The organism is Vibrio cortegadensis (genome assembly GCF_024347395.1).
GTDB lineage: Bacteria > Pseudomonadota > Gammaproteobacteria > Enterobacterales > Vibrionaceae > Vibrio > Vibrio cortegadensis.
This window is the reverse complement of the sequence record NZ_AP025472.1, coordinates 1,551,881-1,606,912: the sequence shown is the minus strand read 5'-3', so window position 1 is coordinate 1,606,912 and position 55,032 is coordinate 1,551,881. Positions and strand designations below refer to the sequence as shown.

Genomic DNA, 55,032 nt, shown 5'->3' with positions numbered 1-55,032 from the left:
GGATAAAAATTTAACAGAACGCTTGTTGAATGAAATTGAGTGGAAGCCGACAACGATTCATCTTAAAAATGCAATTATCGAAGATCTGGAAAATATTGAGATTGAAGAGCGAAGTGCTTATGGTGCAGCGTTAGGTCAGGCTCATAAATTTTCGATTTATGATGCGATGCAAAGAAGCGAAGCTTTTCAAGACAAACACAAACCATATTGGTTTTCTACAGTGCAGATGCCAGGGGCGGCGCTTACCAATATTAAAACGCGCTCGCCAGGAAAATTAACTTACGCATTGTAGAGGTCGCTTGTAAATCACCAGTGATTAAAGCCAAACATTAATAGTGTTTGGCTTTTTTTGGTTGAAAATACATTACAGCGTCACTTAATTTTTTCGTTGCGAATCAATTGAAACAATAGTACTAAGTTTAGCAGCGTTTGAGGCCGAATCTTCCCCGCTATCCCCAGTGCGTATTATGTATACAGTGGTAATTATGATTTAGGAGATTCTTGCAGAGTGTAACGCATTGATTAGGCGAGGGTTATTGTACTTATCGTCTATCAATCCGAAGACGACATTTTGATCATCAAGTCCTAAAATATCAGCTACTTGAAAAGCCATATCCCAGTCCATTGAACTTATACCTTTGCGCCAATTGTACAGGCGACCATTGCCCACACTGAGTTTCTTAGCCAATTGATACTCTGAAGTTAATTCGAACTTAGTTTTTACGTTGTCTAAAAGTACATTCGTATAATTCATTTTCCGCGCTCAAAAATCCCTCAGTTGTTAAATAATAATAGAACATTATGTTTATTTCACTATTCCAAGGCGTATTGGAATACATATTTGTTTGGATTATCGTTTCCGTGTTCACAAATGAAACAGCTTGCGGAGGCTAAGAACATGGAAAGACACTCATTTGACCCAATTCACTTACCTTGTCCTGATATGGCAGGGTGCGTAAATCCAAACCCAGAGAAAACCAAAAAGTCATTAGCGATGGTCGCAAAGTTGCGTGCCAAACTCGCTGAACACTTCCAAGAAAAGAAAGCGCCCTTTGATGCGTCTAATTGGAGGGGCTTAGTATGATATTAGCCAAACATGAAACTCAAAAAGTACACTTTAAGGCGTTATCAGAGGCTCACCGTACTAGCTCAATTGTTGGTATTTCGCGTCACTACTCTGCTTTAAGGTTTTTAATGGGTCACAAAAAGGCGCTTCAATGTGCCATGTTGATTCAAAGTAATAAATTTAGAAAAGGTGAAGCCGAATTTATTAAAGCAATGCCTGATTCATATATGGCGTTTAGTTTGTTGTCAGTAACAACACAAAAAAGACAGCTACGTTTATTTAATGCAATTAAGCGTAATAACCGAATTCAAGCTCTCAAAAAGCCATCATTAAGAAACCAATTAAGAGCCGCACAAGACATTGAACTCCGTAAGCAAAACGATGAAGCCCCGCAAGGGGCGGATTCTATCGCGAGAGGTGTCGCATGATCATTTACAAAAATGTGGTATTTAAATGCTTATCGGTACGAGTTCAAAACGTTTTGGTGATGTTTGATGCATTTGAGTATGAAGCCGACAATGATTGCATTTGGTTATTTCGAAACGGCGAATGTGCTTGTTTGATGGATTCAGACAGCCATCAAAAATCTACCCAACAAATTATCAGCCAACTTGAACGCCTTGGTGCGGTCAATCACGGCGATGACGAAACCCGCAAGCAAGATGAAGCGCCCCAAGTGGGCGCGGATTCTTCCCTTATTCAGTAAGGGAGTTTGCATGGACGCACAACAATTTGATGAAGCAATTCAACGGATGGAATCTAAAAGCCTCGCGGTTGATTCCATCTTTCAAACCACCTTTTCCCGTAAATTTTACCCGCGCTTGCCTGCCATTGTTCGCAATGATGTAAAGCGCAAGGTCGAACGCAGAACCACCCGCACCAATGCCACCAAAGAAAACCTATGCAAAGCCGCTGATGATGCGGTTAAGTTTGGCTTAAAGTGCGCGGCGTTCATTGAAAACAAATACTCTTTTGTTGATTGCCGAAACAAAGCTCAAGTGGAGCCGTTAAGCCATAATATTTTGATGCGTGATGATGCGCTGAGTAAATTCTCAGCACGTTACGCCGACCAAAGCGCGGCATTGCTTGCCAGTGTCGAACCTAATGAGTACGACACGTTTTTGGATGCCATGACTGCCGTGTATTTGCTGCAAAAAAAACTATTGGCTGAAATCCACGTATTGGCGCCCGCCGTTAATTTGGACACTGAAAACAAAGAAGATTTAGAGCGTTTTCTCACCATTGCAGTGCTTAAAATGCAATCGGAATTATGGATTGAAAAACGCCTGTTAAGATTGCGCGCTCAATACATTGAATACGCTCAAATTGCCATGCAGCGAGTGGGCGAGAAGTCGCACCAAAGCCGTTATGTGTCGGACATATCCTTTTTAAATTGGAAACGTAAGCAGCAAGAATCACAACAGTTCATGCAGTCCATGAGCGTGTTCAATGAAGAAACGGGCGAGAATTTCAAACTTGAAGAGGTTGCCAAGCGTACCGTTTCTAATCCCGAAAATCGCCGCATTGAAATGATGGTGCGCTCAAGAGGGTTTGAAGAGTTGGCGGAAGAGTTAGGCTTTACCGCACTTTTCATCACATGGACGTTGCCGAGTAAATATCACCGAGTGTCACACCGTTGGAATGGCGCAAGCGTCAAAGAAGGACACACTGCATCAATGGCTAAATGGGCAGTTGCCCGCGCCAAACTGGCTAAAAAAGAGGTGGATTACTTCGGTTTTCGTGTTGCTGAACCTCACAAGGATGGCACAAGCCACAGCCACTATTTTTTGTTTTGCCACCCAAGTGACAAGCAATTTGTGATTAGCACACTACGCAGTGAAGCCATTTATGAAGACCGTGAAGAGTTGGGCAATGATACCTCGCCGCGCTTTGATGTGACGGAATCCGACCCAAGCAAGGGCGGCGCTACGGCATACATTGCCAAGTATGTATCTAAAAATATCAATGGTAAGCACATGCCAGAAACCGAAGCCGAAGAAAGCGCGTTTAAGGTTCGGGCGTGGGCATCGGTTCACCGTATTCGCCAGTTTCAGCAATTTGGTGGTGAACCTGTTTCATTATGGCGCGCCCTGCGAAAAACCACCGAAGAACAAACATGCAACGACCCCAAATTGGAAGCATTACGCCAAGCGGCGGATTCCTCCAAGTGGGCGTTATTTTGTCAACTTGCCAGTAGTGCAAAACTTGAATATCAAAACAACGAAAATCAATACGGTGAAACCGTTCGTAAAATTATTGGTTTTTCTTGGCTTGGTTCGGTTATCGAAACAGCAAGCGAGTGCTACAGCTTAGTAAAAACGAAAGACTTGCCACGGCTTTTAGAGTCGCGGAGCGGCTCCCCTTGGAGCACTGAAAATAAGTGTAACTCACCCTTAATTATTGAATTAAGAAAGCTCACCGGATGGAGCATCAAAGGAGTTACTGCACTGATTAAGCCGTTAAAAAATGGCGCGTCCGTCCCAATCGACCAATATTGCACGCTCAAGCTGAACAACGGTCGATTGAGAATAAATTAATCCCGTTTGGGGTTGCTTGCAGGGGAAAACATCACTCATTGGCTAGAAAAAAGGAAAATGAACACATGGAAAAAGCACAACACATCACTGACGAATTAGAGCAGGAAGTACAAAAAGCCTCAAAGAATCCCTTTGCAAGCAAACTCATGGCACCACTTCGCCTCTTTTTGGTTTGGATGAAGTTAACCAACGAACGCATGGCAACGCTCGAACGTCAATTGGATGGGGGTATTTAATGGCGAGTAAGAATCCAATTAAAGGGTTTGTTCGCTGTCATATGCCGGACTGTGGCGCGGTTGCCACGGTTCACGCAGTCGGTGAACACCGAATCATTACCGACGGCACGCCACCCAAGAATAAACGCAATACAGGGCGTTTATATTACAACTGTCCATGCTGCGGCTTTCAGCAAGGCAAAGGCGAAACATTCCAAAGCTACATCAACGCCAACATGAAACCGACCAAGGCAGAAATTGAGCCAATGGAGCCAGTTAAACGCGACACTGTAACGCCAAGTAAGCCGCCTGTTGTACCCGCGGAAGCCAAACCACCAATTGAACCCGAAACGCCGCCCAAGCCAAGTAAAACAAGGCTTGAAACGGCTAAACCGTACCTATTGGCGCTGTTTGCGCTGATAGTGCTTTTCTTTATGCTGAATAAAAAGGATGTACCCGCACATGGATAAACCAGAAAACACCGAGCTTGAAACCGAACATCAAGCCGACAACCAAACCGCACCAATGGCACAAGATTTTAACCAAGCGTTTGCCGATTTAGACGCCATCGATACGGTGGAAAGTGGCGCGCCAGATGAACCCGAAACGGAATTAGAAGACCAACCCGAAGCACTCGACCCAAGCGCCGCCGTGGGCTTTGTTGATATGGGTCTGTTCATGTCTGAGCAATACATTTCGGGTGCGTCCGGTGTGGATTTTGCCTTTGATGAAACCGCCCGCGCTAAATTCCTTGAAGCGTGCGCGCCCTTGATTGGTAAGTACGGTTTAACGTGGCTGAAATGGTTTGATGCTTACAAAGAAGAGATCATGTTTGGCGTGGCAACGGTGGGGCTTGGTTACTCAAGCATTAACATCATTAAGCGTCTGCAAACTGAACAACTGATGAAAGCGCAAGCGGAGGCGGCGAACGATGGCAAAGAAAGCGAAACAGCCGCCGCTTAGATTGCCTATGCCGATTAACAGCAATCCGGCACTGGATGCCGAGCATTGCGTTTATATCGGTACTACGGGCAGCGGGAAGACCACCGCCGTGAAAAAATTGGGCTTGATACCCAAGAAAAGCCAAGCGGTATTTTTTGACCCATACCAAAATTATGCGGGTAAGAAGTTCCAAGGGCAGCAAGTCAAAATGTTTACTGAGTTTGCCCCGTTCGCCCGCGCTTTGGTGGCGGCACGCAGTAAGAAAACAGGGTTTAAACTGGCGTTGGTTAAGGAAGCAAACGGCGTGAACCTTGAAACCTTTGCGGCGATTGTCTGGAGTTGTGGCGATGGACAGAAACCGCCGCTTTACGTTGGGATTGAAGAGTTAGCCAGTACAGTTGAAACCACGGGCAAGCTAAAAGGCAAATCGGGCGAACTGTGGCGCGGTGGGCGTCAATTTGGTTTGATTATCCATTCCACATTCCAACGCACGCAGGAAGTGCCGAAAACCGTCAGCAGTCAATCACCTACATGGTGGGTGGGTGGCTTGGCAAGCATGGCAGATGCAAACTACATCGCCGACCAAAAAAGCCATGATGTCAACGAACTGGCAAGCCTTAAAACCGCCAAAACTAACCAAGGCATTGCCCAATATCTGATGTTTTGTGATGGCATTGGTAATGTTAAACGCGGCGAAATCAACTGTCTTAACTAGTGTTATTAGGCGATAAAATAGCTTGTCGCCTACATTTTCCCTTCCTTTTCCAATTTTCGAACAAAGTCATCATATATGGCTTGGTCTTCTGGGGAAACCTGAGGAGTCTCTCTGAGTATTTTTGCTATTTTTTGTTTGTGTCGTTCTGCTTGCTGCTTGCGTCGAAATTCGCCTTCAATTCTTATTTCTTCAAGCCGCTGTGGATGGTTTTCTTGCTTAATTCTTTCATTCTCAAGTGCTTCATCAAGGTAATCATTAATTTTTTTCGATGCTAGGTTAAACAATTTAGTGGGAGAAAACTTTAGGTCAGACATGCATATCTACGCTGTTTTATGGTTTTGCGTATTGTATATCGCAAACAAGAAATATAAAAGCAATCGTTCGTTTCTATCCTCTTTACCTAATAGGTTAAAGCCTTAACCTATTAGGTTACTCCCTCTGTTTAATTTCCTCAAAATCGCCAACCTTAAAGCCTCTCTATTGAATGATTTATTCACTCACAAACTGGAAAGGTTTATGAAACTAAATAAAAGCACGCTTATTCCCCTAGGCACTACGGTATTGCTTACGGTTGGCATTCTTGCCCTTATTAACAACGTGTCAGCGTTAGGCGCTGTAAAAGACACGATTAATGGTGATAAGGGGTGGTTCTAATGGAAATGATGAACACACCATTTAACCCACGCCCACGTGAGTTAGACCCGGTTGAAGGTGTTAACTGGGGTAATCAGGCAACATTGCGCGTGGTAACGGGTCCCACTTACCAAAACATTGAATTAGTCACTGACATTCTTGACCCAGCAGACATTGAGCGCGTCACGCTCAAGTTAAACGGTAAAGAAATCATTGGTGTGACAGGTCAAGATTTGGTGGACTTTCAAGAGCACCGCAAACAGTTCACGCAAAAAGGGCGCTACATCATCCCATTTGCTGATCTAACGCTTCGCACAAAGGCGGGTGTTCGCACGGGTGAACTGGTGACGCTACAGGGTGAAATCTGGATGCTTTACATTCAGCTTAAAGCCAAAGCCGACCAAGCCGCGCCATCAATCAAAGCACGCGCCCACACAACCGCCGCCCAATCTCGCCGCATTTATTTGCCGCGTCTGTATTCATTAACGTGGTACGCGGCGGCGTCCGGTCGCACTCCGTTCGATTTTGCCGAGCGTTCACCGTTCCTTTCAATCAAACGTATTCACTTCAAAGACGACACGATTGACCGTGTTCGTGTCATGCGTGACGAGCGTGAAGAAATCAACGTATCTAAAGCAGATAACGCTTTTGACCTTGCCGTGGCGGGTTTAGAGCAAAACGCGGGATGGTTCACGCTTGATTTTGTTCGTACTGGTTTTGGTGTTGAAGGTCGCCTTTCTACCAATGCCGCTAAACAACTGCAATTTGAATTAGAGAAAGCAAGCGCGGGAAGCGTGCCTGTGATTATCGAAGCCATTGAGCAAGTTGGCGAAATCTCACCACAAGCCAAGTAAGGGGCGTCATGCCAGTACCAAAGGAAACCGATATGGATATTTTTAACGAGTCCTCGTCAAGTTCGTGGTGGGAAAGCATCTTAGAAAGTGGCGGTGAACTCATTGGTGGTGCGGTGGATTTAGTCGGGGACATTGCGCCCGACCTTATCACCAACAAACTCAACGAAGACGCGCAACAATCTAACTCAGCGAACCCAAGCGCACACCGTGGGGACGGCAACGATTACCAACAACCTAATGGCGATGTGGTTTATCGCCAATCGCCGAATAACTACGGCATGTATTTAGCCATTGGTGGCGGGTTCTTGGTATTGGCGGGCGCGGTCTATTTCGCAGTGAAGGGGAAATAACATGCCATTGATTGTTTATCCGGTGGTTGCGCTTACTGGTGTATGGGTCGGGTTTAGTCTCAGTGATGGCGCCAAAAACCTCTTATGGTTCGCGGCGCTATTGGTGGCGATTCTTGCCATGCTCAAGTTCTTTTAAGGGGGACGAATGTTAGGCAGTTTAACCAGTTTAACAGGGGGTGGCGGTTTCACGGGTGGTTCTGCGGGACCATCGACCGCCGCCAATACCACCAACGCAGGGCAAAGCGTGGGCGGGATTAGTATGGGAGGCTCAAAAGGCGCAAAGCCTTGGCTGTTATTGAGCATAGTGGCAGTGATTGCCTTGGTGGCACTTAAAAGATGATTGAATTGGTTTCTGATAGTCCCCGCGCATTGGCGCGGTTGAAAGTAGCATTTCGAGCTTGTCCGGCTGAATTTGAAAAACTCAAACATGAGGTGAACGCAGGGCGCGTAAGCCTTTATGAGTTATCTGATGATAGTTACCGTGTCACGGTGGCGGGTGAGATTATCGGTCATTCTTACTTTCTTTGGGGCGTTTCTGGACGCGGCGTTATTCCGGCAATGCGAGAGTTGAAAGCCTACGTAAAAAGCGCGGGATTATCGTCTATTTCAGCAGAAACCTATTTTCCATTGGTGGCGCGATTGTGTCGCCGCCTGAGTACCGAAGAACACGCATGTGGTGACGTAACCCACATGGAAATGAAGGTGTAATCATGGGTGGAAAATCCAAATCCAGTAACAAAACCCAAACCACTAACGTTAGCGGTCAAAATGCCATTAGTGGTGACAACTTAGGGACGGCGATTAGTGGAGTCAATGACTCCACTATCAATGTGACCGCTACCGACCACGGCGCAATTCAAGCCGCCGAAAACATGCACGAAATCAACACAGATTTTGCCTCCGGTGTGTTGGAGGAATACAGCTCAAGCAACAGTGAAAATTTGCAAATGATGGCAGGGCTTGCGGGTAATCAAGCCACGCAAAACACAAAAAACATTAACGCGATGATGGAGCTTGCCAAATTCAATAAGGACGGCGGGCAAAGTAAGCAAAATTCAATGAATTTGTACTTAATGATGTTCGTTGCTGCCGTGTTGGGTTTTGTCACTTATAAGGCGGTTAAGTAATGGAATTGAACCTTATTGAAGGACAAAAAATCCCTGTCACGCTTGATTCTGAATGGCTGTTTGTGGAGTTATCCACGGGCAAAATTCAGATTGAAATTGAGTCCACAGGTGCGGTTTTTACGCTTACGCAAAAATCACTGTATAAAAACACAGGTAGTCGCTTTGGGCGCATTTTCATCACGGGCGTTGGTCGCTTGGTGTTTGAGCATGGCGTGGGAGATTTTACGCCACCAATGGAAGGGCAACAGCTTGAAGTAAGCGTGATGCCCGCAATGGTGATTGCAGAAAACCAACACTTAACCGCGTCGATTGATTCACTTCCTGCGGTGGAAATTGCAGCAGGTCAAACCGTTAGCCTTGAAACATTACCGCCCGTTGAAATTGCGCCCGACCAAGTGATTAAAGTCTCACAGCGAACGCCTGTGGTACTCAAGAGAAGTAAAAGCATCAATGCACAAGATTCAGCATTGCCCGTTGAACTTCCTTTTGATTCATCACGTTTCAAAGTGACCATCAAGGCAGCAACCGCCAATACAGGTGATGTGTTGATTAACAATGCTTACCCACTTAGTGCGGGTGAGCGGATTGATATTGAATCTTCCGCACTCATTGCACTCACGGGCGCTGCAACTGACCGCGTATTTATCTTAGAGTCTTAACACTCAAATTATGGAGCTTTACCCCATGAACGAAATTTTTAAAAATTTGCCGCATGGCAGTAGCCGAAACAAAATTGAATACCTTGCCGAAGAGTTGGGCAAGTTGGCAGGTGGTGCAGTCACAAACCTCATTGATAACGGTCATTTTCATGGCATGTGCGCCCGTGGTTTTGTCACCACGCAATCACGCTCTGACCGTCCATTTTCATTAAATGTCACCTCATTAGGTGGGCGCGCTGAATTCATGTTGGCGCATGGTTGGGCAATTCAAGTTCAACCAGGTGCGGGCATTACCGCGCCCGTGTCCCGTGTGGGTAATTATTACCTCAACACGTTACCCAATCGGCACTTTGCACAAATCATGTGCCAAGGTTTCACCATGTATCAAGTGTTGCGTCCGGTCGCACCACAAAATGATGAAAGCAAGTCTGTTCGTGCGGCGTTCAATGTCATGGCATTGGCGGGCGCGGAGGTGGAAGTGGGTTTTCGATTCATTCACATGAGTGAAGATGGCAGCCATACGCTAGGCGACAAAGTAGCTTCAAAAATTCACACCGATTTTGCGGGTGACGGCTTTGTGACTTGTGATTCTGGTGCGCTGAAAAATAATGTACAGGTTGAACAACCGTCATACGTTGCGTTGTATTTGGAAGTCAGAAATTCCGGCATTGTTGGGCTTCAACGTGGCGTGTGTGGGTTTGTGGCAGATGATGCCGACCTTGCCAAGCTTGAATTTACTCATGCGCCGCCATACTACCAAGCGACCGATTGTATGAAACCCATAGGTTTTGAAGATTTGGGCGCGGGCTTGATTCGCTTTAACCACAACGCAATTCATGCGCCGTTTGGCATGGCGCGTCATATGTTGGCATCTGGCTATCATGTGCAAACCATCACCGAGCATGGCAGCGATTATAAGGTGTTCCAATATCCCGTTGACCATATCCCATCGGCGGCACAGCTTGAAGCCATGCAAATGAGTTTTCAATATTCATCCATGCCGACAGGGTTTGATTTTTACAAGGTGTAACCATGCGTTTATATCTGATTATCTTCATTTTCTTTGGGGGCTTTGCACTCTATATGACAAAAAAAACCATCCGCGGAATTCGCAACAATAACCCGCTGAACATTCGAAAAGGCAACGATTGGCAAGGGGAAACAAGCTTTTCCCGTGATGCTGAATTTGAAAGCTATACCCATCATAAATATGGCTTTCGGGCGGGCGCTAAAACCTTGCGAACCTATCAACGGGCGCATGGACTCGACAATCTAAACGAAATCATTAACCGATTCGCACCGCCAGTAGAAAATGATACGAAGAATTACGCACAGTTCGTAGCAAAACAGGTCGGTGTTGGCGTCAATGAATCCATCAACCTAAACGATGACCAACTATTGGCTAAAGTGCTGCACTCTATGTCAATCATGGAAGTGGGTCGCCATTACTCATTCAGCGATGCCATGCAAGGCGTCAAACTCGCATAGTAAGGAATACACATGCTAAAACTTAAACAAACATCAACGTGGCGCGGTCTTGTGCTGCTTGGTTCAGTGATTGCGGCATCTTCGGGCTACGGTCATTTATTCAGTGCTGAAATTACCCAAACGGGCGTAAATCTTGGCGGTGCGGTTGGTCTTGCCATTCCTGCGGTGGTTGGGTTGTGGGAAGCATTCCGGGATGAATTGAAAGGCAAGGGCGGTGATGATGGAAAGCACGCTGTTTAACGCCTTGGTGGAATGGGGCATTTCACCTCAGTTTTTGGTGTTGGGTATTTTGATGATCATAAACATCCGAAACCAAAACCACATCATTCAAGAGTTATCAAAGGGATTGCGCGCCGTTTCTGACCGTGTGTTGGTACTAGAAACATTAGAAAAGGGCTAGGGCGTGCGAGTCATTTCAAAACATACGTGCCATATGGTTTACATCTAACGCACACATTGTTAACGTTCAAGTGGTTGTTTTATAAATCATTAAACACCTTAGTGCGCTTTTGCTTGCTGCACTGGAAACCAAAAGCCGAACTCCGTGATGGGGTTCGGCTTTTTTATTATTTGTATGAGTCATCATTCTTATGTATGAGATTAAAGTGATATGATTAATTATCAATTTTTACATTATAGGTTTAACATGGCAAAGCCCCGTGTTTTTGTAAGCTCGACTTATTATGACTTGAAATATATAAGAAATGATTTAGAGCGATTCATTAAAGAGCAAGGGTATGACCCGGTTTTGAATGAAAAAGGCAATATTCCTTATGGTTCAGAAAAACGTTTAGAAGAGTATTGCTATAAAGAAATTGAAATTTGCGATATTGTCGTTGGTGTCATTGGCGGTCGATTTGGCTCCCAATCTCAACATGGGAATAGCAGTCACTCCGTATCAAATGTGGAGTTAACTACGGCTGTTAAAAAAGGAAAGCAGCTTTATATTTTTATTGAAAAAACGGTATACGCTGAATATCAAACATATAAAGTAAATAAAGATAATGACAGCATCAAGTATGCATCAGTAGATGATAATAGAATTTTTCAATTCCTCGATGAGATACATTCACTTCCTAACAATAATCAAATACAAGCATTTGAATCTGTAGTTGATATCACTAATCATTTGAAAGAGCAGTGGGCAGGACTTTTTCAGAGCCTTTTGAGTGAGAGCTCTCGACGAAAAGAAGTTAATTTAATTGATGAGATAAATAGAACCTCAGCTACTTTAAAAACGTTGGTTACTTTTTTAAGCGAAGAGAAAAATAGAGGAAGTGACGCAATTCAAAATATCCTGATGAACAGCCACCCAGCATTTAGTGAGTTGAGAACTAAGCTAGGAATAGGTCATCGGGTTTATTTTCAAAATATTCAAGAACTTGGTGAAATTTTGAAAACATATGGCTATAAAGAGTATGAATTTCCTTTTGGAAGCGATTTGTCTTGGTACAATAACTCATTTGAGTTAACCATATCAGAAGAGATTTTTGACGAGAATAAATCGCTTAAAGTTTACACGCCTGAAAATTGGAATTCTGCGTTTATTACCATTGAAAAGCGAACAGTACAAGTGCCGCCACCGCCACCTTCTTCGGATTTTGATGATGATATTCCTTTCTGAGGAAAGAAAAAGCCCGCTAATGCGGGCTTTTTTACGTCTATTTAAATTTAGTCGGTATCCACGGGGCGGCTTGCATTCGGCGACCGCCACGAAACGGCAACACATTTTCTTTTGCAGGGTAAACCTTTGGGTAATCCACATGACCATGTTGCTCAACCAATTGTCGATGTTCATCACGCCAAAACACAAAGCTTTCTAATTCTTTAGGGCTGAACTCGCGTCCAGTTGGGGTAAGAAGCACCGCACGTTTTTCACAGATACGAAAGCCACGCCAACGCATATCATTAGGCAAGTAACCAAGTGATTTGATGATTAAGAGTTTTTCAGCCATCGGATTGACAGGGATTTTGCCGTCTAGCCAACGTCGAACTGTGACAATCTTCACATGGAAAAACTCAGCACCTTGGCGGTGAGAGGTAAACTCACGCCAAAACAGAACTTTAAATGACTCATAAAACATGATTTGCCTCACAAATAAAATAACTGACGAAATATTTTTTTCTTATGATTTTTTAACAATTCACGTGACAAAATGTCGCTCAGTGGAAAAAGAGACTTTTTGCTGTGATTACGTAAAGCAAGCGCCAGTAATCATAAGTATTTCAAAACGTTATTAAATAGGGTTTAAATATAAATTCGGCATAAGTATCAATTACTTATGTATGCGTTAATCAATGTTTTACCAAATGTTAATAAACAATCCCTCGGTGCGTATTATGCGCCCTTATGGTAAATCAAGTTGCATACGCACTTTTTATAATATCTTTCTCATTTGAGAGAGTTATCAATGAAGTACCACGAAATGACTAAAAATTATATTTTTCGTGAATTAGTTTGTGGAATTAGTATAGAAAAGACGGCTGAACTATGTTTTAAAAGTGTGAGGACGGTCAAGCTTTGGGACGCAGGAAAAGCTATTCCGCCAGAGTGTCGGCGATTAATGAAAATGTATAAAGGTAAAGAGCTTGCCCCATCAGATAATTGGAATCTATTCATCATGCGCAATGATAAACTGGAACTACCGACAGGCCAATTAGTGACCCCACAAGAGATTTTAACTGGAATTGCTTTGTTAGAAATTCAAGCAGAATTAGATGTAAAAACAATGTCAAAGTTGCTTAAATATGCTCGTAGTATTGCGTTAATAATGAACAGTTAGTACGAAGGCTCCAGAAAGGAGCCTAGATCTATTCCTTCATCGCCCTTTTACTCAAATTAATGATAGTAAAAGTAATCAAGCAGATTTGAAATAAGCTATTTACTGTCGTAATCAGTGCTGTTTGCATAGCCCATATAGAGGTGCCTTTACCTAAAGTAACCAAAGCAAAGCACATGGTTAGAGCGAGTGAAATAATACAGTAATAATAAGTAGTAAAAAATACGCCAAAACGACCTTCACGGCTGAATTTCTTGAACGTTCTCGATTTAGCGAACGAAAAGAAAATAGTAATAACAGCCGCTAAAAAACCCATCATCGTAAACGCAAATGTCGCTAATATAATGGCAATATTTGTTTTCTGTTCGACTAAAACAATAGGTTCAATTAATACCTTATTCACTAACAGTTTGTACAGTAGATACAAAATCGGTCCAGGCAGTGATGTGATTATAACGAGAAATAGCGTCAATAGTGCTTTCCGAGAGGTCTTCATTTTGTGTAAACTCCTCAAGTTTTTCAGTTAATAGGGTGTTGTTGGTTTTTTTAGTTACCATGTTTCTGGCAATGGCCAGATCACTAGAGTTATTAACATCATCTTGTAAGATTCCAGAGTTAACTAGGTACAAATCGGTCATGTGCCCTGATACTTCATTTTTAGCTTTGATAATCAGTTTAGTAATGCCATCATCGGGTACCTGCTGTAATACGTTTGTAATAACGGGCTTAATGTTTTGTCTTGACCGAGGCTTAAATGTCAATTCAAAGCCTTCTAAATTATGAGTTTCCTCAGTAGTCATCCCTAATTGTCTCAAGAAATCTTCTGCAAAAGTATTTTCCTTCGAAATTTCGATCACAGTGGTTCCTATAATCGACATTTCCATGGCTTCTGCACGTGTAGCTTGATGAGTTAAAGCAAAAGGAATTAATTTCCAATTAACAATACCAAGAGATATGAAGATTGTGTTAATAAATTCTATAAAAACATCAGATTTAGGTGCAAGTAAAGTTGAACCGAATCCAAAGCAATTTTCAGTGATAAGGACATATGAAGCAAACCCCAGTTGGTTATCTTCGCCTAAAAGATCACGAATTTGTTCTACCGTAATTTCTCTAGTGTTTACTTTTCGGATAATGTCACTGCTACGTGTCATTACGAACATAAATACATCACCATGAACGGGAAAAAGATACAAATGCTCGCCTGAGTGTGTGAAATTATTTTTATACTGAACAGCATCTAAAGCACAAAAAGAATGCAAAAAAGGGCGAATATCAAACAATGTTTTGTGTTGATTGTCTATATTGTTCAAATGGTAGCCAAAGTAACTAACTCGCATGTATACAACCTTTAAGTCATTAATTATTAATTTTATTTATTCGCATGGTACTCCTCAACATTAGATATGTCATTCAATAATAATAGAGCTGTACAAAAAAAGTTAACAAAATCAGTGTGAATATAGTGCTGTTCTTTTACTAAGGTTGACATTGGGCCTATTTGTATATTTTTGAGATAAATCTCATAAGAGCAACCTAGAAAATCTTATAGTGCAATCAGTTGCTCAAATTTAACTGTAAGGAGGTTTAATTAATGAAATGGTTTCGTTTGGGGTTCACCATTTGTATGTTTTCAAGTGTATGTAATGCATCGTTTAATGAAACTATGCGTTTTGATAATATGAATAACAAGCAGGTGTATGAGCGTACAACCTATGCACATGGTAATTCATTGGGTTTTCGTTGTGATTCAGGGCGTTATGATAAAGATTTGTTTCTAACTTTTTCAGGTAAAGATAATATTGCGACACCAAATCAAAGTGTCGATTTTAGAATTAAGATTGATAATGGCCGAGTGTATAACTTGAAAGGAAATATGTTCACATCCTCCTATAAAGGAGGAGCGATTAGAAATGTAGATAAACGGATCCTTTATGAATTAAAGCAAGGTACAACTGCTTATGTGCAAGTGCATGTCTTTGGAAGGCGTGAGATGAATACATCATTCAATTTGTCAGGTTCGAACAAAGCGATTAATGATGTAAGTAGCAGGTGTGATATCCAGTACCAGGCTGATAATTACGTGAACATTAATCGAGAGATAAAAAGACTACAGCGTGAAAGGGATCGTGAAATTCACAGAATTGATGCTGAGTATGCAAGAAAAATTGCACAATTAAGAGCTCAAAATTACTAAGAAGCATATCAATTACAATGAAATGTGAGAGAGTATTAATAATTTATATTGAGAATTGAGAGAGCCAAAATTACTCTGTAATGTAAAGCTTGTTCAGTTTATGAACTCTAAGAATTTGAACACCTTTGCTTGAAGTCGGCCGCCCAATTGGGCGGTTTTTTTATACTTGTAATATAGACTCGCTAACGCTCAAACACTGGCGCGTTACACTTGAGAATAGTCGGGGAAGGTTGAAAGTTCCGTGGATAGTACCCCCGTAATACATGACGGGGGTTGGCGTGAGCAGGGCGGCGCTCCGCTCTTCCCATCCCTTTGCTCACGCACGCGAACCAATACAAAAATCATTAAGACATGCTCGACACTCGCAAGCCTTTAAAAGACTAAAAGCATTCTGGCAGGGTGTGGGGAGTGGGACGATCAAAGGATAGTGAAGCTAACCGCGCCGATTAGACATACGGCACAGTTAACAAAGTCGGGCGGCTTGGTGCTTCGCTTGCACTACGTGCTTTGCTTATCCCTGCGGGGCTGATCCGCATTTGTAGGTAGGTTCATTGGGTGCGCTTCTGGGCGCAATTAGAATAGTTTAATATTGGGTTTGTATTTCTCTGAACTCTCAGCACTGGCAATTGCTTGTCCATCTTCTGAATCTTCAATATCTTCTTCTTTCCATGAATCACGAACATAAAACGGATTACAAGTAACAGGCCGTATCAATTCACCAATTCTAATATTCGCCAAACATGGCGTTAATGGATCAAGTGTTAATTCCATTGCTTCGGGATAGAAAACAGCACCGTCAGAACTTCGTACAAATGTATAGTGGTAAACAACATCATCAGAGAACTGTTCTACAACAGAGCCTGATATATAAACATCAGTTAATAACTCATCAACAAAATCCGCAACAGGATTTTCTGTTATGTCAGGTGAATCAGTTTGTATTGGCGTTGGTTGAGTTGGCGCAGCTGGAGAACTGGAGTCTGAACCACCAAATAATTGAGATGATAGAGAATAAGCGGAATAAAGGATCAAACATAAAAAGAAAATAGCAACAAAGCCCATGAATGGAAATTTGAACTTATGGGTATGTATTTCAGCAGACCAATAAACACCATAGAACTTTTTATCATGGCTAATCATCTTTTTGGAAGCAGTTTGAGACTGATGATAATCATTAGGATCAAAACATTTAGGTGCTTCTTTGCGAGTTACCTTTTTACCACCAAGAGCATTGAAATAATGAACATGGCGACCAACTAATTTACGTAAATTAGCATCACAAAGGGTTCTGTCTTGTGTGACAAAATGAAGGTCATAACCACCATGTCGATGAGTCTCAAGGGCTGCTATAGCCTTTGGTACGCGAGAACCAACACCACGAGGTGGAAAGAATTGTTGAACCTCATCAACCAGAATGACTGAACGCTTAGGTAAAGTAGGCCAGTCATTTGGGTCTGGAAAGTTTCTAAAATCAAGATTAAGAGGTCGAACTAAATCAAACTTATCTTGTGTATCTTCAGGAGCAGCATCAAGAATAGATTCTAGCTTCTCAAGTTTCTTCTTAGGATAAACACGACGAACCCAGTAAAGCCAAGTCTCAAAATGATTGTGGCTATCATATTGAGAGCGAAGCCAAGGAACATCATTTAGAGTGATAAATTCACCATCATCGTGAATTGGTTTCATTATCTTAGATAATTTACGAATACTAGCCTTGTCTTTTAAGTTTGGAAAATACCAGCCGTAATACCAACCAGAAAACGAGCAGGCCACATCAATATCCAACATAAGTAATTTGATGTTTGTATAGTAATACTCACGCCCCGAATCGTGAGAAAGCACAATTTCACGTAAAGAGTTAAGAGTTTTAGACGCCCCTGGCAATCCAGTTCTTAAATAAATCAACCTTCCATTCCTCCAGTTTTCTGACCTGGTTTCCACCAAGCTTGACGCATAGCAATACCTTGACGAACTCCTTTAATCGCCATTAAAAAAGCACCCGTTGAAATAACAAGGTTAAGAGCTTTATCTAGCCACATATAGCCGAGAAGCATAACAATATCAGCACCAAACCCACCAATATCACCAAGGCCGTTCAGCGAGTTGACAGCCGTACCAATGAGGCGACTAGTCAAAATATTAAAGCCAGAGAAGACAACGACACCAAACCCCGCGCTTACAATCCAGTTAGAAAATGAAGCACCGACAGCACCGAGAAGCCAAGGCATTGCACTGCGTAACCAAGTAAAAACAAGAGAAAGGGCACCATATACGAATCCCATAAAAATCACCTATGAGTTATTTTTATTACATGAATTTAGCTACCATTAAAAAAGAAGCTATTGAGGCGGAAGCTAAAAGAAGCCCACGAAATACGAGAGCTAGTGTACAAAAAGGAGTGTAATCAATTGACCAAACCGCAATTTTTAAATCATACGTGCGAGGTGAAGGACAACCAGAAGAAAAGCTGAAACCATTATCAGACGTATAAGCATCAAGCATTTCATCAACAGAACCATTGGCATCAGTAAATACACTGGTATAAGCACCATGTTCATCAGTAGCTGATTCAGTTAACGCCTGAAAAGTATCAGTCAACAAAGCACCTTGCTCAGTTGCAGATTCTTCATTCTTTAATTCATCACAATTAACTCTCCAGCGTTCTTTAGCTAGAAAACAACTGGGAGCACTACCAGTACAATTAAAAGAAGAACAACCTTGACTAGTAACATCACCATTTAGTTGTGACGGTAAATTGCCAATAGCTTGAGCAACACCGTCAAGAGAACCTTTTAGCTGTGTTGTTTGAGTATTAAGCCCCTGAACTACCTGTGTAGTACCATTCATAATGGCACCAGTTTGTTGAGTCATTAATAAGGTTTGAGCGTTATGAATGGCAACATCTTGTTGTGATTGCTCTTTGATAGCTTTACCAATTGCATCATTGGATTTATTCAGTGTTTTAAGTTTGTTATCTAACGAGGTAAAGCCAGTATTCAAATCTGTATTTAATGCTGTAAAAGCTTTGTTATTATCACGATTCAAATTTTGTAAAGCCGTTAATACAGCCTTATCAGTGGTGTCATCTGGCGTAACTGAATCGGGTTCATCTTTATCAAATGATGGAGGCGCAGGAGTAGAAGGGTTCGAAGGGTCAGGATTAAAATCGTCAGGCGGTGTAAGTGGGTCTGTAGGGTTTAAATCACCCAAACAATCAGGATAGTTTGGCATACCAATGACACACTCAGTAGGCTGTGTACATTTCATATCTAACTTATCAAGGAATTCATCACAGCTATGATTAAAAATACCTTTTGAAGCCGCACAAGCTTGTTCCTCAGAAAAAATAGCTTCTAAAGTAGATTGACGTTTGCAAAAGGGAATCTCTGCACACTCACCAGTGTTTGGATCTAAAACTTGATCATCTGTACATACAGGAGGTGATTCACACTCGCCAGTAGTTTGATTGAACGTTTCACCAACAGGACATTCATTATTTGTGAAAGAAATAGTTGTCCAATTGTTAGCCCCAGTATAAAGATTGGAACAATTTGAATCTGTATAAGTGTAATACCTTAAGTAAAGAGAAGTTGAAGAAGAAACCCTGCCATCAATGAATTTAATATAAGAAGCCCGCCCGGTATAAACATTAGCCTCACAAGAATTTAAATATGATGTTAAGGCCGTATCTAAAGAATCAAACTTTTCACCCTTATAATTTTCAAAATATGCCGAAGCATTAAACGAAACACCCAAGAATAAAAATAAAAAAGTAATGCTTTGTTTAATACTCATAATTAAATCCAATTAAAATAAACGACGAAAGGCATCCCAAAGGAGGAGAAGAACGAAGCCCCAAATAAGGTCTTGAGGTGTTAGATAAAGAGGCATAATTAAATCCTAAAAAAAGGGAGCCGAAGCCCCCGATTTCACATAAAGGTTTAACCGAAAATTGAACCTTTAGCCCATTTAAAGACAACAGCAACACCAGCTAGACCGATTAAAGCCTGACCGATTGAGCTAACTGCCGCAGTACCATCAGTAGTGATAGCTGTAGTCGCAGCAGAAACATCAATAGCCGCAAAAGCTGGAGTTGATGCAACGGCAGTAAGTGCAACACCTACAAGTAGTTTTTTCATAGTTTTATCCTCTAAAACCAAGTTGACGAAGTGATATATCAATCACAAAAACCAATCCATAAACGCCAGCAGCCGCAGAAAGCAAAGTAAAAACAATCTCTTTTGTAAGAAACGCTTCAGGGTTTGCAAAATCAGACTGCTGTAACAGAGTCACGAATTGGCAAGCTTCACCGGGAGCTAAATCAATAACTTGAAGAGTGTTAGAAACAACCTTTGCACAAATCATAATTAGCTCCCAATGTGAATTTTATTTAGTTGGTGTTTGTTTCATGGATTCCATGAAGTGCTTTTTAACTTCTGCATCAACAGGAATAATCTCAACAACGTGCGATTGCATTGGGTTATCAGGCATAGGCGCAGTGCGTAATTCATATTGCTGATAAGGGACGAAAGCGCGGCTGTTAATCACTTTCTCAGCGTAAACTTCCTCAATAGCCAAATGTTTAAAGCGGTTCTTTTCAAATTCTTCAATACTGTCAAAGTAACCCGCCGCTTTGATTTCCATGTTGTCGTTTGAAAAGTCTTTCAATGCGCGGCCAACGTAGATGGAAGCCGATGCATTGCCCGAGTTCTTGAAGATAGTGTGTTTAATGCCATGTACGAAAAAGGCAGTTGCTGTACTCATAGTGTGTTTCTCCGATTAAAAAGGGGCGTCGATTATGCCTAGATGCGCTTGAACCAATGATTTATGAACGTCTGGCATATCAATCGTTCTTGTCTTGTATTTGTCAGGCACTAAGTGACCAAACGCTTTTTCTAAGTCACCGTTATAAAAGTCGATAACTTCTGAAAGGGTTTTTCCGCATTGCTTTCTTGCCCACGCCACTTTCCCCATAATGTCCAAAATCGCTTTTTTCTTTATGGTGTCGTGACGTTTGGGTGGTGTCGGTTCGATAGAGGCCGCGAAGTCACAAAGACCCGCGAACGACGCTGATATGTCAGAGAGAAAATCGACGGAGATTTTTTTAAGCTCCACTTCATTCCGATACCAAACCACATCAGGGTCAGTAATTTTTCTTTCGAACTTTTTGTTATAGATACGCCAGTAGCGAGTAGAAGAACGGCTACCGATTAAAGTGGCTTCCTCATCCAGTGAACCACCATCGTTATATTTAACGTGAGGTGTCATTGAACCTTGGCGACGAGCGTCAGGCGAAGATTTAAAAGCTTTTTCATACCAACAGCGTTCAGCGTATTTAGCGTCGAAATTCCCAGTGAAATCATCCACAGCCAAATCAAGGCGGGATAGGGAAGGCACTACAAAAATCTCAGTCAGTAACCAATGAACACGAGCTGGCGTAGTCTTATTAAAAAGGTATTGGCAACCAGTACCATTAATCTGAATGTATATGGTGTCGTTGTTACCACCGATTCCCACAAAACCAAGTTCATGCGTTCTGGTGATGTCAAAGATAGTCATTGAATCCTCATAACCATGAAGACCACGGCCACGCATAGGAGAAAGGAACATTCCAAACTCTTTTTGCATGAACAATTCAAAGCACACATTCATTCGAAAATAGAATTCTTGCTGATAACGTTTTACGTATTCGTTTTGTTGTTCAGCCGTTAAACCTTTCGGTTGATGGAAGACAGGCATCATGTAAGGGACATAATCTTTATCTAGAGCGCCATCCAAATAAGAAAGTGAACGTATCGGCATCGACCATGCTAAGTGGTCAATAAAAACAGGTGTCACAGTGTCACTTAATGCTTTGTGATCAACTTTGAATTGATGCTTATCGCGTGGCTTGTAAGGCTTAACCGCTCGAATGGATTTATCGAATTTATCAGCAGACATGAGCAAACACTCCAATTCGACAAAGTGAACGATAGTTATCGTCGGTGATTTCAATCAGTTCATAGCTGTTTGGAGCTTGAGACAGTTCAACGTGAGCGCGGAAGTCAGACATACACGCAAAGAAATGATGCCCCCATGAGAAATAGGCATTCACACCAACGTTAGGTTCGTTGTCGTAGTAGATTTCACCGTTCGCATAAGGGCTAGTCATGATTTACTCCGAATCCAATTTAGAATTAGGAGTGTGAAGAACTGTAACTTCAGCTAATAAATCACTACGCACTTGTTTTAAACGTTCAATATCTTCTTTGATGCTCATTCGAATGAAGCAATCAAAAGAAAACCTAGCCACATGAAATAACATCATTGCTGATAGTGTGACAATAATTCCTAAAACAGTTAAGCCTTCGACAATCGCATCAATATCAGCAGGGGTAAGGATTACGTTTTCCATGATTAAGCCTCCAACGCATTAGCATTAAAGAGATGGAAATGGTCAGAGATAAGCGGAAGAGGCTCAACACCAAAGAACTGACAGAAAACTAAGTAATCCGAATGTGTTTCTAAAATCACCTTAAATTCATTATCAAAATTACAAGAAACAGCAGGAATTCTATTGAGGCCGTCAGAGTGCCAATCTGTAGTAGGAACAACATCAAGCGTTTTAGGGTTTAGAGGAAGATTGATGTAAGTGGAAACAGTCGATTCAAAAAAAGTAAGAAAAATAGCAAAACCAGAAATCGGTAAGTAATCGAATTTAATATCACCATGAACCAAATGTTTAATTTCTGAATTATGAGGGTTTACTTTAATTTCCATTACAACCACCTTGAACAGTTGAGTGACCACCGAGAGCGCAAGCTTCAAGGGCTAAACGCCCAAGGCAGTCAAAAGAGAACCCAAACGGCCTAGAGAGAAGTAATCTTTAAACCGAATGGGTGTAATACAGTAATTTCTGTAGTCATTTAATACAGGAATCTCTGTGCTGTAAATACAAGATTTACTGTAGTAATCGGCTACAATAAAGGGATAAGACAGGAAGAGGATTTTCAAAATGTACACTTCGAATCTGCTAGATGCATACAAAGAGCACATGAAGTTTGTTCAAGATAAGCAAATTGCTCATGAACTTGGACTTAGTCCGCAAATGATTACTGAAATCAGGAAAGGTCGAAGCTATCTTAAGGAAAACAAAGCACTTTTTATCGCTGATCAAATTGGCGAAGATAAAGAAAAGGTTCTAATTGGTCTAGCAGCAGATCGTGCAAAGACAACAGAGGAACAGGCGTTGTGGAGTCAAATTTCAAAAAAGTTTGAAGGTCTTGGATTGTCTGGAATTTCAATGGCTTGTGGGACATTGGTACTAAGTTTAGCAGCGTTTGAGGCCGAATCATCTCCGCTATCTCGGTGCGTATTATGTGTATTATGTTAAATTGCAATTGTTGATGTGCCATCTAACTTAAACACTTCCACTATCCTTGCGTCTCTGCGCTTCTCACCTTGAAATGCTATTTAACAATAACGCTATTTACCATAAAATACCTAATAACTATATATCTTAATCTTCGATTCTGAATATAGTTATTAGGAGTAACTTGTTTACTTTCTTAGTATCAAGTTTTAAAGACTTACGTCTAATTATGTTCTTGAGGTAGCTTTGCTGTTAATTGATGAAGAACTGCTTCTATGTCTGATGATCTTACAGGCTTCGTTATAAAATCATTCATACCAACTCTGAAACATTCATGTTTATCGTTTTCCATCGCGTGGGCTGTCAGCGCAATGATCGGAATGGTAATCCCTTGCGAGCGAATTACTTTCGTTGCAGCCAAGCCGTCCATCACTGGCATTGAAATGTCCATAAATACCAGATCTAAGTGTTGATGGTGCTTTTGAATATACTCGTAGGCTTCTAGCCCATTACTTGCGATTGTTACAGTGTGACCTAATCTGCTTAACAGAAGCTTTATCACCATTTGGTTTGTGTGAGTATCTTCGACTACGAGAATATTAAGACTTGGGCTCTCTATTGGTGTGTTGTTATCTTCTTGAGACTCGTCATTACACTTAGAAAGAACCGGAATTGAAATCGTGAATTTACTTCCTTTGCCCAACTTGCTTTCAACGGAGATTTTTCCATCCATCAGCTGAACCAAATGCTTAGTAATCGCTAAACCTAATCCTGTTCCACCAAATCGACGGGTAATCGAGCTGTCTGCTTGATGGAATGGGTTGAACAGGAATGGTAGTTTTTTCTGTTGAATACCAATACCTGTATCGATGACTTTTATGATGAGTTGATTATTCTCGTTGATGTTTAATGATATATCGACAGAGCCGTCAGGAGTAAACTTGATGGCATTACCTACGATGTTGAATAGGATTTGAGATAATCTAGTTGAATCAATCAAGTGTAGTTTTTTCGTATCAATAAGATTAGATGTACTAAGCTTCAACCCTTTTTTGTCTGCTATATTCTGTAATTGACTAATTACAAAAGTGACAGTGTCATTAATATTAATCCATTGTTTATTAAGAGAAAAACTGCCGGATTCAATCTTGGAAACATCAAGAATGTCACTGATAATAGCGAGGAGAAGTTCTGCGGAGGATTCCATTTGAGTTAGAATTCCTAGCTGTTGAGCATTAATTTGAGTCTGCTTCATAATATCAAGCATGCCGAGAACTGAGTTTAGTGGTGTTCTAATTTCGTGGCTCATCATTGCCAAAAACTCGGACTTGGCATTGTTTGCTTTGATCGCGTCTTGTTGAGCTTTCGTTAGAGCTCGAGTTCTTGCTTCTACTAGATTATTTAACTTTTCTTTATTCTCAATATCGATAATAGCTCGTTCTATCAATGGGCTAAATCGAATGAGTGTTTGTTTATCTTCTAAACTGAACTGCCCTTTTCTTCTTCCGATCAAAAGCAGAACGGACTGCGTAACTTCAGCATTAATACCGGTCATTAAAACAGATTTGACCTCTTCTCGAATGACACAGTTAAGAGATATAAATTCATCTAGAGTTGCGGGCTCAAATAAGATAATACACTCGCCATTAAGTACGCGAGTGAATTTTTTGTCTTTGTTCCAAGCAATATTTCTGAAAGCGGCATTTGTGGTCAGTAATGTTTCAAATGCATGAGTGTCGTTTGAACGCGATATGACAATAAAATCTTCGACATCGATGTATTTGCTTAATGCCGTTTGTAAACCTAAAAAGATTTGTTGGCGGTTGTCTGCACCACTCATGGCTGAAATAGCGTCTAGAATCGCTCTATTTTCGTCGGAAAGTCTTTTTTCCCTTTCATGACTGTGCTTGAGTTCTAAAAGCACTTCTTGCAGTTGTTCTTTATCGCAAGCGTCCATAATTACCCTGTAACTTTGTGAAATACGGCTGATGAAATCATTAGGTTACCATGCCCGTTTTCACCACCTATGAAGCGCCCTTGCTCACCAAATGTAAAAGGACAGATGAATGGCTTACCGTCTAAGGCGGTGTTTATCTGATCACAAACGGCGTCGATATCTTGCCTTAAGTGAAGCATAGGTCCGGCGCAAAAAATATTGATACCACCAAGCCTTTCCATATCTTCAAGTTTTTGATTATAAGCGGAATTAACAACTCGTGCGGCTCGGCCGATAAGATGTGTTTTGTTTCCAACCATAAGGTAAATCTTCTCACCTTCTTGGATTGAAGTAAAAAGCTCGATTCCTTGAGATGGTGTCTCCCTTATTGGATGTGATAGTTTGTAATAAGGCTGTTCGTAAATATATCCTGCGATTCTACCTAATGGGTAAATAGTGGCCTTGTCGAATAAGTAACCATCAGAAGTTAAATTGCCTAGATGATGATCTGTCCAATAATGGTAGACTTCTAAAGCGGGTTTGTGATCGATTTCTAGTAGCTCTCGACCACGGGCCTTCGTGATTGTACCTTGGTATTCGGTGGCTGAATGCCCGGCACTGAATGAGGTGAAAATTGATTGAGATGAATAGACGAGAGTGACGCTGACACCTGATTGGCAATGTGATTTTTCGTTGAAAATAGACCACTTCCCGTCAATTGTGTTATCAGCCGCACTTCCTCCAATGATTGCAACGAGTGTTCCGAATTTCTTATCAATACAAGCAATCATTCTCTCTTCATCACCTGGCGTAGCATGGAGAATGATTAAACTCGGCACTTCACCGATTCGGTCGGCACTTAACATTGCCTCATCTAATGCTTGAGCAATGGCGGAATCAATATTTTCTCTATCATCTGAGTAATGAGATAAACCTGTCCCGTAGGCGTTTATACCTAAGTCAGAGATGGCTAATATGCCGACCACCGGCCCTGAATGATAGCCTTTTTCCGTCATAATACCTTGGCAAGAACTGCAGCCTTGGATCGGTATATTCGGAAATGCTTCGACCAAATGTTGTGATAATAATTCTGAACAATACTCTTCAGTGTAGTAACAAATCAAGCTGCTGATATTTGTTGTTTTGAGTTGCTGCTTAAACTCTAAAGCGACATTTCGTTCATCTGTATTATTGGATGTCAGAGAGATAAATTGCATGATTTGTTTCACATAGTAAAGAGTAAGCGTTATACCTGTTTAACGGTATCTGAGGAGCAATATCGGTGTTATTTACAATAATACTGGTAATATTAATTTAACAGCGCTAAGTAAACAATCTCATTTTCTGACGATATTTTTAATTTAACGTTATTACTTTGCTTAGTAATGATGAGCTTTTTATCATGTTGAACAATATTCCCGGAGCCCTCGATTATTTTTGCCTTAATTGTTAAATTTTCGGGTGTATTTAGAGTGATACCTGTAGAGTGATTTGTAACCAATAAATTTGTTTCATTGATCTGAAACTCGCAAGTTTCTCCAAGTTTACATGTGATGTTTTTCTCATCTTTATAGTTAATTGTACGCCATGTGAATGCGACGATTAGAAGACTTAACATGATGATTATTTGAACTAATCTACCTTTCGTTAGCTTTTGAGCTGCCATTTTTACTCTCTCTCCTTGCAACAAACTTCAAAGTTTTTAAATAAAAGCATAAATCCAGACCACAGGTAAGGTTACTACTCTGTCATTGAATTGTTAATTCACGTATAGTGTTGCGTTGAAAATGCCTCTTTTTTTAAAATTAGTAAGTAAACATAAAGTTCTGAATAAGTACTGTTTTCTTGTCGATTGGGGGGCATTACGACATTTGTCGTGTTGGAAGTAAAGTGTAGTTAATTAGAAATTGGAAGCATGCAAATGAGCCAAGAAAAGCAGCTTGAACAAAACTACAACTATACAGTCGTTCGTCAGTTTACCTTAGTTACTATTCTCTGGGGTATTGTCGGTATGGCTGTTGGTGTTTTGATTGCCGCTCAATTAGTTTGGCCACAGCTGAACTTTGATACGCCGTGGTTGACGTATAGTCGCTTACGTCCCCTGCATACTAATGCGGTTATTTTTGCGTTCGGTACAAGTGCCCTGTTTGCAACATCATATTATGTTGTTCAGCGTACCTGTCAGACGCGTCTATTTGGGGGCCCTCTGGTTCCATTCACTTTTTGGGGATGGCAAGCCATAATTTTAGCCGCTGCAATATCTTTACCTTTGGGTTACACCTCTGGCAAAGAGTACGCAGAACTAGAATGGCCTATTGATATTGCTATAACACTTGTATGGGTTGCTTATGCCATCGTGTTCTTTGGAACATTGATAAAGCGTACAACATCACACATATACGTAGCTAACTGGTTCTTTGGAGCCTTTATCCTCACTGTCGCAGTACTTCATATTGTGAACAGCATGGCAATCCCTGTCTCTTTGGGTAAATCTTATTCGATTTATTCTGGTGCAGTAGATGCGATGATACAGTGGTGGTATGGACACAACGCCGTAGGTTTCTTACTTACAGCTGGCTTCTTAGGAATGATGTATTACTTTGTCCCTAAGCAAGCAGAACGCCCTGTTTACTCTTACCGTTTATCAATTGTTCACTTTTGGGCTTTAGTATCTCTGTATATTTGGGCTGGTCCTCACCACCTTCATTACACAGCCCTACCTGATTGGACTCAGTCTATCGGTATGGTAATGTCGCTTGTTCTGTTCGCTCCATCTTGGGGTGGTATGATCAACGGTATTATGACCCTATCTGGTGCATGGCATAAACTTCGTTACGATCCTATTCTACGTTTCTTAATCGTTTCACTCTCTTTCTACGGCATGTCGACTTTTGAAGGTCCGATGATGTCTATTAAGACAGTAAACGCATTATCACATTACACTGACTGGACGATCGGCCACGTGCATTCTGGTGCATTAGGTTGGGTTGCTATGGTTTCAATTGGTTCTGTATACCACTTGATCCCTCGCCTGTTTGGTCAAGAACGTATGTACTCTGTAAGCCTAATCAACGCTCACTTCTGGTTAGCAACAATTGGTACTGTTCTTTACATCGTAGCAATGTGGATTTCTGGTGTTATGCAAGGTTTGATGTGGCGTGCAGTTAACTCTGATGGCACATTGACTTATAGCTTTGTTGAATCAGTACAAGCGTCTTACCCATTCTACTTCGTACGTTTCTTAGGTGGATTTATCTTCCTAACTGGTATGTTCTTACTTGCATACAACGCGTACAAAACCATCACTGCACCGAAAGATAGCCTTAAAGCTATCGTTCACCCGGCATAAGGAGATTTAAGAATGAGCTCAAATTCGAATAATCGCCACGAAATAGTTGAACGTAATGTCGGTTTATTGGCAATTTTGATTGTTTTTGCAATCAGCCTAGGTGCATTGGTAGAGATCACTCCGTTGATTTTCCAGAAGCAAACGACAGAGCCTGTTGAGAACTTACGCGTATACTCTGCGCTAGAAATGGAAGGTCGTGATGTTTATATCCGTGAAGGATGTAATGTTTGTCACAGCCAAATGATTCGTCCATTCCGTTCTGAAACAGAGCGTTACGGTCATTACTCTGTTGCTGGTGAAAGTGTTTGGGAACACCCATTCTTATGGGGTTCTAAACGTACTGGCCCTGATCTTGCTCGTGTTGGTGGTCGTTACTCTGATGAGTGGCACCGTGTTCACCTGATTGATCCTCGCGAATTAGTTCCTGAATCAAACATGCCTGGTTTCCCATGGCTTGCAGAGAACGAACTAGATGGCAAACTTACGCAGCAGAAGCTTGAAATATTCCGTAATCAATTTGGTGTTCCATACACTGACGAACAGATTGCGAATGCTTCAACAGATGTTGTTGGTAAGACTGAGATGGATGCTGTTGTTGCATACTTGCAATCTCTCGGTCATGCAATGAAATAAGGTGTAATTATGGATATTATTACTTTTCAAAGCATTTGGACCGTTACCGTTTTTGTTTGTTTCATTGGTGTAGTTTGGTGGGCTTACGGTAAAAGCCGTAAATCTCGTTTCGACGAAGCCGCTAATCTTGTATTCGCTGATGAACCAAAAAAAGAACAACATCCTAACCAACAAGGAGTGACTAAGTAATGACTACATTCTGGAGTCTCTGGATCATCGTAATTACTGTCGGTACGCTTGTGGGTTGTGCTGTTATCTTGACTTGGTGCCTAAAAGATAAAATGGGTGTTGAGGATGGTGAAGACATGGGCCACGAATACGATGGTATTCGTGAACTCAATAACCCACTGCCTAAATGGTGGACTTATCTGTTCATCAGTACCTTTATCTTTGCTGCTGTTTATTTAGCGCTATATCCAGGTTTAGGTAACTTCAAAGGCTTACTAGGCTGGCAGAGTTCGGATCAACTTGTTCGCACTGTTGAAGAGTCTAAGGCGTCGATTCTTGCTTCTCAAGAGAACAAACGCCCTGTTCAATACGCTAAAGAACTTGATGATGCGGAAACCTATTTTGGTGAAGCATTTAAACGCTTAGCTTATGATGAATCAGGCAACAACCTGCGCTCTATCCCTGATATTGCAGCGGATCCTGATGCAATCAAAGTTGGCCAACGTCTGTTCCTACAAAACTGTTCACAGTGTCATGGTTCAGATGCTCGTGGTCAGAAAGGTTTCCCTAACCTAACTGATGACGCTTGGCTATACGGTGGTGAGCCTCAAGCTATTGTAACGACGGTTATGAAAGGCCGTATTGGTGCAATGCCTTCTTGGAAGGATGCTTTAGGCGAGCAAGGCGTTAAAGAAGTCGTGAGCTACACGCTAAGCCTATCGGGACGTAAAGTTAACGCTCGTGAAGCTGAGGCTGGTAAATCTCGCTTCGTCGTGTGTGCTGCTTGTCACGGTACAGATGGCAAAGGTAACCCTGCGGTTGGCGCACCTGATTTAACCGATCACGATTGGTTATTTGGTGACTCACGTGCAGACGTAACAGAAACTGTAATGAATGGACGTTCTGGCGTAATGCCAGCTTGGGACGGTATCCTAGGTAAAGACAAAGTTCAGTTAGTTTCAGCGTACGTTTGGAGCCTAAGTAATTCCGATAATAAGTAACATTTCAATAACAGCCCCTATCTAAGGGGCTGTCTTTCCTATAGTTTATAAACTTTCTTATTTTAGTCGTTGAGATCTTTTTTATGGTAAAGCCTTGGTATAAACAATTCTGGCCGTGGTTCTTGATTTCGATGCCACTTGTCGTTGTGGTATGGACCGTTATTACTGTCATCGTGTTTTCGCAAAACTCTGTTTCTTTAGTGACTGAGGATTACTATAAAAAGGGAAAAGGCATCAACATTGATTTATCAAAAATCAATGTCGCGAAAGAACTAGAGCTGAGTGCTTCTGTTTTTTCAGACGAAAATGATGTTGTTATCTCATTTAACAAGGGACAGTTAGATCACTACCCTGCGCTTACAGCAATGTTTGTTCACCGAACTTTACCTGACCGAGATTTCACTCAGTTGCTTACATCGGATGCAAATGGTGATTACCGTCTAACGCTTGATAAAGCGATGCAAGGACCTTGGTTTATCGAGCTTACTCCGCATAATGCAGAGTGGCTTGTTCAAGGTCGTGTTACTTTTCCTAGTGAGTCCCCTACAGAACTAATGAACTAAAACTATGTGCAAATCGTGTTACCACTGTGGTGAAGAAGTACCAGCCAACACGGACTTTCAAGTTGAAATTTTAGGTGAAAATAGGGAGATGTGTTGCCCTGGTTGTGAAACCGTCGCCCAAACCATTGTCGAAAGTGGACTTGAATCGTACTATCAATATCGTACTGCTCCAGCTGAAAAGGCTGATCTTGTACCGGAACAATTACGCGCCCTAATTCATTATGACAATGAAGACGTGCAGTCTGAGTTTGTTCGTAATTCAGAAAATAGTGCAGAAGTCACTCTCTCTTTAGAAGGCGTGTCTTGTGCCGCTTGTGCTTGGCTGATTGAAAAGCAGGTCTCTTCTCAAGCGGGCGTATTTTCAATTCGTGTGAATACTACAACCAACCGTGCAATTCTCGGTTGGGATAAAACTCAAACTCGATTGAGTGAACTTTTAGGTGTTATCCATCGCTTAGGATATAAGGCTGCACCTTTTGAAGCGGATAAACAAGAAGCCGCGTACCACGAGGCGATGAAGCAATACCTCTATCGTTTAGGGATTGCTGGCCTTGCAACAATGCAAGTGATGATGCTTGCCGTTGCGCTCTACTTAGAAGTCTTTGGTGATCTTGAGCCGGAGTTCAAGCATTACTTCCGTTGGGTCAGCTTAATATTCGCGACACCTGTACTCCTCTACTCTGCGCTTCCTTTCTATACCAACGCATGGCGTAGCATTCGTGCTCGAACGCTTGGTATGGATGTTCCCGTATCTATCGCGCTTATTTTTGCTTATGTCGCTAGCCTTATCGCAACGGTGACTGAGCAAGGTGAAGTATTCTTTGAATCAATTTCAATGTTCACTTTCTTCTTATTAGTGGGCAGATATTTGGAAATGCGAGCGAGACGCAAAGCTGCTGCGGCAAGTGGAAATTTACTTAAATTAATCCCTGCCATTGCAACGACGTTAGATGGAGATCAAGTACCAGTCAGAACGCTGAAACTAGGAGACCAAATACGTGTACGGCCTGGCGAACATATTCCTGCTGATGGGGTCATTTTATCTGGCCGCGTTCACATTAATGAATCCATGCTGACCGGTGAGTCACTCCCTGTTGTTAAAAAGGTTGGTTCAACCGTATTTGCTGGAACATTAAATGGTGATGAATCATTCGAACTAGAAGTGACTTCATCGAAAGCAGATTCAATGATTTCGAATATTGTTCGTCTTCAAGATGAAGCGCAGATGTCAAAACCACAAATTGCTCAAATTGCAGATGTAGTCGCGCGTTATTTTGTCGCTATTTTATTAGTTATTGCTGGCTGTACTTGGCTGTATTGGCACCAGTCTAAACCTGAAGATGCATTTTGGATCATGCTAGCAGTATTAGTGGCAACCTGCCCTTGCGCACTATCTCTTGCTACGCCAACCGCTATTACTTGTGCGACTTCTCGCATGGGTAACTTTGGTATTCTTCTACGTAAAGGTCATGTGTTTGAAACTTTGTGTAAAGTGAATCATTTAGTGATTGATAAAACAGGTACTTTGACTAAAGGTGACGTTGTCATAAGTAAAATCGACGTTCTTGCTGAGATTGATGAAGCATCCTGCTTGTCTCTTGCTGCTGCTCTTGAAAGCCATGCTAACCACCCGATAGCCAAAGCATTTAGAGAATATAGCGACAATGAGGTTTCGCTCTCTGATGTAAATAATATTATCGGCTCTGGGATTATTGGTCATTATAACGGTTCAGAATTGAAAATTGGTAGTGCCCTATTTGTATTGAACAAACAGCAAACCGTGCAAAGTAACTGTGTTTACCTTTCAATGAATGGAAAGCATATAGCAACTTTTCATTACAGTGATCCTATTCGTAAAGAGAGTGTAAACTTCATTAAGAAATTTGCACAAGCAGGAATCAAGACCACGTTGTTGACTGGCGATTCGTATGCCAATGCTAAGTTAGTCGCCGATGAAATTGGTATTAATGAAGTGATTAGTGATGCGAAACCAGAAGATAAGCTTAGTTTTTTAAATCACCTCAATGATGGGCAAATCACCATGATGGTTGGTGATGGTATCAACGATGCACCAACACTTGCTGGTGCTCACCTGTCTGTCGCGATGGGTGGCGGTACAGATGTAGCTAAAGCTTCTGCTGATATGGTTCTTCTTGGAGATCGTCTTGACCGATTACTTGAGGCTCGAACTCTGGCACTTAAAACACGTAAGATAATTCGCGAAAACTTAGCTTGGTCTTTAGGTTACAACCTGCTAATTTTGCCTCTCGCGGTTTCAGGACTTGTTGCGCCATATATTGCCGTTGTTGGTATGTCGGCAAGTTCTATTATCGTAGTCTCCAACTCACTTCGATTACTTAAAGACCAAGGTAAATAAGATGGAAAGCCTTTATATTCTTATCCCCATAGCCATCGTTTTGGTTTGTATCGCCGTTGCTATTTTTCTTTGGGCGGTGAAAAGCGAACAATTCGAAGACTTAGAGCGTCAGGGGCACAGTATTTTATTTGACGAAGATTTACCAAAAACGAAAGAGGAATCAAAAAAACTAGACGAAGTAGCGTCAAACCATCCAGGATCAGGAGATAAAAATGGCGCCTGATTGGCTTGCTGCTTTTGCTATCGGTTTGATTGGTGCTGGTCATTGTATGGGGATGTGCGGTGGTATAGCTTCCATGCTGTCGATATCCAGTAATAATTCTTCACATCGATTCACAATTCCCATTTTTTATAATATTGGCCGTTTGCTCAGTTACACCCTTATCGGAGCTCTAATTGGCGGGACGGTATCTAGCCTAACCAATTTAACGGATATCAATCATGGGCTAGTTTGGTTAAGATTTTTAGCCGCGATTTTCATGATTTTGTTGGCCTTTTATATCGGTCGTTGGTGGCATGGGCTATTGGTGATTGAGAAGTTGGGCCAAAAATTATGGAAATTCATCTCCCCTGCAGGTAAGTCATTGTTGCCATTGAAGTCTTCGGTGCATGCACTGCCGTTTGGCTTTATATGGGGTTGGCTACCTTGTGGGTTGGTTTATTCAACTCTTACTTGGTCTGCGGTGTCTGGGAGTGCCTTTGATGGCGCTATCATCATGCTCTCTTTTGGACTGGGTACTTTACCTGCGATGTTGCTCGTCGGTATTGGGGCGTCTTACCTTAAAACTATTCAGCAATCCCCTACTTTCCGCAATGTTGGTGCCTTAATGATCCTAGCTTACGGGCTGTATACTGCTATTAATACTATCAATATCCTCGCGTTTACCGTATGACAGAACGCTGAAAAGTGCCTTTTTTGCTACCCTTTGGTAGTAATGGATGCTAAAATATTGACGTATATCAAATAGTGAAAGGTTATTATGATTTCTGAAAAACCTGCGACGAAACGTATTCAGTCTGGTGGATGTGCAATTCACTGTCAGGATTGCAGTATTAGTCAGCTGTGTATTCCGTTTACACTGAATGAATCAGAACTTGATCAACTTGATCAAATTATTGAACGCAAGAAACCAATTCAGAAAAGCCAAGAGCTTTTTAAAGCTGGGGATGAGCTTAAATCGTTGTACGCAATACGCTCGGGTACAATCAAAAGCTATACGATAACTGAGCAAGGTGATGAACAAATCACTGCTTTTCATTTAGCTGGCGATTTGGTCGGTTTCGACGCAATCACTGATGATGCGCACCCAAGTTTTGCTCAAGCTCTAGAAACATCGATGGTTTGTGAAATCCCATACGAAATTCTAGATGATCTATCAGGTAAAATGCCTAAGTTGCGCCAACAGATCATGCGACTCATGAGTAACGAGATTAAAGGTGATCAAGAAATGATTTTGCTTCTTTCTAAAAAGAATGCAGAAGAGCGTCTTGCCGCTTTCCTTTACAATCTTTCTACTCGTTTCTCTCAACGTGGCTTTAGCCCACGAGAGTTTCGCTTAACAATGACTCGCGGTGATATTGGTAACTACCTTGGCTTGACCGTTGAAACCATTAGCCGCCTGCTTGGACGCTTCCAAAAGTCGGATATTTTAAGTGTTAAAGGTAAGTACATTACGATCATCGATCATGATGCTTTGATGGAACTTGCTGGTGTTTCAAAAGAGTAACAGCCAATTCTATGATGTAGCTCGAAGATGAGCTACATCAATTTTCTCACCAAATTCCCTCTGTTTTCCTAATAATCTCGTAAGAACTACGCTACAGTAACCATATGGTTCTACTCCAATTAGTGGGAGTTTCTATGAGTATTTACAATAAAATCTTAGTTGTTGCTGACATTAATCATGATGCGCAGCCTGCCCTTGCCAGAGCGATGCAGCTTGCTCGGAAAAGTAAATCCAAAAGTCATGTTCAGTTCTTCCTGTCTATTTATGATTTTTCATATGAGATGACATCGATGCTTTCTGTGGATGAGCGTGATGCAATGCGACGTGGCGTGATCCATCAACGTGAACAGTGGATGACAAAAGTTGCTGCGCAATATATTGATGACTCAATAGAGTTTTCCGTCAAAGTGGTTTGGCACAATAGGCCTTATGAAGCCATTATTGCGGAAGTGTTCGGTGGTGGTCATGACATTTTGATTAAAGGGACGCGTAAGCACGATATTCTAGAATCTGTTATTTTCACTCCTACTGATTGGCACTTATTGCGCAAAGCGCCGTGCCCTGTCTTGCTGATTAAAAACTCTGATTGGCCTGACAACCCCAACATTCTTGCATCGGTTCACGTTGGTTCAGAAAATGATACTCACCTTGATCTCAATGATTGCATGGTTGAGCAGGTCAAGAATTTGAGTGAGCGATTGGGTGCTACGCCCTACTTGGTGAATGCTTACCCAGTCACGCCAGCAAATATCACTATCGAGCTGCCTGAATTCGACCCTGCAACCTACACCGATGCTGTGCGTGGGCATCACTTAACATCGATGAAAGCCTTAAGACAGAAGCATGGCATTGACGAAGAGTTCACCGTTGTAGAGCAAGGGTTACCTGAAGACATCATTCCTGAAACGGCGAGCAAATTGAATGCCGCAATGGTTATTTTAGGAACAACGGGAAGAACGGGACTCTCTGCTGTATTTATCGGTAACACCGCAGAGCATGTGATCGATAAGATAAATTGTGATGTTCTTGCGTTAAAACCAAAAGGTTATGTTAGCCCTTTAGATCCTAGCCAAACCGCGTAATTAGGATTGGATTTCTCGCAAGACTGACTGTTTTTCAGTATAAATAAAAAGCCCCAGCTTGATTTTAAGTTGGGGCTTTTTTGTAGCGCTTTATTCAGCTTGTTCGTCTAAGGGCTAAAGTTTATAGCGCCTACTAGAGAACGCTAGATATTAGCAACATTGATATACATAGATTCGTCAATATTCGTTGAAGAAATAGTCTCTTCGTTAAATAGGTACTCTGGTTTTTCAGTGCTACGATCAAGAGGTAAATTCACAAAATCGAACAGCTCTTTATCCGCTAGCTGGCTTGGGCTAATGTTTTGTAGAGATTTGAAAATCTGATTAACTCGGCCAGGTGTTTTCTTATCCCAATCAATAAGCATCGCTTTAATGCTTTGACGTTGAAGATTTTCTTGTGAGCCACAAAGGTTGCAAGGAATAATCGGAAACTGTTGGTGCTCTGCGTACTGAATTAAGTCTTTTTCTCGGCAGTAGGTCAAAGGGCGAATAACAACGTTACGACCATCATCTGAACGAAGCTTAGGTGGCATCGCTTTTAAACGAGCACCATGGAACATGTTTAAGAACATAGTTTCAACGATGTCATCTAGATGGTGACCTAATGCAATTTTAGTCGCGCCAATTTTCTCTGCAAATGAATAAAGAGTACCACGACGTAAACGAGAACAAAGTCCACATGTCGTTTTGCCTTCTTCGATTTTCTCTTTTACAACGGAGTAAGTATCTTTGTCGACAATATAGTAATCAATACCAAGACTCTCGAAATATTCAGGCAAAACATGCTCAGGGAAGCCTGGCTGTTTTTGGTCTAAATTCACCGCAACAACGTTAAACTTCACTGGAGCTGCTTTTTGAAGTCTTAGCAAAATATCCAACATCGCAAATGAATCTTTACCACCACTAATGCATGCCATTACAACGTCATTTTCTTCAATCATGTTGTAGTCGATGATCGCATTACCTACATTACGGCGTAAACGCTTCTCAAGTTTGTTAAATTCTACGTTATCTTTTTGGCTATCTGTTTGATTCATTGCGAGTTCTCATACCATCGATAAAATCGACGTTGATGTTATGTTGGATTCAATTTAGGGCGGCGATTATACGGAGTTTTAATGAATCATGGAATACTCAGATCAACAAAACTGAAGTTAACAACTTGAGTGGCGGAAGTAAGATGAAATTATCAGGACGTTTAAATATGCGAGGAGATAGGTTATTACTTTATTTAACCGGGCCTTTAACCTGACCCGGCTAGTGCTGCTTTATCTTTGTACTGCTATCTTAGTACTGTCTTATTCTTGTGTCGCTGAGGGTAAATAAGGAAGCACACGCAAGGTCTCTTGAGGCAAAGTCAAATAGCCATCTTGTGGAATATCATTCAACGTAATAGCCGCTTTTCCGTTTTCAATAGGAATCACTTTTCCATTTGATACGTTGATATGACCATTAATGTTGTTTGAGAATTCAAGTGTTAACCCTTGAACTTCCGGCGTAAACCAACTGGCAAACATGCCGCCTAAGTCTTCAAGCATCACTTGCATTTGAGGTAATAATTGTTCAACTTGCGCGTAATTAACTCGGCCTTCTAGCGGTTTCTTAGTCATCACAACCAATGAATAATCGCACTGAACACTTTCCTCTGTCTGTACGAAAACTAATGGATTAGCTGATTTCAAGTTCATATCAAAAGGGATCGGTAATTCATTCGAACTTGGAATGACGAACTCTTCATAATGCTCTTCTTTCTCCATCCAAGCTTTGTCAATCGTACAGATTTTCTTTGTATCAGCATCAACAAAGAACACTCCGACTTTAACATCGTCATGCCCCTCTTTATTATTATTCTTTATTTGGCTATAAAGCTTTGAATAAGTAAACATGTACTCTTGAGCGTGAGCGGTACTGACAGATATTCCAAGAAACAATCCAATTAGTGCGAGCGGTAATTTTTTCATTATTATTCAATTCTTATAAAATTAAAGGCTGTAAGTCAAAGCAACAAGTAAGTCTATCATTGAAGAGTTACTTCTATTGTGACCAAAACGATTTGTTGTGACGGATCATCGCTTGTAAATCATCAACATAACTTTGGCCTCTTTCCGAGTATTTAAGTAAACCATTAGTCAGTGCGGTTGCTGTTTGCTCCGAAAGTAAGTTCTCTCCTTTTTCCAAACGATCTGCGCGTATTATACGTAACTCTTTATAAGCTGCATTTCGATTCACATTCATAAAGTATCGGTGAATAGACTCTTGTACCGAGCTGAACTTTGCTACTTCGTGCGTAGCCTCTCCTGAGCGTTTTAAAGGCACAACGCCACAACCTTTTGTGTAACACCATTGTCCAAAGAAGTTGTTTGCGCTAGTGGCGAAACGAGAGGTTCCCCATGCCGACTCATTAGCTGCTTGCGTTAATACTAATGCTTCAGGAAGAACGTTGACTCTAAGTAGCATCTCATCTAACCATTTTTGATTGACGCTGGATTTAGTGACAGGGTAACTATATAGTTTCCCTAAACGTTGAGCGTAATCAAGTTGTTCAGAATCTACCTCACCTTCTGCAACGCCTTTTCCTAAGGTTGTCAAAAAGGTACGTTCTTTTTCAATGCGACTATTTTCGATCATGACACCAGGTCGCATAAAATCAAAAAACGCCTCTTTCTTCTCTTTAGCATTGCTCAATGCTGCGAAATCCGGGAGCCCTGACGGAAGATACGATAATGAAATATCACTTTTTGAGTTTTTGTTTGCTCTCTCTGCTTGAGCTTTTTGTTCCTCGACTTCAACTCTATTTTGTTGGGCGATAAACAGGCTACAACCTGCAATAAGGCTAACGGCAGCCAAGCCAATTTTTTTACGCATTAAACACCTGAGGGTCGTTGTCGTTATCATCGTCGTTTTTGTTCGGTCGATCTGAAGCGACTATTTTTAGCTTAATACCAAACATTTCACGATAAATAATGCCTTTAACGTGGAAAAAGAAAGGAAGAACGAAGATCAATCCAATGCCATAAAACATTGCTGCAATGACAAACATCATCATCACTACCATGTAGAGTGCGGTAACTTGTAGGATTTTTTTATTCACTGCACGTAGAGAAAGCAACAAAGACTGCATCGGAGAAACACGTTTCTCACAAATCAACAGGATAGAGTTACTAAATGCAATGGATAAGTACATTGAAAGAAATGGGATAATCATTCCTGCGACACCTTGCAACATCAGGCTAAACAGTGTTGCTAGAATCACTGGAATTGTAAATTGTAAGCCTTTGGATATATGGCGAGGCTTAGTTTGTAAGCCAGCAATATGACTCATTGCCATTAGACTGACCCCCGCATAAATCGGGGCGCTGACCACTTCGTAGCTAAAGTTAGCCACAAAAATAGACTCGACAATCGCCGCATTAAATAATTCCGGGTTCTGAATGGCATCCAATATCATGCCTGGTTCGCCTAGTTGCAGTTTTAACGCGATATAAAAAATACCGATCTGTACTAACAGTAGAATAATTATCGCTGGTGAAAATGAGAGAAAGTGTCTGATTGTGTATTTCCATGCCTCTTGAAGCACCGCTCCCACATTCAAATCATACTTACCTGAAAGCGCGCGTTCTACACTACCGCCTAAATTGAAATCTTCTTCGATATCGTTGTTCATATCTTTTCCTAGGTTAGTCTTCTTGTGAAGCTACCTAACTTGTTGATAAAAATTAGTACCATTATACGTAAATGTTACTAACACTAAAATCAGAACGCTATGATGCGCTTGATTTATTGTCTATTTGTTCGATAATTAGCCACTAATATGGTTTGAAACCTTAATCGAATCAGTATGGTAAGTAATATTTACTTTTACCTGCAAAATTTTTTGTGTTTCAAGATAAGAAAATGCTTTGAATTCACACTTTTGGTGATTATGATGCGCGCCTCAAAGTGTATAGCAATCGGTCATAGATTTTGACCAAGGTGGAGATAGAGATACGTTGAACGCCAAACAAACAGTAGATAAACCAGTTATTCAATTAACGGGTATTAGCAAAAGTTTTGATGATAAAGAGATCATCGGAAATCTTAGTTTAAACGTCAATCATGGTGAGTTTCTTACCATATTGGGTCCTTCTGGTTGTGGAAAAACAACCGTGTTGAGGATGATTGCAGGGTTCGAAACTGCCGATACAGGAACTATTTTGTTAGAAGATCAGGATGTTACTGATGTTCCTGCTGAGCAAAGGCACGTTAATACTGTATTCCAAAGCTATGCTCTTTTTCCGCATATGACTGTATTTGAAAACGTGGCTTTCGGGTTACGTATGCAAAAAGTCGCTAAGGATGATATCGAACCACGTGTGATGGAATCATTACGAATGGTGCGTTTAGACAGTATGGCTCAACGTAAACCTCATCAACTGTCTGGTGGACAACAGCAGCGTGTCGCGATTGCGCGTGCTGTGGTGAACAAGCCAAAGGTTCTTTTATTAGATGAGTCTCTTTCTGCATTAGATTACAAATTGCGTAAACAGATGCAAATTGAGTTAAAGCAGTTGCAACGTAAACTTGGTATCACGTTTATTTTTGTCACTCACGATCAAGAAGAAGCGCTATCTATGTCTGATCGTATCATTGTTATGCGTGATGGCGTGATAGAGCAAGATGGCACACCTCGTGAAATTTACGAAGAGCCTAAGAACCTATTTGTTGCTCGCTTCATTGGTGAGATTAATGTCTTCAATGCCACCACAGTTAAGCGTGTTGATGAAAAGAGAATATTAGCGAATATCGAAGGCACTGAAGCCGTTGTTTATCATGACTTAGCGGTTAATGAGGGTGATAAACTGCAAGTATTACTTCGCCCTGAAGATTTGCGTCTCGAAGAGATAAAAGAGAACGAGCAGCGCGGCATTGTTGGTCATGTTCGAGATCGAACATATAAAGGTATGACTTTAGATTCGGTTGTTGAATTAGAATCAGGTATGCGTGTCATGGTTAGCGAATTCTTCAATGAAGATGATCCAGATGTGGATCACTCATTAGGTCAAAAAGTTGCCGTTACTTGGGTTGAAAGCTGGGAAGTGGTATTAAGCGATGATGAGCAAGACATTTAATCTTCAAAAAATAATCATCACTGTAATCGTTAGTTGGTTAGTTCTGTTCGTCATGATCCCTAACATAATGATTATTGGAACGAGTTTTTTAACCCGCGATGAAGCTAATCTTATCGAGATGACATTCACCTTCGATAACTATTTGCGTTTAATGGATCCGCTATATATTAAAGTGCTATGGCATTCCTTTTATATGGCTATCGTTGCGACGTTGTTGTGTCTTTTCATAGGTTATCCATTTGCTTATATTGTGGCAAAAATGCCCGCAAAATGGCGACCAATTATGTTGTTTTTAGTGATTGTTCCCTTTTGGACAAACTCACTGATTCGTACTTACGGTTTGAAAATCGTTCTTGGTACACAAGGCATCTTAAATAAAAGCCTTATTGCCATGGACATCATAGAGAAGCCAATTCGTCTTATGTATACAGAGACAGCGGTCATGATAGGTTTAGTTTATATTCTACTGCCTTTTATGATTTTACCGCTCTACTCTGCGATTGAAAAATTGGACAATACATACATCGAAGCAGCAAAAGATCTTGGTGCTAACAAGCTTCAAACCTTGATTAAAGTCGTTTTGCCATTAACGATGCCGGGAATCATCGGTGGGTGTCTTTTGGTTCTGCTTCCAGCATTAGGCATGTTCTATATTGCCGATTTATTAGGCGGAGCGAAAAACTTACTGATCGGTAACGTAATCAAGAGTCAAGTATTGAATGCAAGAGATTGGCCATTCGGTGCTGCGACGAGTATTGCCCTTACCGCAGCGATGGCGGTGATGTTATATGCTTATTATCGTGCAGGTAAAATGATGAACAGAAATGTGGAGCTTGACTAATGGGACGCTCAATTAGATTCAGTTTCATGGCGCTGGTTTATGCTTTCTTGTATTTGCCAATTATTGTGCTCATTGCTAATTCATTTAATGCCAACAAGTTTGGTATGAAATGGGGAGGCTTTACGACAAAGTGGTACGAAGCTTTAGTTAATAACGATAGTTTAATGCAAGCCGCATGGCACTCGCTTAATATTGCGATTTTTTCTGCCACCGCTGCAACCATTATTGGTAGCCTCACAGCCGTTGCACTATTTCGCTATCGGTTTAGAGGAAAAGGTGCCGTGAATACCATGCTATTTATCGTAATGATGTCGCCAGATATTGTGATGGCTATTTCATTACTGGCTCTGTTTTTGGTTATGGGTGTTCAGCTTGGGTTCTTTACTCTGTTGGTTGCTCATATCACATTCTGCCTGCCCTTCGTTGTAGTAACGGTTTATAGTCGTCTTAATGGATTTGACGTGAAGATGCTAGAAGCAGCAAAAGACCTTGGTGCGAGCGAATGGACAATCCTTAAACAGATAATATTGCCATTAGCGAAACCAGCGGTTGCTGCGGGCTGGCTATTGAGTTTTACGCTCTCATTGGACGATGTGATTATCAGCTCTTTCGTTACTGGGCCTACATATGAAATTCTACCATTGAAAATATACTCAATGGTTAAAGTTGGTATTTCCCCAGAGGTGAATGCTTTAGCGACCGTAATGTTAATCGTCTCGCTGACTTTGGTCGTGAGCTCACAGCTCCTTGCTCGTGAAAAGATCAAGTAATCGCAGGCAAGTATTAACGGCAGTATTTAAGTTTTAAACCAAACAGAATGGCAATTGTCATTCTGTTTTTTTATCTATCACCTACTCTATCTGTAGGTATTTTTGGAGTTACACTCAATGAAAAAATGGGCTACTTTATTTGCTAGTAGTGCATGTGCGCTTTCTATGTTCATCGGAACAGCATCTGCGGACGAAAACCAAGAGCTAGTATTTATGAATTGGGGACCGTACATTAACGGTGCCCTATTGGAGCAATTCACCAAAGAGACTGGCATTAAAGTTATCTATTCAACTTATGAATCGAATGAAACCTTATATGCAAAACTGAAGACGCATAATAAAGGGTATGATCTGGTGGTGCCATCAACCTATTTCGTCGCAAAAATGCGCGATGAAGGTATGCTACAAAAAATAGATAGAACCAAACTGAGTAATTTCAATAAGCTTGATACTAACTATCTCGATAAGCCATTTGATCCAAACAACGATTACTCTATACCACATGTGGTTGCGATTACTGGTTTGGCGGTGAATACCGATATGTATAATCCTGATGATTTCACTAGTTGGGGAGATTTGTGGAACCCTGACTTAGAAGGTCAACTGATGATGATGGATGACACTCGCGAGGTTTTCCATATTGCCCTTCGTAAATTGGGCTATTCAGGTAACAGCACAAACGAAAAGCAAATCGACGAAGCGTATGAGGAGTTGAGAAAATTGATGCCGAACGTGCTCGTTTTCAATTCTGATAACCCTGGAGCACCGTATATGTTAGGTGACGTAGGTGTAGGCATGTTATGGAATGGCTCGGCGGCAGCGGCACAAGCTGAGGGATTACCGTTAAAGCTGATCTTCCCTGAAGAAGGTGGGATTGGTTGGGTTGACAACTTTGCCATAAGTTCTGGGGCTAAGAATGTAGAAGCGGCACATAAGATGATTGATTTCCTGCTTAGAGCTGACATAGCAGAACAAATATCTCGTGATACCGGTTACTTAACTGCGGTTGCAGAATCGAATGAGAAATTCAAAGGCATTTCTGCCCTATTCCCTTCGCAAGATGATCTCGATAGAGTTGAGTGGCAAGATTCAGTTGGTGATAAAACCATCAAATATGAAGAATACTTCTTGAAACTGAAAGCTGGCCAATAATTCAAACTGTATTTATTTTAAAATAGGTGGCTTATGCTGCCTATTTTTCGTTTGGGCTGATATACTTTGTCGCGATAAATAATTTCCATTCATTGCCCTTATGGGCTCTCTAACAATACGAACGGATTAGTAATGAAAAGTAAACTGTACGCTGGTGCATTATGCGCTGCAACTCTGCTCTCTACCCCTTCATTCGCGGCTGACCAAGAGCTTTATTTCTATAATTGGTCTGAATACATTCCAGCCGAAGTGCTTGAAGATTTCAGTAAAGAAACGGGCATCAAAGTCATTTACTCGACATACGAATCGAATGAAAGCATGTATGCGAAGTTAAAGACTCAAGGTACAGGTTACGATCTAGTCGTACCTTCAACTTACTTTGTCTCTAAAATGCGCAAAGAGAGCATGCTTCAAGAGATTGATAAGACCAAACTATCTCATTTTGACGATCTTGATAAAAACTATTTAGATAAGCCATTCGACCCAGCGAACAATTTCTCTATCCCTTATATTTGGGGCGCGACAGGCATTGGTATCAACTCTGATATGCTAGATGGTGCTTCCGTTAAAAACTGGGGCGATTTTTGGGATGATCAGTGGGAAGGTCAACTAATGATGATGGATGACTCACGTGAAGTCTTCCATATTGCTCTTAGTAAATTAGGTTACTCACCTAACACAACTAACCCAGACGAGATCAAAGCGGCGTACGAAGAACTACGCAAATTGATGCCAAACGTATTGGTTTTCAACTCTGATTTCCCTGCAAACCCATATTTAGCGGGCGAAGTATCACTTGGTATGTTGTGGAATGGATCTGCTTACATGGCTCGCCAAGAAGGCGCTTCTATTGATATGATTTGGCCAGAAAAAGGCACAATTTTCTGGATGGATAGCTTAGCGATCCCAGCTGGCGCAAAAAATGTAGAAGCGGCACATAAGATGATTAACTTCTTACTGCGCCCAGAAAATGCAGCGAAAATTGCACTTGAGATTGGTTACCCAACGCCAGTTAAAACTGCTTACCCACTACTACCAAAAGAGTTTGCTGAAGATAAAAACATCTTCCCACCTCAATCAGTTATGGATTCTGGTGTCTGGCAAGATGAAGTTGGCGCAGCAAGTGCTATCTATGATGAATACTTCCAAAGATTAAAAGTAGACAACTAAGTCTTCAACTAGTCTCAGGCTTTAACTAATGATAAATATCTTTAGTTAATATAAAAAATAAAGCGGCGTTGGCCGCTTTATTTGTATCTGAGCATTATAATTTGTTAGGCGCTTAATTCCGTGTCATCGCCCATGAGCAGTAGCTCTTCGACCAGTTTAGGTACTTCCAGCCCCGCTTTACCATATCGCTTCTCTTCAAACTCACTCTCAACGGCACTCGGCTCTAAGTTGATTTCGATGGTATGTGCGCCATGCATTTTTGCATCATGTACAAATCCAGCGGCAGGATAAACCACACCAGACGTGCCAATTGAGACAAACAGATCCGCTTCTTCTAAGGCTGAGTATATATCGCCCATTCGCAGTGGCATCTCACCAAACCAAACAATATGTGGTCGCATTTGAGCCGGGATTTGACAGCAATGGCATAGCTCACCAGTTAGAATATCTTCCGAATGCTCTAACACCTGATTAGATTCACTGCATCGCGCTTTTAATAGCTCACCGTGCATATGAATGACATTCTTGCTGCCGCCTCGCTCGTGAAGATTGTCAATGTTTTGAGTGATGATGGTGACTTTGCCATCCAGTTCAGATTCAAGCTTGCCAAGAGCATGATGCGCTGGATTTGGTTTTATAATGTCAGATTGGAGTTTAGCCCGTCGTTGATTATAGAATTCCTGAACTAAGTCCGGATTACGTTCAAAACCTTCGGGGGTGGCAACATCTTCAATACGGTGGTTCTCCCATAAGCCATCTTGAGCTCGGAAAGTTTGGATCCCCGACTCAGCTGAGATCCCAGCACCAGTTAGAATGACAATATTTTTATATGGAAAGTTCATGGGATATCCTTATATACATTATTCGATCCTTTTATCAGCTTAGCACTGTTCAAAAATCAACAATAGTTATAAGGATTAGACAATAGTCTTAGAATACAAGCTAATAAGTTAAAATGTGAAACAGGTAGCAAGCTCAATGTTCTAGATGAGATACCCAATTACAAAGAGCGACCGAAAGCCGCTCTTTAGAAGCGATTATTTCTGTTCTAGACAGTTAATCTTCATTAATCGATGAAATCTTATGAATTGCAAGATCGGCGCCATTGAATTCATCCTCTTCTGATAATCGCAGTCCTGTCATTTTATCTAAAGCACCGTAGACGATAAAAGCACCTCCAAATGCAACGATAATACCGAATCCTGTCCCAAGCAGTTGAACTGTGAAGCTTACACCACCAAGCCCTCCGAGAGCTTGCTGACCGAAAATACCCGCAGCGATACCACCCCAAGCTCCGCATACACCATGAAGTGGCCATACACCGAGTACATCGTCAATTTTGGTTCTGTTTTGTAAGAAAGTAAACAAGTAGACAAATAGAGTTCCGGCAATTGCACCCGTTATTAACGCGCCGAGAGGATGCATCAAATCCGATCCTGCACATACTGCGACTAAACCAGCCAAGGGACCATTATGGATAAACCCTGGGTCATTTTTCCCAGCAATTAACGCAGCAAGAATGCCACCTACCATTGCCATCAATGAGTTCATTGCGACCAGTCCACTAATACCATTTAAGGTTTGTGCCGACATGACATTGAATCCAAACCAACCCACGCACAATATCCAAGCTCCCAATGCTAAGAATGGGATATTGGATGGCGCAAAGTTGGTGTGTTTTCCTGCTCTTACACGTCCTTTTCGCATCCCTAGAAAAAGGACTGCGACTAAAGCAATCCAGCCCCCTACACCATGTACGACAACTGAGCCTGCAAAATCATGAAAACTTGAACCGAATGTCACTTCAAACCAGTTTTGGATACCAAAGTTACCATTCCAAATGATGCCTTCAAACAATGGATAAACCAGTCCAACAGTAAAGAAAGTGGCAATCAGTATTGGGTAGAATCGAGCCCGCTCCGCGATACCTCCAGAAACAATCGCAGGAATGGCGGCAGCAAAGGTTAATAGGAAAAAGAACTTAACTAATTCATAGCCATTACCTTGGGATAACGTCTCAGCATCGGCAAAAAAGTGTCCACCGTAGGCAACCCAGTAACCAATAAAGAAATACGCGATAGCGGAAACTCCAAAATCAGCTAAAATTTTTACTAAGGCATTCACTTGGTTCTTTTTACGTACCGTACCCACTTCCAAAAATGCAAATCCAGCGTGCATTAAGAACACCATTATTGCCCCCAAAAGCAAAAAAAGCGTGTCTGAGCTTTGAGTCAAGGTTTGAACGGCTCCATGCACTTGACTTACGGTTTGGCTCATTATTATCTCTCCATTTTTTATATTGCACTAATCCTGTGCTTTTTGTTACTCATTCACCAAAACAGTGAATTTCAATAATGCATGGAGTTCAGCAAAATGTGTTCCAGTTAGCCCTCATATCCTATATAAATTAAAACTTGTTTATATTTAATGGGTTAAACGATTTGTTAGAGTGTCTCATCGTATAGCAAATGGATAAAATAAAGGATAATGCACTATTTTGGTGATGTTGCCCTAAAACAAGGCGTATCAATTTACGCCGATAGAAAAACAACTGGCATGAGCGATCATCGTCAGAGCGGTAATTACTATGTGATGGTTTTTATCTGATGGACTTTTTCTATTAACTAGGTGTAAATCGAAGGTCTAAGAGGTAGTTTCAGGTTGAGTGATAAGCTGCCTGTTTATATACACAGTATCTCAATGTTTGTAAATCTGAGTTTGGAAATATGAATATTGAAATAAAGAGCGGCGATACCGCTCTTGAAATTTATAAGTTTGGCCCTGTTGAAGGGGCATGCGGAATGCCTTGTTTCAGTTGTCTCATCCCTTGTATTAAGCGATAAATCCATACCACAATAGCCATTGCAGCGAATCCAGCGCCAATATAGGGAATGATGTAAGCGATTGAGTCAATCCAAGTCGATTGATACCAGTAGTCATTCATTCCAGCTAACACACCGTTCGATGTCGCAACAGTTACAATTAACACGACAAAAAATGTTAGAAAAAGGAAAAAGCTACGGATCAGCCCATAATAATGGGAATTCACCATGTCACCGTCTTCGTTTTTATCAAGTCGATAGCCTGCGTAAACAATGGCTATAATGCCTGATATAAGAAACGTAAATGGGGTTAAAAGGCTGGCTATATAGGCAAACCAGATGCCATTTTTGTTGGTTGCGTTCATGAAACTATTTACTCTCTGAACTAATTAACGTTATGTAAGCTTGATTCAAGTGCCGTTTTATCAACCAAGATGACTAAGCCACCTTGGTTGATGTTACTGATAAAAGAGATCTGCTAATCACTCTTCTCTGAGTGTTGAGCCGACTTCACCTCTTCATACCAAAGATCATGGTGCTCTTTTGCCCACGTTTCATCGACTTCACCAGTAACCATACCTTCTAGTGCGCCTTCCATGCCAAATAAACCGATATAGATATGGAAGATGAAACCACAAATCAAGATCAGTGCAGAGAACATATGAACCAGATTCGATAGCTCCATATCTCGGCGAGTTTGGTCAAAAATTGGGAAGTCGAGCACTAGTCCACTGACCGCCGCAACTGCACCAAATACGATCAGCAACCAATAGATCGCTTTTTCACCACCATTGGAGAACCCTGCTGATGGATGGGTTCCTTTATGTTTCCCTACCATGCCACCCATCTTCATAAACCAAGATATATCCGTTTTGTTGAATAGCGACTTACGCCACCATTTCAATAAGATACAAGTCAGTAGAATGAAGAACAGTGGACCTACATAGTTATGATACTGCTTAGCGAGATAGATGATGTTTCCCCACCAATCGGTTGGGATATAGGGTTTTAGGAAGTGTTTTCCGTAAACCAACATCAAGCCACTAAAAGCCAACGTTAAGAAAGTAAACGCCATACTCCAGTGCAAAGCACGATCTAAACGAGACCAACGCTTAATTTTCTTACCTGTTCTCGGTGCGCTCAGCATTAACGGCCCTACAGCAATATAAGCCAAGACGACCATCGCAATGCTACCAAAAATAGCGATTGCGCCAGCAGGTGACATCCATTTCTCTTTTAATAAGAACCATGTTTGTCCCGGGGTACTGATAAGCATGCCATGCTCAGGAAATTGAGAGGTGGTATACCCGACTTCTCCATCTTTAACTTGACGCCAAAAATCTGCTCCCGCTAACTGAGTCATCTCTTTCTCAGCAGAAGATGCACTCTGCTCTTGTGCCGACGTAGGAAAACTAAACGCGAGTAGGAATGCTGCCAATAAAGGCAGCATCACGAGAGTCGCACGTTTAAGACGTTGAAACATAACTCTCTCCGTCATCATTAGCTCTTAGTCGCATCAAAAGAAAGATCTTCGCCGTTTGTCCAGCCAGCGCCTTTTGCTCCGCGCTCTACCACACGTTGGCGGAAGATCTCAGACACTTTCTCTGCATCACCCGCAATCAAAGCTTTAGTTGAACAAAGTGACGCACACATTGGCAGTTTGCCTTCTGCGATACGGTTTGCACCGTACTTTTTGCGCTCTTCTTCAGAACCCGCTTCCGTTTCAGGACCGCCAGCACAGAAAGTACATTTATCCATTTTTCCACGCTCACCAAAAGCAGACTGCTTAGGAAATTGTGGTGCACCAAACGGGCAAGCAAACAGGCAGTAGCCACAGCCGATGCATAAATCTTTATTATGCAGCACGATGCCATCTTCAGTGTGCTCAAAGCAATCTGCAGGACAAACCGCCATACAAGGAGCATCTGTACAGTGCATACAAGCCACTGAGATTGAGTTTTCTCCCGGTTCGCCATCATTTAAAGTGACAACACGTCGACGTTGAATGCCCCACTCTAGAGCATCATCATTTTCATTTTTACATGCTGTGACACAGCCATTACATTCGATACAACGCTTGGTGTCACAAAGGAATTTCATTCTAGCCATCTTTATGACTCCTACGCTTTACTAATTTTACAGAGAGTAACTTTGGTTTCCTGCATTTGCGTTACAGGGTCATAACCATAAGTCGTTGCGATGTTTGCAGATTCACCAATCACATAAGGATCGGTGCCTTCTGGGTACTTATCACGTAACTCTTCACCTTGGAATTTACCGCCGAAATGGAAAGGCAAAAATGCTAAGCCAGGTTTCACTCTACGAGTCACCATTGCTTTCACATGAATACGTCCTTTTTCTGCGCCTTCAACCCAAACCATATCGCCATCTTTGAATCCAATGTCATTGGCATCTTTCGGGTTTACTTCAACGAACATCTCTTGCTGTAATTCCGCTAACCAAGGGTTTGAACGTGTCTCTTCACCACCACCTTCGTACTCAACAAGACGACCAGACGTTAGAATGATCGGATACTCTTTCGACTTGTCTTGATCTTGAATTGATTTGTACATCGTAGGTAGACGGTAGATCGATTCACTGTCATCCCAGGTTGGGTAATCAGCAACTAGGTCGCGGCGCGGTGTATACAGTGGCTCACGGTGCAACGGAACGCGATCTGGGAATGTCCAAACCACCGCACGAGCTTTAGCATTACCGTAAGGCATACAACCATGCTTAATCGCGACGCGCTGGATACCACCAGATGTGTCCGTTTTCCAGTTTTTACCTTCAGCGGCTGCTTTTTCTGCTTCAGTGAGATCATCCCACCAACCTAGGTGTTTAAGCAGTTTAGAGCTAAATTCTGGGTATCCATCTTCAAGCTCACAATCTTTTGAGAAGCTGTCTTCTGCAAGTAGGTTTTTACCTTCAAATTCAACACCAAAGCGAGCACGGAAGTTACCACCACCAAGAGCTACTGGTTTCGATGTATCATAAAGAATATGCGAACCTGGGTGCTTCATTTCAGGGGTGCCCCAACATGGCCAAGGAAGACCATAGGTTTCACCGTGCGCAGGGCCGCCTTCCGCTTCTAATGATGTTTTATGGAAAGTGTGCCAGTTCATAGTGTGTGATTTGATTCGCTCAGGGCTTTGGCCTGTGTAACCAATCGTCCACATACCACGGTTGAATTCGCGAGTGATGTCTTCGATGACGGGAATATTTCCGTTCACGGCAACGTTTTTGAAAAGTTGATCAGAAAAGCCAAGTTTCTTCGTCAGTAAGTACATGATTTCATGATCGACCTTCGATTCAAACAGTGGCTGTATCACTTGCTCACGCCATTGGAATGAACGGTTTGAAGCCGTAACTGAACCCGACGTTTCAAATTGCGTGGTTGCAGGAAGCAGATACACGCCATCCGTACGGTCATTCATGACAGCCGCAACGGTTGGGTATGGATCGACAATGACCATCATGTCGAGCTTCTGCATCGCTTTTTTCATTTCGACGCCGCGAGTTTGTGAGTTAACGGCATGACCCCAATAGAACATCGCGCGGATATTATCGTTCTGTTCGATATTATCTTTATTTTCTAATACACCATCAATCCAACGAGACACAGGGATACCCATGTTGTTCATTGGTTTTTTACCGCGATATTTATTTTGGTCGAATTGGTTTTGAACCCAAGAGTAATCAAGTTCCCATACTTTAGACCAGTGTTTCCACGCGCCTTCAGATAAGCCGTAATAGCCCGGAAGTGTATGAGACAAAACGCCTAAATCTGTTGCGCCTTGAACGTTATCGTGACCACGGAAGATGTTTGCACCGCCACCTGATTTACCCATATTGCCAAGAGCAAGCTCAAGAATACAGTATGCACGAGTGTTGTTGTTACCCGTTGTATGTTGAGTACCACCCATACACCAAACCACACACCCAGGGCGGTTTTCAGATAGCAGTTTCGCCGTTTGGTACACTTCATCACGTGAAATGCCCGTTACGCGTTCAACCTCTTCTGGTGTCCATTTCGCCACTTCTTCACGAATTTCATCCATACCGAATACACGCTGACGAATGAACTCTTTGTCTTCCCATTTATTTTCAAACACATGCCATAGCACGCCCCAAATAAAGGCAACATCAGAACCAGGACGAAGTGATACGTAATGATCCGCTTTAGCGGCGGTACGAGTGCGGCGAGGATCAGCAACTACGATCTTACAGTTGTTTTTCTCTTTAGCGATTAAGATGTGCTGCATGGCAACGGGATGAGCTTCTGCAGGGTTTGAACCAATGAATAGCATCGACTTACAGTTATGCATATCATTGAAAGAGTTTGTCATTGCCCCGTAACCCCAAGTGTTGGCAACACCAGCAACTGTGGTTGAGTGACAAATTCGCGCTTGGTGATCGACGTTATTCGTACCCCAAAGCGATGCCATCTTACGGAACATGTAGGCCTGTTCATTGCTGTGTTTTGCACTGCCTAGCCAATAAACCGAATCAGGACCAGACTCTTTGCGAATCTGCAACGCTTTCTCACCGATCTCTTCGATCGCTTGATCCCACGATAACTTCTTCCATTTGCCGTTTTCTAACTTCATCGGGTATTTAAGACGGCGTTCACCATGACCATGTTCACGTAACGCAGCACCTTTCGCACAGTGTCCACCAGCGTTAAATGGGTGATCGTAAGCGGGTTCTTGACCCGTCCATACGCCATTTTGTACTTCTGCGTAGATACCGCAGCCAACAGAACAGTGTGAACAGATGGTACGTTTTATCTCAGTTTTAGCATCAGCATCTACTGTTTTTGCTTCCGCTTTTTTCATCATGCCCGGCGCAAACATACAAGCGCCAGCCGCTACACCACCAGCAGCAAGTGAAGAGTTCTTCATAAATGCGCGGCGGCTAATACCAAACTGATTTTCAGCCTTTGATACGCTATCGGAGCGTTTCATTAATTTCATTATTTAGCTCCTAAAGCGTGTCGTAATAATCACGAATATGTTGAGTTTCTTTGTAACCTTCTGTTTTAACTTCAACTTTAGGTTGTTCAGTATCCGATGCCGCAGCGATTTTAGTCGTGCCAGCAATCACAGCACCTGCTACTGTCGCTGTTGTTATGCCTTTAAGTAAATCTCGTCGGCTGGTGTTTACTTCGTTTTTGTCTTTCATACATTGCGTCCTTTGCCAAATTGGCATCAGTGGATGCTTGTGCATCTCTTTTGCTTAATATGTGGAGTTCTGGTTAATTCGTTGCTGAATCAACAACGTTCTTCACGTCAATTTTTGAGTTATTTCTTTTATTCATCGGGTTTTCTGCAAAGTTCACTTGTTCTAAGCTCAAGTAACCTTCAATTAAAGCGGCAACAGCTAGATAGAAATCCGCACTTTTTGATTGTTGAATGTGATTCACTAACGACAGGTACCAAGGCGATATGTGCTGGTTGAAAAATTTCTTCTGAATCGCAAATGCAGCTTTAGGTTCATCATTCGAAGACTCGATCAATAGAGACATCACTTCACAAAGTGCTGCCATATGATCTTCTGGCTCTTTCACATCCTCATTTCGTTCAAAGCCAAGTTCCGCTAAACTTTGGCGGAGATCGGATAGTGGCTTTTCCATTAATGCACCAGCAATATGCCATGAACCAAATGGAACGACTTCTCCGCGCCCAACACCAATGAAGAGATCTTGAAACTCCTCTTCGATTTTGAAAACATCACCTGCTTGAGCCGCCGATTTCAATTTAGCCCACGCGATAGCCATTGGCTGAGTACCTTGATTCAGTTCAATCTCCGTAAGGAAATGAAGTAAATCTTGGCTTGGTGATTCTCTTAATAACTGCGCAATCAGCAGATAGATATCGATTCTTAAGGATTGATCTTGTTCTAGTTCCACGTTCATTCCCTTCTAGTAAGTCAGTTGATCTTCAGGCTTTTCCGCCATCGACTCAAAAACATCAACCACACGGCAATCTTCACACATCGCAATACGGTTAAGAGAGGCAGCATCAGAAAAATGAGAGTGACCACGTAACTTGTCTTGTAACATGGTAATCATAGATTGCGGGGCAAACGGCTTATGACAGCGTAAACACTCTGCTGCGGGTTCGTCATAAAGTGAAATAGCAGACTGGCGAGTCTCTTTATCCCAGTTCATACGAGGTTCTAAACTCAATGCTTTTTCAGGACAGGCTTTTTCACACAAGCCACACTGAACACAATCTTGTTCGATGAATTTAAGGCTTGGAGATTGACCATCATTATGTAGAGCCGCTGTAGGACAAACCGCAACGCACGCCATACACAGTGTGCAATCTTTCTCACTACACGAAACAGAACCATATGGAGCTGTTGAAGGCATCTCTTGAATGGTTTCAACCGGAATTCGATTACTGGCTAAAGCATCAAGTGCGGTGAATAGCCTTTCTCGCTTATTCCCTTCTAACTCTCCTATCCAAAGTTCAAAAGGAAGAGTTTGTAGTGATGGCGTTTGATGTCTTAGGGTTTCCAGATACAAGATATCAACGCACTCTTTGTTGATACCAAGCTGATCAAGAAGATCTTGAGCAATTCCGACTTCATGATTCAGTACGCGTTGAATGGTTTGAGGCATGTGCTTACTCGCCGCAAACAAGACTTGAGTCGCGCCATTGGTCAAGGCTGCAAACCAAGTATCAATACCGATAGAAGCCAAATCTTCAACCACAATTGGAACAACGTTATCTGGTAGTACTCTCAGCGCCATCAAATTATAAGTTTCATGACGAGCACTACAGATCAGCACGATAGGATCTCGCCCGCCCGCCTCTTCGTAATTAAGCAGCGTACGTTCGATGAATTTTTGGGTATCTTGAGGATTTGGAAGTGCGTAATGAATGGCTTCTGTAGGACAAGCTGTCGCGCATGTTCCCACGCCTTGACATAAATAAGGGTTGATCTCGATCTTATGACCAATCTTATCGTTTCCTTCACTAGAAAGAGCACCTGCAGGGCAAGCATCAACACATCGCTCACACCCTTTGACGCCACGTGAACTGTGCGCACAAAGATCGGTATCCAAACGGAAGTACTTAGGCTTATCAAAGGTCCCCATTAGCGTTGGGATCTCTTCTAGCGCTTCAGCGAGTGACGGATAGCCTCTTCCTACTGGGTAATAGCCTGGGACTGGAACTTCTTCCGTCATACAACCATTAAGAGATAGGTCCAAAACGACATCAAAACAGTCACTGTGAACGGCTATTTTTGCAAGATTAGAGCGAACACCATGATTTTCGATAACGACTTCAAATGTGCCTAAGAATCCACTTAGTTCGATTGAATTAGCGAAATAAAGATTGGAATGCTCAGATCTCTCGCCATCAGTAGACAGAAGGGTCAAAGAGTTCATTTGAGAGAGCTGTTCAG

The 55,032-nt window shown here is 41.8% G+C and carries 71 protein-coding genes (2 of these 71 only partly in view); 40 read left to right on the top strand and 31 right to left on the bottom strand.

Annotated elements, in window-relative coordinates; translation table 11 throughout:
- On the top strand, positions 1–292 hold the end of the coding sequence (locus OCV39_RS07800; RefSeq protein ID WP_261888215.1) for an HDOD domain-containing protein. It extends 923 nt beyond the left edge of the window; the window shows 292 of its 1,215 coding nt (coding positions 924–1,215); its start codon lies beyond the left edge, outside the window; the stop codon is at positions 290–292.
- Between the two features lie 198 nt (positions 293–490).
- Here the strand turns inward: OCV39_RS07800 and OCV39_RS07795 are convergent, their stop codons facing one another.
- The gene (locus OCV39_RS07795; RefSeq protein WP_261888214.1) at positions 491–754 is read right to left on the bottom strand and encodes a transcriptional regulator; all 264 of its coding nucleotides are present in this window, start codon (positions 752–754) and stop codon (positions 491–493) included.
- 144 nt (positions 755–898) lie between these two features.
- Between OCV39_RS07795 and OCV39_RS07790 the strand changes: the two genes are divergently transcribed.
- The 8 genes from OCV39_RS07790 (at position 899) to OCV39_RS07755 (ending at position 5,475) form a co-directional block, all read left to right on the top strand.
- Positions 899–1,084 carry a hypothetical protein gene (locus tag OCV39_RS07790; protein ID WP_261888213.1) on the top strand — a complete coding sequence of 62 codons (186 nt, stop codon included), beginning with the start codon at positions 899–901 and terminating at the stop codon, positions 1,082–1,084.
- Positions 1,081–1,494 carry a hypothetical protein gene (locus OCV39_RS07785; RefSeq protein ID WP_261888212.1) on the top strand — a complete coding sequence of 138 codons (414 nt, stop codon included), beginning with the start codon at positions 1,081–1,083 and terminating at the stop codon, positions 1,492–1,494. The genes OCV39_RS07790 and OCV39_RS07785 overlap by 4 nt, the downstream gene beginning before the upstream one ends.
- Complete coding sequence (locus OCV39_RS07780; protein WP_261888211.1) at positions 1,491–1,772, top strand: hypothetical protein; 282 nt, start codon at positions 1,491–1,493, stop codon at positions 1,770–1,772. The genes OCV39_RS07785 and OCV39_RS07780 overlap by 4 nt, the downstream gene beginning before the upstream one ends.
- A gap of 10 nt (positions 1,773–1,782) precedes the next feature.
- Entirely contained in the window at positions 1,783–3,603 is a 1,821-nt protein-coding gene (locus OCV39_RS07775) for a replication endonuclease (RefSeq protein WP_261888210.1), read from the top strand.
- Between the two features lie 65 nt (positions 3,604–3,668).
- Positions 3,669–3,839, top strand: a complete 171-nt coding sequence (locus OCV39_RS07770; protein ID WP_261888209.1) for a hypothetical protein — start codon at positions 3,669–3,671, stop codon at positions 3,837–3,839.
- Entirely contained in the window at positions 3,839–4,288 is a 450-nt protein-coding gene (locus OCV39_RS07765; RefSeq protein ID WP_261888208.1) for a hypothetical protein, read from the top strand. The genes OCV39_RS07770 and OCV39_RS07765 overlap by 1 nt, the downstream gene beginning before the upstream one ends.
- On the top strand, positions 4,281–4,781 hold the full coding sequence (locus OCV39_RS07760; protein WP_261888207.1) for a hypothetical protein: 501 nt from the start codon (positions 4,281–4,283) through the stop codon (positions 4,779–4,781). The genes OCV39_RS07765 and OCV39_RS07760 overlap by 8 nt, the downstream gene beginning before the upstream one ends.
- Positions 4,750–5,475 (top strand): type IV secretory system conjugative DNA transfer family protein, encoded by a 726-nt coding sequence (locus tag OCV39_RS07755; RefSeq protein WP_261888206.1) that lies wholly within the window; start codon positions 4,750–4,752, stop codon positions 5,473–5,475. Before OCV39_RS07760 ends, OCV39_RS07755 begins: the two co-directional genes overlap by 32 nt.
- Positions 5,476–5,504: 29 nt before the next feature.
- Here OCV39_RS07755 and OCV39_RS07750 read toward each other — a convergent pair whose 3' ends face one another.
- A complete protein-coding gene (locus tag OCV39_RS07750; protein WP_261888205.1) occupies positions 5,505–5,789 on the bottom strand; it encodes a hypothetical protein in 285 nt (94 codons plus the stop codon).
- A gap of 202 nt (positions 5,790–5,991) precedes the next feature.
- On the opposite strand from OCV39_RS07750, the gene OCV39_RS07745 reads away from it, so the two are divergent.
- The 13 genes from OCV39_RS07745 (at position 5,992) to OCV39_RS07685 (ending at position 12,210) form a co-directional block, all read left to right on the top strand.
- A complete protein-coding gene (locus tag OCV39_RS07745; protein ID WP_261888204.1) occupies positions 5,992–6,129 on the top strand; it encodes a hypothetical protein in 138 nt (45 codons plus the stop codon).
- The gene (locus OCV39_RS07740; protein ID WP_261888203.1) at positions 6,129–6,962 is read left to right on the top strand and encodes a major capsid protein P2; all 834 of its coding nucleotides are present in this window, start codon (positions 6,129–6,131) and stop codon (positions 6,960–6,962) included. The genes OCV39_RS07745 and OCV39_RS07740 overlap by 1 nt, the downstream gene beginning before the upstream one ends.
- 32 nt (positions 6,963–6,994) lie before the next feature.
- Positions 6,995–7,312, top strand: a complete 318-nt coding sequence (locus tag OCV39_RS07735) for a hypothetical protein (RefSeq protein ID WP_261888202.1) — start codon at positions 6,995–6,997, stop codon at positions 7,310–7,312.
- 1 nt (position 7,313) lies between these two features.
- Entirely contained in the window at positions 7,314–7,448 is a 135-nt protein-coding gene (locus OCV39_RS07730) for a hypothetical protein (protein ID WP_261888201.1), read from the top strand.
- 9 nt (positions 7,449–7,457) lie between these two features.
- Positions 7,458–7,652, top strand: coding sequence for a hypothetical protein (locus OCV39_RS07725; RefSeq protein ID WP_261888200.1), 195 nt, complete (start codon positions 7,458–7,460; stop codon positions 7,650–7,652).
- Complete coding sequence (locus tag OCV39_RS07720; RefSeq protein WP_261888199.1) at positions 7,649–8,020, top strand: DNAase; 372 nt, start codon at positions 7,649–7,651, stop codon at positions 8,018–8,020. Before OCV39_RS07725 ends, OCV39_RS07720 begins: the two co-directional genes overlap by 4 nt.
- 2 nt (positions 8,021–8,022) lie before the next feature.
- Complete coding sequence (locus OCV39_RS07715) at positions 8,023–8,439, top strand: chemotaxis protein (protein WP_261888198.1); 417 nt, start codon at positions 8,023–8,025, stop codon at positions 8,437–8,439.
- Positions 8,439–9,098, top strand: a complete 660-nt coding sequence (locus tag OCV39_RS07710; protein WP_261888197.1) for a hypothetical protein — start codon at positions 8,439–8,441, stop codon at positions 9,096–9,098. The genes OCV39_RS07715 and OCV39_RS07710 overlap by 1 nt, the downstream gene beginning before the upstream one ends.
- Positions 9,099–9,123: 25 nt before the next feature.
- Positions 9,124–10,128, top strand: a complete 1,005-nt coding sequence (locus OCV39_RS07705; RefSeq protein WP_261888196.1) for a hypothetical protein — start codon at positions 9,124–9,126, stop codon at positions 10,126–10,128.
- 2 nt (positions 10,129–10,130) lie between these two features.
- Positions 10,131–10,586, top strand: a complete 456-nt coding sequence (locus OCV39_RS07700) for a structural protein (RefSeq protein ID WP_261888195.1) — start codon at positions 10,131–10,133, stop codon at positions 10,584–10,586.
- Between the two features lie 12 nt (positions 10,587–10,598).
- On the top strand, positions 10,599–10,826 hold the full coding sequence (locus tag OCV39_RS07695; RefSeq protein ID WP_261888194.1) for a hypothetical protein: 228 nt from the start codon (positions 10,599–10,601) through the stop codon (positions 10,824–10,826).
- The gene (locus OCV39_RS07690; protein ID WP_261889493.1) at positions 10,804–10,986 is read left to right on the top strand and encodes a hypothetical protein; all 183 of its coding nucleotides are present in this window, start codon (positions 10,804–10,806) and stop codon (positions 10,984–10,986) included. The genes OCV39_RS07695 and OCV39_RS07690 overlap by 23 nt, the downstream gene beginning before the upstream one ends.
- A 246-nt stretch (positions 10,987–11,232) precedes the next feature.
- Positions 11,233–12,210: a DUF4062 domain-containing protein gene (locus OCV39_RS07685; RefSeq protein WP_261888193.1), complete on the top strand. Its 978-nt coding sequence runs from the start codon at positions 11,233–11,235 to the stop codon at positions 12,208–12,210.
- 37 nt (positions 12,211–12,247) lie between these two features.
- Here the strand turns inward: OCV39_RS07685 and OCV39_RS07680 are convergent, their stop codons facing one another.
- Positions 12,248–12,670, bottom strand: a complete 423-nt coding sequence (locus tag OCV39_RS07680) for a phage protein (protein WP_261888192.1) — start codon at positions 12,668–12,670, stop codon at positions 12,248–12,250.
- Between the two features lie 327 nt (positions 12,671–12,997).
- Between OCV39_RS07680 and OCV39_RS07675 the strand changes: the two genes are divergently transcribed.
- Positions 12,998–13,369, top strand: coding sequence for a regulator (locus tag OCV39_RS07675; protein WP_261888191.1), 372 nt, complete (start codon positions 12,998–13,000; stop codon positions 13,367–13,369).
- A 28-nt stretch (positions 13,370–13,397) separates the two neighbouring features.
- Here OCV39_RS07675 and OCV39_RS07670 read toward each other — a convergent pair whose 3' ends face one another.
- Positions 13,398–13,769 carry a hypothetical protein gene (locus tag OCV39_RS07670; RefSeq protein ID WP_261888190.1) on the bottom strand — a complete coding sequence of 124 codons (372 nt, stop codon included), beginning with the start codon at positions 13,767–13,769 and terminating at the stop codon, positions 13,398–13,400.
- A complete protein-coding gene (locus OCV39_RS07665) occupies positions 13,762–14,706 on the bottom strand; it encodes a hypothetical protein (protein ID WP_261888189.1) in 945 nt (314 codons plus the stop codon). The genes OCV39_RS07670 and OCV39_RS07665 overlap by 8 nt, the downstream gene beginning before the upstream one ends.
- A gap of 254 nt (positions 14,707–14,960) precedes the next feature.
- Here OCV39_RS07665 and OCV39_RS07660 point away from each other — a divergent pair, with 254 nt between their 5' ends.
- Positions 14,961–15,563: a hypothetical protein gene (locus OCV39_RS07660; protein ID WP_261888188.1), complete on the top strand. Its 603-nt coding sequence runs from the start codon at positions 14,961–14,963 to the stop codon at positions 15,561–15,563.
- A gap of 573 nt (positions 15,564–16,136) precedes the next feature.
- Here the strand turns inward: OCV39_RS07660 and OCV39_RS07655 are convergent.
- The 10 genes from OCV39_RS07655 to OCV39_RS07610 all read right to left on the bottom strand — a co-directional run bounded on the left by OCV39_RS07655 (position 16,137) and on the right by OCV39_RS07610 (position 22,322).
- Positions 16,137–17,468 carry a zonular occludens toxin domain-containing protein gene (locus tag OCV39_RS07655; RefSeq protein ID WP_261888187.1) on the bottom strand — a complete coding sequence of 444 codons (1,332 nt, stop codon included), beginning with the start codon at positions 17,466–17,468 and terminating at the stop codon, positions 16,137–16,139.
- Positions 17,465–17,845 carry a DUF2523 family protein gene (locus OCV39_RS07650; protein ID WP_171756311.1) on the bottom strand — a complete coding sequence of 127 codons (381 nt, stop codon included), beginning with the start codon at positions 17,843–17,845 and terminating at the stop codon, positions 17,465–17,467. Before OCV39_RS07650 ends, OCV39_RS07655 begins: the two co-directional genes overlap by 4 nt.
- 25 nt (positions 17,846–17,870) lie before the next feature.
- Complete coding sequence (locus OCV39_RS07645) at positions 17,871–19,358, bottom strand: virulence factor TspB C-terminal domain-related protein (RefSeq protein WP_261888186.1); 1,488 nt, start codon at positions 19,356–19,358, stop codon at positions 17,871–17,873.
- Positions 19,359–19,504: 146 nt separating this feature from the next.
- Complete coding sequence (locus OCV39_RS07640; RefSeq protein WP_261888185.1) at positions 19,505–19,702, bottom strand: major capsid protein; 198 nt, start codon at positions 19,700–19,702, stop codon at positions 19,505–19,507.
- Positions 19,703–19,706: 4 nt separating this feature from the next.
- Entirely contained in the window at positions 19,707–19,928 is a 222-nt protein-coding gene (locus OCV39_RS07635) for a hypothetical protein (protein WP_171756313.1), read from the bottom strand.
- A gap of 21 nt (positions 19,929–19,949) precedes the next feature.
- Positions 19,950–20,327 (bottom strand): DUF1293 family protein, encoded by a 378-nt coding sequence (locus OCV39_RS07630; RefSeq protein ID WP_261888184.1) that lies wholly within the window; start codon positions 20,325–20,327, stop codon positions 19,950–19,952.
- Positions 20,328–20,342: 15 nt separating this feature from the next.
- Complete coding sequence (locus OCV39_RS07625) at positions 20,343–21,503, bottom strand: replication initiation factor domain-containing protein (protein WP_261888183.1); 1,161 nt, start codon at positions 21,501–21,503, stop codon at positions 20,343–20,345.
- Positions 21,493–21,714, bottom strand: coding sequence for a hypothetical protein (locus tag OCV39_RS07620; protein WP_017051513.1), 222 nt, complete (start codon positions 21,712–21,714; stop codon positions 21,493–21,495). The genes OCV39_RS07625 and OCV39_RS07620 overlap by 11 nt, the downstream gene beginning before the upstream one ends.
- 3 nt (positions 21,715–21,717) lie before the next feature.
- The gene (locus OCV39_RS07615) at positions 21,718–21,957 is read right to left on the bottom strand and encodes a hypothetical protein (RefSeq protein WP_261888182.1); all 240 of its coding nucleotides are present in this window, start codon (positions 21,955–21,957) and stop codon (positions 21,718–21,720) included.
- Between the two features lie 2 nt (positions 21,958–21,959).
- Positions 21,960–22,322: a hypothetical protein gene (locus tag OCV39_RS07610; RefSeq protein ID WP_017051515.1), complete on the bottom strand. Its 363-nt coding sequence runs from the start codon at positions 22,320–22,322 to the stop codon at positions 21,960–21,962.
- A 235-nt stretch (positions 22,323–22,557) separates the two neighbouring features.
- Between OCV39_RS07610 and OCV39_RS07605 the strand changes: the two genes are divergently transcribed.
- Complete coding sequence (locus OCV39_RS07605; RefSeq protein ID WP_261888181.1) at positions 22,558–22,935, top strand: DUF3693 domain-containing protein; 378 nt, start codon at positions 22,558–22,560, stop codon at positions 22,933–22,935.
- Positions 22,936–23,137: 202 nt separating this feature from the next.
- Here OCV39_RS07605 and OCV39_RS07600 read toward each other — a convergent pair whose 3' ends face one another.
- The 3 genes from OCV39_RS07600 to OCV39_RS07590 form a co-directional block, all read right to left on the bottom strand.
- Positions 23,138–24,871, bottom strand: a complete 1,734-nt coding sequence (locus OCV39_RS07600; RefSeq protein WP_171756755.1) for an ATP-binding protein — start codon at positions 24,869–24,871, stop codon at positions 23,138–23,140.
- Between the two features lie 2 nt (positions 24,872–24,873).
- Positions 24,874–26,067 carry an FIST signal transduction protein gene (locus tag OCV39_RS07595; RefSeq protein WP_113796744.1) on the bottom strand — a complete coding sequence of 398 codons (1,194 nt, stop codon included), beginning with the start codon at positions 26,065–26,067 and terminating at the stop codon, positions 24,874–24,876.
- A gap of 92 nt (positions 26,068–26,159) precedes the next feature.
- On the bottom strand, positions 26,160–26,516 hold the full coding sequence (locus OCV39_RS07590; RefSeq protein WP_017051531.1) for a hypothetical protein: 357 nt from the start codon (positions 26,514–26,516) through the stop codon (positions 26,160–26,162).
- 255 nt (positions 26,517–26,771) lie between these two features.
- On the opposite strand from OCV39_RS07590, the gene ccoN reads away from it, so the two are divergent.
- The 10 genes from ccoN (at position 26,772) to uspE (ending at position 35,750) form a co-directional block, all read left to right on the top strand.
- Positions 26,772–28,199, top strand: a complete 1,428-nt coding sequence (gene ccoN / locus OCV39_RS07585) for a cytochrome-c oxidase, cbb3-type subunit I (protein WP_171756754.1) — start codon at positions 26,772–26,774, stop codon at positions 28,197–28,199.
- 12 nt (positions 28,200–28,211) lie between these two features.
- Positions 28,212–28,832, top strand: a complete 621-nt coding sequence (ccoO, locus tag OCV39_RS07580; protein ID WP_017051533.1) for a cytochrome-c oxidase, cbb3-type subunit II — start codon at positions 28,212–28,214, stop codon at positions 28,830–28,832.
- A 9-nt stretch (positions 28,833–28,841) separates the two neighbouring features.
- Positions 28,842–29,021 (top strand): CcoQ/FixQ family Cbb3-type cytochrome c oxidase assembly chaperone, encoded by a 180-nt coding sequence (locus OCV39_RS07575; RefSeq protein WP_017051534.1) that lies wholly within the window; start codon positions 28,842–28,844, stop codon positions 29,019–29,021.
- Positions 29,021–30,001 carry a cytochrome-c oxidase, cbb3-type subunit III gene (gene ccoP, locus OCV39_RS07570; RefSeq protein WP_017051535.1) on the top strand — a complete coding sequence of 327 codons (981 nt, stop codon included), beginning with the start codon at positions 29,021–29,023 and terminating at the stop codon, positions 29,999–30,001. Before OCV39_RS07575 ends, ccoP begins: the two co-directional genes overlap by 1 nt.
- Positions 30,002–30,084: 83 nt before the next feature.
- Positions 30,085–30,564, top strand: a complete 480-nt coding sequence (locus tag OCV39_RS07565; protein WP_017051536.1) for a FixH family protein — start codon at positions 30,085–30,087, stop codon at positions 30,562–30,564.
- Positions 30,565–30,568: 4 nt separating this feature from the next.
- Positions 30,569–32,941: a heavy metal translocating P-type ATPase gene (locus OCV39_RS07560; RefSeq protein ID WP_261888180.1), complete on the top strand. Its 2,373-nt coding sequence runs from the start codon at positions 30,569–30,571 to the stop codon at positions 32,939–32,941.
- Position 32,942: 1 nt separating this feature from the next.
- A complete protein-coding gene (gene ccoS / locus OCV39_RS07555) occupies positions 32,943–33,164 on the top strand; it encodes a cbb3-type cytochrome oxidase assembly protein CcoS (protein WP_261888179.1) in 222 nt (73 codons plus the stop codon).
- Positions 33,154–33,834, top strand: coding sequence for a sulfite exporter TauE/SafE family protein (locus tag OCV39_RS07550; RefSeq protein ID WP_261888178.1), 681 nt, complete (start codon positions 33,154–33,156; stop codon positions 33,832–33,834). Before ccoS ends, OCV39_RS07550 begins: the two co-directional genes overlap by 11 nt.
- Positions 33,835–33,921: 87 nt before the next feature.
- On the top strand, positions 33,922–34,668 hold the full coding sequence (locus OCV39_RS07545; RefSeq protein ID WP_017051540.1) for an FNR family transcription factor: 747 nt from the start codon (positions 33,922–33,924) through the stop codon (positions 34,666–34,668).
- A gap of 134 nt (positions 34,669–34,802) precedes the next feature.
- Positions 34,803–35,750 (top strand): universal stress protein UspE, encoded by a 948-nt coding sequence (uspE, locus tag OCV39_RS07540; RefSeq protein ID WP_171756750.1) that lies wholly within the window; start codon positions 34,803–34,805, stop codon positions 35,748–35,750.
- Between the two features lie 143 nt (positions 35,751–35,893).
- Here the strand turns inward: uspE and ttcA are convergent, their stop codons facing one another.
- The 4 genes from ttcA to OCV39_RS07520 form a co-directional block, all read right to left on the bottom strand.
- Positions 35,894–36,787, bottom strand: coding sequence for a tRNA 2-thiocytidine(32) synthetase TtcA (gene ttcA, locus OCV39_RS07535; RefSeq protein WP_017051542.1), 894 nt, complete (start codon positions 36,785–36,787; stop codon positions 35,894–35,896).
- A gap of 261 nt (positions 36,788–37,048) precedes the next feature.
- Complete coding sequence (locus tag OCV39_RS07530; protein WP_017051543.1) at positions 37,049–37,711, bottom strand: DUF2987 domain-containing protein; 663 nt, start codon at positions 37,709–37,711, stop codon at positions 37,049–37,051.
- 73 nt (positions 37,712–37,784) lie between these two features.
- Positions 37,785–38,615 (bottom strand): glucosaminidase domain-containing protein, encoded by an 831-nt coding sequence (locus tag OCV39_RS07525; RefSeq protein ID WP_261888177.1) that lies wholly within the window; start codon positions 38,613–38,615, stop codon positions 37,785–37,787.
- The gene (locus tag OCV39_RS07520) at positions 38,608–39,414 is read right to left on the bottom strand and encodes a DUF2189 domain-containing protein (RefSeq protein WP_261888176.1); all 807 of its coding nucleotides are present in this window, start codon (positions 39,412–39,414) and stop codon (positions 38,608–38,610) included. The genes OCV39_RS07525 and OCV39_RS07520 overlap by 8 nt, the downstream gene beginning before the upstream one ends.
- Positions 39,415–39,739: 325 nt before the next feature.
- On the opposite strand from OCV39_RS07520, the gene potA reads away from it, so the two are divergent.
- The 5 genes from potA to OCV39_RS07495 all read left to right on the top strand — a co-directional run bounded on the left by potA (position 39,740) and on the right by OCV39_RS07495 (position 44,791).
- Positions 39,740–40,858: a spermidine/putrescine ABC transporter ATP-binding protein PotA gene (gene potA / locus OCV39_RS07515; RefSeq protein ID WP_017051546.1), complete on the top strand. Its 1,119-nt coding sequence runs from the start codon at positions 39,740–39,742 to the stop codon at positions 40,856–40,858.
- Positions 40,842–41,699 carry a spermidine/putrescine ABC transporter permease PotB gene (potB, locus tag OCV39_RS07510; protein ID WP_029203243.1) on the top strand — a complete coding sequence of 286 codons (858 nt, stop codon included), beginning with the start codon at positions 40,842–40,844 and terminating at the stop codon, positions 41,697–41,699. The genes potA and potB overlap by 17 nt, the downstream gene beginning before the upstream one ends.
- Positions 41,699–42,469: a spermidine/putrescine ABC transporter permease PotC gene (potC, locus tag OCV39_RS07505; protein WP_113796727.1), complete on the top strand. Its 771-nt coding sequence runs from the start codon at positions 41,699–41,701 to the stop codon at positions 42,467–42,469. Before potB ends, potC begins: the two co-directional genes overlap by 1 nt.
- A 117-nt stretch (positions 42,470–42,586) precedes the next feature.
- Entirely contained in the window at positions 42,587–43,621 is a 1,035-nt protein-coding gene (locus tag OCV39_RS07500) for an extracellular solute-binding protein (RefSeq protein ID WP_261888175.1), read from the top strand.
- Positions 43,622–43,753: 132 nt separating this feature from the next.
- Entirely contained in the window at positions 43,754–44,791 is a 1,038-nt protein-coding gene (locus tag OCV39_RS07495) for an extracellular solute-binding protein (RefSeq protein ID WP_261888174.1), read from the top strand.
- 104 nt (positions 44,792–44,895) lie between these two features.
- Here OCV39_RS07495 and cobB read toward each other — a convergent pair whose 3' ends face one another.
- The 9 genes from cobB to OCV39_RS07450 form a co-directional block, all read right to left on the bottom strand.
- Positions 44,896–45,633 (bottom strand): Sir2 family NAD+-dependent deacetylase, encoded by a 738-nt coding sequence (gene cobB, locus OCV39_RS07490; RefSeq protein WP_171756744.1) that lies wholly within the window; start codon positions 45,631–45,633, stop codon positions 44,896–44,898.
- A gap of 214 nt (positions 45,634–45,847) precedes the next feature.
- Positions 45,848–47,068: an ammonium transporter gene (locus OCV39_RS07485; protein ID WP_017051552.1), complete on the bottom strand. Its 1,221-nt coding sequence runs from the start codon at positions 47,066–47,068 to the stop codon at positions 45,848–45,850.
- A 490-nt stretch (positions 47,069–47,558) separates the two neighbouring features.
- The gene (locus OCV39_RS07480; RefSeq protein ID WP_017051554.1) at positions 47,559–47,978 is read right to left on the bottom strand and encodes a hypothetical protein; all 420 of its coding nucleotides are present in this window, start codon (positions 47,976–47,978) and stop codon (positions 47,559–47,561) included.
- 113 nt (positions 47,979–48,091) lie between these two features.
- Positions 48,092–49,096, bottom strand: a complete 1,005-nt coding sequence (locus OCV39_RS07475; protein ID WP_017051555.1) for a formate dehydrogenase subunit gamma — start codon at positions 49,094–49,096, stop codon at positions 48,092–48,094.
- A gap of 17 nt (positions 49,097–49,113) precedes the next feature.
- Entirely contained in the window at positions 49,114–49,722 is a 609-nt protein-coding gene (gene fdh3B, locus OCV39_RS07470; protein WP_017051556.1) for a formate dehydrogenase FDH3 subunit beta, read from the bottom strand.
- A gap of 11 nt (positions 49,723–49,733) precedes the next feature.
- Positions 49,734–52,589 carry a formate dehydrogenase subunit alpha gene (locus OCV39_RS07465; protein ID WP_261889456.1) on the bottom strand — a complete coding sequence of 952 codons (2,856 nt, stop codon included), beginning with the start codon at positions 52,587–52,589 and terminating at the stop codon, positions 49,734–49,736.
- Between the two features lie 10 nt (positions 52,590–52,599).
- Positions 52,600–52,797, bottom strand: coding sequence for a twin-arginine translocation signal domain-containing protein (locus tag OCV39_RS07460; protein ID WP_017051558.1), 198 nt, complete (start codon positions 52,795–52,797; stop codon positions 52,600–52,602).
- A 73-nt stretch (positions 52,798–52,870) separates the two neighbouring features.
- On the bottom strand, positions 52,871–53,530 hold the full coding sequence (locus tag OCV39_RS07455) for a TorD/DmsD family molecular chaperone (protein ID WP_261889455.1): 660 nt from the start codon (positions 53,528–53,530) through the stop codon (positions 52,871–52,873).
- A 6-nt stretch (positions 53,531–53,536) separates the two neighbouring features.
- Positions 53,537–55,032, bottom strand: partial view of a 4Fe-4S binding protein gene (locus OCV39_RS07450; protein ID WP_261889454.1) — the 3' portion only. It continues 166 nt past the right edge of the window; 1,496 of the gene's 1,662 nt are visible here — the last part of the coding sequence; its start codon lies off the right edge, out of view — the gene reads right to left on this strand; the stop codon is at positions 53,537–53,539.

Bases quoted from the DNA above. Each gene is read 5' to 3' on its own strand.
- OCV39_RS07795 (WP_261888214.1), bottom strand. From the start codon at position 754: ATGAATTATACGAATGTACTTTTAGACAACGTAAAAACTAAGTTCGAA.
- OCV39_RS07790 (WP_261888213.1), top strand. From the start codon at position 899: ATGGAAAGACACTCATTTGACCCAATTCACTTACCTTGTCCTGATATG.
- OCV39_RS07785 (WP_261888212.1), top strand. From the start codon at position 1,081: ATGATATTAGCCAAACATGAAACTCAAAAAGTACACTTTAAGGCGTTA.
- OCV39_RS07780 (WP_261888211.1), top strand. From the start codon at position 1,491: ATGATCATTTACAAAAATGTGGTATTTAAATGCTTATCGGTACGAGTT.
- OCV39_RS07775 (WP_261888210.1), top strand. From the start codon at position 1,783: ATGGACGCACAACAATTTGATGAAGCAATTCAACGGATGGAATCTAAA.
- OCV39_RS07770 (WP_261888209.1), top strand. From the start codon at position 3,669: ATGGAAAAAGCACAACACATCACTGACGAATTAGAGCAGGAAGTACAA.
- OCV39_RS07765 (WP_261888208.1), top strand. From the start codon at position 3,839: ATGGCGAGTAAGAATCCAATTAAAGGGTTTGTTCGCTGTCATATGCCG.
- OCV39_RS07760 (WP_261888207.1), top strand. From the start codon at position 4,281: ATGGATAAACCAGAAAACACCGAGCTTGAAACCGAACATCAAGCCGAC.
- OCV39_RS07755 (WP_261888206.1), top strand. From the start codon at position 4,750: ATGGCAAAGAAAGCGAAACAGCCGCCGCTTAGATTGCCTATGCCGATT.
- OCV39_RS07750 (WP_261888205.1), bottom strand. From the start codon at position 5,789: ATGTCTGACCTAAAGTTTTCTCCCACTAAATTGTTTAACCTAGCATCG.
- OCV39_RS07745 (WP_261888204.1), top strand. From the start codon at position 5,992: ATGAAACTAAATAAAAGCACGCTTATTCCCCTAGGCACTACGGTATTG.
- OCV39_RS07740 (WP_261888203.1), top strand. From the start codon at position 6,129: ATGGAAATGATGAACACACCATTTAACCCACGCCCACGTGAGTTAGAC.
- OCV39_RS07735 (WP_261888202.1), top strand. From the start codon at position 6,995: ATGGATATTTTTAACGAGTCCTCGTCAAGTTCGTGGTGGGAAAGCATC.
- OCV39_RS07730 (WP_261888201.1), top strand. From the start codon at position 7,314: ATGCCATTGATTGTTTATCCGGTGGTTGCGCTTACTGGTGTATGGGTC.
- OCV39_RS07725 (WP_261888200.1), top strand. From the start codon at position 7,458: ATGTTAGGCAGTTTAACCAGTTTAACAGGGGGTGGCGGTTTCACGGGT.
- OCV39_RS07720 (WP_261888199.1), top strand. From the start codon at position 7,649: ATGATTGAATTGGTTTCTGATAGTCCCCGCGCATTGGCGCGGTTGAAA.
- OCV39_RS07715 (WP_261888198.1), top strand. From the start codon at position 8,023: ATGGGTGGAAAATCCAAATCCAGTAACAAAACCCAAACCACTAACGTT.
- OCV39_RS07710 (WP_261888197.1), top strand. From the start codon at position 8,439: ATGGAATTGAACCTTATTGAAGGACAAAAAATCCCTGTCACGCTTGAT.
- OCV39_RS07705 (WP_261888196.1), top strand. From the start codon at position 9,124: ATGAACGAAATTTTTAAAAATTTGCCGCATGGCAGTAGCCGAAACAAA.
- OCV39_RS07700 (WP_261888195.1), top strand. From the start codon at position 10,131: ATGCGTTTATATCTGATTATCTTCATTTTCTTTGGGGGCTTTGCACTC.
- OCV39_RS07695 (WP_261888194.1), top strand. From the start codon at position 10,599: ATGCTAAAACTTAAACAAACATCAACGTGGCGCGGTCTTGTGCTGCTT.
- OCV39_RS07690 (WP_261889493.1), top strand. From the start codon at position 10,804: ATGATGGAAAGCACGCTGTTTAACGCCTTGGTGGAATGGGGCATTTCA.
- OCV39_RS07685 (WP_261888193.1), top strand. From the start codon at position 11,233: ATGGCAAAGCCCCGTGTTTTTGTAAGCTCGACTTATTATGACTTGAAA.
- OCV39_RS07680 (WP_261888192.1), bottom strand. From the start codon at position 12,670: ATGTTTTATGAGTCATTTAAAGTTCTGTTTTGGCGTGAGTTTACCTCT.
- OCV39_RS07675 (WP_261888191.1), top strand. From the start codon at position 12,998: ATGAAGTACCACGAAATGACTAAAAATTATATTTTTCGTGAATTAGTT.
- OCV39_RS07665 (WP_261888189.1), bottom strand. From the start codon at position 14,706: ATGCGAGTTAGTTACTTTGGCTACCATTTGAACAATATAGACAATCAA.
- OCV39_RS07660 (WP_261888188.1), top strand. From the start codon at position 14,961: ATGAAATGGTTTCGTTTGGGGTTCACCATTTGTATGTTTTCAAGTGTA.
- OCV39_RS07650 (WP_171756311.1), bottom strand. From the start codon at position 17,845: ATGGGATTCGTATATGGTGCCCTTTCTCTTGTTTTTACTTGGTTACGC.
- OCV39_RS07645 (WP_261888186.1), bottom strand. From the start codon at position 19,358: ATGAGTATTAAACAAAGCATTACTTTTTTATTTTTATTCTTGGGTGTT.
- OCV39_RS07640 (WP_261888185.1), bottom strand. From the start codon at position 19,702: ATGAAAAAACTACTTGTAGGTGTTGCACTTACTGCCGTTGCATCAACT.
- OCV39_RS07635 (WP_171756313.1), bottom strand. From the start codon at position 19,928: ATGATTTGTGCAAAGGTTGTTTCTAACACTCTTCAAGTTATTGATTTA.
- OCV39_RS07630 (WP_261888184.1), bottom strand. From the start codon at position 20,327: ATGAGTACAGCAACTGCCTTTTTCGTACATGGCATTAAACACACTATC.
- OCV39_RS07625 (WP_261888183.1), bottom strand. From the start codon at position 21,503: ATGTCTGCTGATAAATTCGATAAATCCATTCGAGCGGTTAAGCCTTAC.
- OCV39_RS07620 (WP_017051513.1), bottom strand. From the start codon at position 21,714: ATGACTAGCCCTTATGCGAACGGTGAAATCTACTACGACAACGAACCT.
- OCV39_RS07615 (WP_261888182.1), bottom strand. From the start codon at position 21,957: ATGGAAAACGTAATCCTTACCCCTGCTGATATTGATGCGATTGTCGAA.
- OCV39_RS07610 (WP_017051515.1), bottom strand. From the start codon at position 22,322: ATGGAAATTAAAGTAAACCCTCATAATTCAGAAATTAAACATTTGGTT.
- OCV39_RS07605 (WP_261888181.1), top strand. From the start codon at position 22,558: ATGTACACTTCGAATCTGCTAGATGCATACAAAGAGCACATGAAGTTT.
- OCV39_RS07600 (WP_171756755.1), bottom strand. From the start codon at position 24,871: ATGGACGCTTGCGATAAAGAACAACTGCAAGAAGTGCTTTTAGAACTC.
- OCV39_RS07595 (WP_113796744.1), bottom strand. From the start codon at position 26,067: ATGCAATTTATCTCTCTGACATCCAATAATACAGATGAACGAAATGTC.
- OCV39_RS07590 (WP_017051531.1), bottom strand. From the start codon at position 26,516: ATGGCAGCTCAAAAGCTAACGAAAGGTAGATTAGTTCAAATAATCATC.
- ccoN (WP_171756754.1), top strand. From the start codon at position 26,772: ATGAGCCAAGAAAAGCAGCTTGAACAAAACTACAACTATACAGTCGTT.
- ccoO (WP_017051533.1), top strand. From the start codon at position 28,212: ATGAGCTCAAATTCGAATAATCGCCACGAAATAGTTGAACGTAATGTC.
- OCV39_RS07575 (WP_017051534.1), top strand. From the start codon at position 28,842: ATGGATATTATTACTTTTCAAAGCATTTGGACCGTTACCGTTTTTGTT.
- ccoP (WP_017051535.1), top strand. From the start codon at position 29,021: ATGACTACATTCTGGAGTCTCTGGATCATCGTAATTACTGTCGGTACG.
- OCV39_RS07565 (WP_017051536.1), top strand. From the start codon at position 30,085: ATGGTAAAGCCTTGGTATAAACAATTCTGGCCGTGGTTCTTGATTTCG.
- OCV39_RS07560 (WP_261888180.1), top strand. From the start codon at position 30,569: ATGTGCAAATCGTGTTACCACTGTGGTGAAGAAGTACCAGCCAACACG.
- ccoS (WP_261888179.1), top strand. From the start codon at position 32,943: ATGGAAAGCCTTTATATTCTTATCCCCATAGCCATCGTTTTGGTTTGT.
- OCV39_RS07550 (WP_261888178.1), top strand. From the start codon at position 33,154: ATGGCGCCTGATTGGCTTGCTGCTTTTGCTATCGGTTTGATTGGTGCT.
- OCV39_RS07545 (WP_017051540.1), top strand. From the start codon at position 33,922: ATGATTTCTGAAAAACCTGCGACGAAACGTATTCAGTCTGGTGGATGT.
- uspE (WP_171756750.1), top strand. From the start codon at position 34,803: ATGAGTATTTACAATAAAATCTTAGTTGTTGCTGACATTAATCATGAT.
- ttcA (WP_017051542.1), bottom strand. From the start codon at position 36,787: ATGAATCAAACAGATAGCCAAAAAGATAACGTAGAATTTAACAAACTT.
- OCV39_RS07530 (WP_017051543.1), bottom strand. From the start codon at position 37,711: ATGAAAAAATTACCGCTCGCACTAATTGGATTGTTTCTTGGAATATCT.
- OCV39_RS07525 (WP_261888177.1), bottom strand. From the start codon at position 38,615: ATGCGTAAAAAAATTGGCTTGGCTGCCGTTAGCCTTATTGCAGGTTGT.
- OCV39_RS07520 (WP_261888176.1), bottom strand. From the start codon at position 39,414: ATGAACAACGATATCGAAGAAGATTTCAATTTAGGCGGTAGTGTAGAA.
- potB (WP_029203243.1), top strand. From the start codon at position 40,842: ATGAGCAAGACATTTAATCTTCAAAAAATAATCATCACTGTAATCGTT.
- potC (WP_113796727.1), top strand. From the start codon at position 41,699: ATGGGACGCTCAATTAGATTCAGTTTCATGGCGCTGGTTTATGCTTTC.
- OCV39_RS07500 (WP_261888175.1), top strand. From the start codon at position 42,587: ATGAAAAAATGGGCTACTTTATTTGCTAGTAGTGCATGTGCGCTTTCT.
- OCV39_RS07495 (WP_261888174.1), top strand. From the start codon at position 43,754: ATGAAAAGTAAACTGTACGCTGGTGCATTATGCGCTGCAACTCTGCTC.
- cobB (WP_171756744.1), bottom strand. From the start codon at position 45,633: ATGAACTTTCCATATAAAAATATTGTCATTCTAACTGGTGCTGGGATC.
- OCV39_RS07485 (WP_017051552.1), bottom strand. From the start codon at position 47,068: ATGAGCCAAACCGTAAGTCAAGTGCATGGAGCCGTTCAAACCTTGACT.
- OCV39_RS07480 (WP_017051554.1), bottom strand. From the start codon at position 47,978: ATGAACGCAACCAACAAAAATGGCATCTGGTTTGCCTATATAGCCAGC.
- OCV39_RS07475 (WP_017051555.1), bottom strand. From the start codon at position 49,096: ATGTTTCAACGTCTTAAACGTGCGACTCTCGTGATGCTGCCTTTATTG.
- fdh3B (WP_017051556.1), bottom strand. From the start codon at position 49,722: ATGGCTAGAATGAAATTCCTTTGTGACACCAAGCGTTGTATCGAATGT.
- OCV39_RS07465 (WP_261889456.1), bottom strand. From the start codon at position 52,589: ATGAAATTAATGAAACGCTCCGATAGCGTATCAAAGGCTGAAAATCAG.
- OCV39_RS07460 (WP_017051558.1), bottom strand. From the start codon at position 52,797: ATGAAAGACAAAAACGAAGTAAACACCAGCCGACGAGATTTACTTAAA.
- OCV39_RS07455 (WP_261889455.1), bottom strand. From the start codon at position 53,530: ATGAACGTGGAACTAGAACAAGATCAATCCTTAAGAATCGATATCTAT.